The sequence below is a fragment of the Avibacterium sp. 20-132 genome, assembly GCF_023611925.1.
In the GTDB taxonomy this organism is placed as follows: domain Bacteria; phylum Pseudomonadota; class Gammaproteobacteria; order Enterobacterales; family Pasteurellaceae; genus Avibacterium.
In genome coordinates this window covers 115,343-173,013 of record NZ_CP091456.1, presented here as the reverse complement: position 1 = coordinate 173,013, position 57,671 = coordinate 115,343, and the positions used below count along the sequence as shown (strand labels likewise).

43 protein-coding genes and 1 tRNA gene (2 of these 44 running past the window's edge) are annotated in these 57,671 nt (G+C 39.8%); 28 read left to right on the top strand and 16 right to left on the bottom strand.

Features of this window, described 5'->3' with window-relative positions:
• Positions 1–1,039: the 3' portion of a UDP-N-acetylglucosamine 1-carboxyvinyltransferase gene (murA, locus tag L4F93_RS00710; RefSeq protein ID WP_250350650.1), read on the top strand. 239 nt of this gene lie to the left of the window's left edge; only the last 1,039 of its 1,278 coding nucleotides appear in the window; the start codon falls outside the window, past its left edge; it ends in the stop codon at positions 1,037–1,039.
• Positions 1,040–1,134: 95 nt separating this feature from the next.
• On the opposite strand, the gene ushA is transcribed toward murA, so the two are convergent.
• Together ushA and fbp are read right to left on the bottom strand one after the other, a co-directional pair.
• Entirely contained in the window at positions 1,135–2,793 is a 1,659-nt protein-coding gene (gene ushA, locus L4F93_RS00705) for a bifunctional UDP-sugar hydrolase/5'-nucleotidase UshA (RefSeq protein ID WP_250350649.1), read from the bottom strand.
• A gap of 182 nt (positions 2,794–2,975) precedes the next feature.
• Complete coding sequence (gene fbp, locus L4F93_RS00700; protein WP_250350648.1) at positions 2,976–3,977, bottom strand: class 1 fructose-bisphosphatase; 1,002 nt, start codon at positions 3,975–3,977, stop codon at positions 2,976–2,978.
• A gap of 150 nt (positions 3,978–4,127) precedes the next feature.
• On the opposite strand from fbp, the gene mpl reads away from it, so the two are divergent.
• Complete coding sequence (mpl, locus tag L4F93_RS00695; protein WP_250350647.1) at positions 4,128–5,492, top strand: UDP-N-acetylmuramate:L-alanyl-gamma-D-glutamyl-meso-diaminopimelate ligase; 1,365 nt, start codon at positions 4,128–4,130, stop codon at positions 5,490–5,492.
• Positions 5,493–5,674: 182 nt separating this feature from the next.
• Positions 5,675–5,884, top strand: a complete 210-nt coding sequence (locus tag L4F93_RS00690) for a cold-shock protein (protein WP_250350646.1) — start codon at positions 5,675–5,677, stop codon at positions 5,882–5,884.
• 133 nt (positions 5,885–6,017) lie between these two features.
• Here L4F93_RS00690 and L4F93_RS00685 read toward each other — a convergent pair.
• Positions 6,018–6,094 (bottom strand) — tRNA-Met (locus L4F93_RS00685).
• Positions 6,095–6,332: 238 nt separating this feature from the next.
• On the opposite strand from L4F93_RS00685, the gene mltA reads away from it, so the two are divergent.
• From mltA to rlmKL, 4 genes are all read left to right on the top strand, one after another.
• Positions 6,333–7,442, top strand: coding sequence for a murein transglycosylase A (gene mltA / locus L4F93_RS00680; RefSeq protein WP_250350645.1), 1,110 nt, complete (start codon positions 6,333–6,335; stop codon positions 7,440–7,442).
• Positions 7,442–8,215 (top strand): tRNA cyclic N6-threonylcarbamoyladenosine(37) synthase TcdA, encoded by a 774-nt coding sequence (gene tcdA / locus L4F93_RS00675; RefSeq protein WP_250350644.1) that lies wholly within the window; start codon positions 7,442–7,444, stop codon positions 8,213–8,215. The genes mltA and tcdA overlap by 1 nt, the downstream gene beginning before the upstream one ends.
• A gap of 101 nt (positions 8,216–8,316) precedes the next feature.
• On the top strand, positions 8,317–9,363 hold the full coding sequence (gene znuA, locus L4F93_RS00670) for a zinc ABC transporter substrate-binding protein ZnuA (protein ID WP_250350643.1): 1,047 nt from the start codon (positions 8,317–8,319) through the stop codon (positions 9,361–9,363).
• A 132-nt stretch (positions 9,364–9,495) separates the two neighbouring features.
• A complete protein-coding gene (gene rlmKL, locus L4F93_RS00665) occupies positions 9,496–11,634 on the top strand; it encodes a bifunctional 23S rRNA (guanine(2069)-N(7))-methyltransferase RlmK/23S rRNA (guanine(2445)-N(2))-methyltransferase RlmL (RefSeq protein WP_250351714.1) in 2,139 nt (712 codons plus the stop codon).
• A 131-nt stretch (positions 11,635–11,765) separates the two neighbouring features.
• On the opposite strand, the gene frdD is transcribed toward rlmKL, so the two are convergent.
• The 4 genes from frdD to frdA are packed head-to-tail and all read right to left on the bottom strand — an operon-like array spanning position 11,766 to position 15,087.
• Positions 11,766–12,110, bottom strand: coding sequence for a fumarate reductase subunit FrdD (frdD, locus tag L4F93_RS00660; protein ID WP_250350642.1), 345 nt, complete (start codon positions 12,108–12,110; stop codon positions 11,766–11,768).
• A gap of 10 nt (positions 12,111–12,120) precedes the next feature.
• Complete coding sequence (frdC, locus tag L4F93_RS00655) at positions 12,121–12,513, bottom strand: fumarate reductase subunit FrdC (RefSeq protein ID WP_250350641.1); 393 nt, start codon at positions 12,511–12,513, stop codon at positions 12,121–12,123.
• 11 nt (positions 12,514–12,524) lie between these two features.
• Positions 12,525–13,295, bottom strand: coding sequence for a succinate dehydrogenase/fumarate reductase iron-sulfur subunit (locus tag L4F93_RS00650; protein WP_250350640.1), 771 nt, complete (start codon positions 13,293–13,295; stop codon positions 12,525–12,527).
• The gene (gene frdA / locus L4F93_RS00645) at positions 13,288–15,087 is read right to left on the bottom strand and encodes a fumarate reductase (quinol) flavoprotein subunit (protein WP_250350639.1); all 1,800 of its coding nucleotides are present in this window, start codon (positions 15,085–15,087) and stop codon (positions 13,288–13,290) included. The genes L4F93_RS00650 and frdA overlap by 8 nt, the downstream gene beginning before the upstream one ends.
• A 268-nt stretch (positions 15,088–15,355) precedes the next feature.
• Here frdA and epmA point away from each other — a divergent pair, with 268 nt between their 5' ends.
• Entirely contained in the window at positions 15,356–16,327 is a 972-nt protein-coding gene (gene epmA / locus L4F93_RS00640; RefSeq protein ID WP_250350638.1) for an elongation factor P--(R)-beta-lysine ligase, read from the top strand.
• Positions 16,328–16,878: 551 nt separating this feature from the next.
• Positions 16,879–17,970 (top strand): porin, encoded by a 1,092-nt coding sequence (locus L4F93_RS00635; RefSeq protein WP_250350637.1) that lies wholly within the window; start codon positions 16,879–16,881, stop codon positions 17,968–17,970.
• Between the two features lie 99 nt (positions 17,971–18,069).
• Here L4F93_RS00635 and rnb read toward each other — a convergent pair whose 3' ends face one another.
• From rnb to prfB, 5 genes are all read right to left on the bottom strand, one after another.
• Positions 18,070–20,049, bottom strand: a complete 1,980-nt coding sequence (gene rnb, locus L4F93_RS00630; RefSeq protein WP_250350636.1) for an exoribonuclease II — start codon at positions 20,047–20,049, stop codon at positions 18,070–18,072.
• Between the two features lie 69 nt (positions 20,050–20,118).
• The gene (locus L4F93_RS00625) at positions 20,119–20,907 is read right to left on the bottom strand and encodes an SDR family oxidoreductase (RefSeq protein ID WP_250350635.1); all 789 of its coding nucleotides are present in this window, start codon (positions 20,905–20,907) and stop codon (positions 20,119–20,121) included.
• 186 nt (positions 20,908–21,093) lie between these two features.
• Positions 21,094–21,849 (bottom strand): Nif3-like dinuclear metal center hexameric protein, encoded by a 756-nt coding sequence (locus tag L4F93_RS00620; protein ID WP_250350634.1) that lies wholly within the window; start codon positions 21,847–21,849, stop codon positions 21,094–21,096.
• Between the two features lie 65 nt (positions 21,850–21,914).
• A complete protein-coding gene (gene lysS, locus L4F93_RS00615) occupies positions 21,915–23,423 on the bottom strand; it encodes a lysine--tRNA ligase (protein ID WP_250350633.1) in 1,509 nt (502 codons plus the stop codon).
• Positions 23,424–23,592: 169 nt separating this feature from the next.
• Positions 23,593–24,691, bottom strand: a protein-coding gene (gene prfB / locus L4F93_RS00610; RefSeq protein WP_250350632.1) for a peptide chain release factor 2 whose coding sequence is annotated in 2 segments (ribosomal slippage) — positions 23,593–24,615 and positions 24,617–24,691 — 1,098 coding nt in all. Because the reading frame shifts where the segments join, the coding sequence is not laid out codon by codon here.
• A 161-nt stretch (positions 24,692–24,852) separates the two neighbouring features.
• Here prfB and dsbC point away from each other — a divergent pair.
• From dsbC to L4F93_RS00590, 4 genes are all read left to right on the top strand, one after another.
• A complete protein-coding gene (dsbC, locus tag L4F93_RS00605; protein ID WP_250350631.1) occupies positions 24,853–25,539 on the top strand; it encodes a bifunctional protein-disulfide isomerase/oxidoreductase DsbC in 687 nt (228 codons plus the stop codon).
• Between the two features lie 71 nt (positions 25,540–25,610).
• A complete protein-coding gene (gene recJ, locus L4F93_RS00600; RefSeq protein ID WP_250350630.1) occupies positions 25,611–27,332 on the top strand; it encodes a single-stranded-DNA-specific exonuclease RecJ in 1,722 nt (573 codons plus the stop codon).
• Positions 27,333–27,343: 11 nt separating this feature from the next.
• Positions 27,344–28,003, top strand: coding sequence for a thiol:disulfide interchange protein DsbA/DsbL (locus L4F93_RS00595; RefSeq protein ID WP_250350629.1), 660 nt, complete (start codon positions 27,344–27,346; stop codon positions 28,001–28,003).
• The gene (locus L4F93_RS00590) at positions 28,003–28,707 is read left to right on the top strand and encodes a 5'-methylthioadenosine/adenosylhomocysteine nucleosidase (protein ID WP_250351713.1); all 705 of its coding nucleotides are present in this window, start codon (positions 28,003–28,005) and stop codon (positions 28,705–28,707) included. The genes L4F93_RS00595 and L4F93_RS00590 overlap by 1 nt, the downstream gene beginning before the upstream one ends.
• Before the next feature lie 52 nt (positions 28,708–28,759).
• Here the strand turns inward: L4F93_RS00590 and uhpC are convergent, their stop codons facing one another.
• From uhpC to uhpT, 4 genes are all read right to left on the bottom strand, one after another.
• Entirely contained in the window at positions 28,760–30,034 is a 1,275-nt protein-coding gene (gene uhpC / locus L4F93_RS00585) for an MFS transporter family glucose-6-phosphate receptor UhpC (RefSeq protein WP_250350628.1), read from the bottom strand.
• Entirely contained in the window at positions 30,034–31,545 is a 1,512-nt protein-coding gene (uhpB, locus tag L4F93_RS00580; protein ID WP_250350627.1) for a signal transduction histidine-protein kinase/phosphatase UhpB, read from the bottom strand. The genes uhpC and uhpB overlap by 1 nt, the downstream gene beginning before the upstream one ends.
• A gap of 1 nt (position 31,546) precedes the next feature.
• On the bottom strand, positions 31,547–32,149 hold the full coding sequence (uhpA, locus tag L4F93_RS00575; protein WP_250350626.1) for a transcriptional regulator UhpA: 603 nt from the start codon (positions 32,147–32,149) through the stop codon (positions 31,547–31,549).
• A 128-nt stretch (positions 32,150–32,277) separates the two neighbouring features.
• Positions 32,278–33,648, bottom strand: a complete 1,371-nt coding sequence (gene uhpT / locus L4F93_RS00570) for a hexose-6-phosphate:phosphate antiporter (RefSeq protein ID WP_250350625.1) — start codon at positions 33,646–33,648, stop codon at positions 32,278–32,280.
• Between the two features lie 367 nt (positions 33,649–34,015).
• Between uhpT and L4F93_RS00565 the strand changes: the two genes are divergently transcribed.
• From L4F93_RS00565 to L4F93_RS00495, 15 genes are all read left to right on the top strand, one after another.
• Positions 34,016–35,779, top strand: a complete 1,764-nt coding sequence (locus L4F93_RS00565; protein ID WP_250350624.1) for a ShlB/FhaC/HecB family hemolysin secretion/activation protein — start codon at positions 34,016–34,018, stop codon at positions 35,777–35,779.
• Between the two features lie 92 nt (positions 35,780–35,871).
• Positions 35,872–45,162, top strand: a complete 9,291-nt coding sequence (locus tag L4F93_RS00560; RefSeq protein WP_250350623.1) for a two-partner secretion domain-containing protein — start codon at positions 35,872–35,874, stop codon at positions 45,160–45,162.
• Complete coding sequence (locus tag L4F93_RS00555; protein ID WP_250350622.1) at positions 45,159–45,374, top strand: hypothetical protein; 216 nt, start codon at positions 45,159–45,161, stop codon at positions 45,372–45,374. The genes L4F93_RS00560 and L4F93_RS00555 overlap by 4 nt, the downstream gene beginning before the upstream one ends.
• Before the next feature lie 34 nt (positions 45,375–45,408).
• Positions 45,409–45,597, top strand: a complete 189-nt coding sequence (locus tag L4F93_RS00550) for a hypothetical protein (RefSeq protein WP_250350621.1) — start codon at positions 45,409–45,411, stop codon at positions 45,595–45,597.
• Position 45,598: 1 nt separating this feature from the next.
• On the top strand, positions 45,599–45,799 hold the full coding sequence (locus L4F93_RS00545) for a hypothetical protein (RefSeq protein ID WP_250350620.1): 201 nt from the start codon (positions 45,599–45,601) through the stop codon (positions 45,797–45,799).
• Positions 45,789–46,442, top strand: coding sequence for a hypothetical protein (locus L4F93_RS00540; RefSeq protein ID WP_250350619.1), 654 nt, complete (start codon positions 45,789–45,791; stop codon positions 46,440–46,442). Before L4F93_RS00545 ends, L4F93_RS00540 begins: the two co-directional genes overlap by 11 nt.
• Before the next feature lie 318 nt (positions 46,443–46,760).
• Complete coding sequence (locus tag L4F93_RS00535; RefSeq protein ID WP_250350618.1) at positions 46,761–49,178, top strand: hemagglutinin repeat-containing protein; 2,418 nt, start codon at positions 46,761–46,763, stop codon at positions 49,176–49,178.
• A gap of 1 nt (position 49,179) precedes the next feature.
• Positions 49,180–49,581, top strand: a complete 402-nt coding sequence (locus tag L4F93_RS00530; protein WP_250350617.1) for a hypothetical protein — start codon at positions 49,180–49,182, stop codon at positions 49,579–49,581.
• A 56-nt stretch (positions 49,582–49,637) separates the two neighbouring features.
• Complete coding sequence (locus L4F93_RS00525; protein ID WP_250350616.1) at positions 49,638–49,877, top strand: DUF7683 domain-containing protein; 240 nt, start codon at positions 49,638–49,640, stop codon at positions 49,875–49,877.
• Positions 49,878–49,949: 72 nt separating this feature from the next.
• Positions 49,950–51,374: a VENN motif pre-toxin domain-containing protein gene (locus tag L4F93_RS00520; protein ID WP_250350615.1), complete on the top strand. Its 1,425-nt coding sequence runs from the start codon at positions 49,950–49,952 to the stop codon at positions 51,372–51,374.
• The gene (locus L4F93_RS00515) at positions 51,358–51,924 is read left to right on the top strand and encodes a hypothetical protein (RefSeq protein ID WP_250350614.1); all 567 of its coding nucleotides are present in this window, start codon (positions 51,358–51,360) and stop codon (positions 51,922–51,924) included. The genes L4F93_RS00520 and L4F93_RS00515 overlap by 17 nt, the downstream gene beginning before the upstream one ends.
• A gap of 121 nt (positions 51,925–52,045) precedes the next feature.
• Positions 52,046–54,325: a VENN motif pre-toxin domain-containing protein gene (locus tag L4F93_RS00510; RefSeq protein WP_250350613.1), complete on the top strand. Its 2,280-nt coding sequence runs from the start codon at positions 52,046–52,048 to the stop codon at positions 54,323–54,325.
• Entirely contained in the window at positions 54,322–54,996 is a 675-nt protein-coding gene (locus L4F93_RS00505; RefSeq protein WP_250350612.1) for a hypothetical protein, read from the top strand. The genes L4F93_RS00510 and L4F93_RS00505 overlap by 4 nt, the downstream gene beginning before the upstream one ends.
• A 192-nt stretch (positions 54,997–55,188) precedes the next feature.
• Positions 55,189–57,171 (top strand): VENN motif pre-toxin domain-containing protein, encoded by a 1,983-nt coding sequence (locus L4F93_RS00500; RefSeq protein WP_250350611.1) that lies wholly within the window; start codon positions 55,189–55,191, stop codon positions 57,169–57,171.
• Positions 57,172–57,179: 8 nt separating this feature from the next.
• Positions 57,180–57,671, top strand: the 5' portion of a protein-coding gene (locus tag L4F93_RS00495) for a hypothetical protein (protein WP_250350610.1). The gene runs 333 nt beyond the window's last position; only the first 492 of its 825 coding nucleotides appear in the window; it begins with the start codon at positions 57,180–57,182; its stop codon lies off the right edge, out of view.

Below are 57,671 nucleotides of genomic sequence, written 5' to 3'. Positions count from 1 at the left end.
TCATTTTATTGCACCTTATGAATTGGTGAAAACAATGCGTGCCTCTATTTGGGCATTAGCACCGCTTGTTGCACGTTTCCATCAAGGACAGGTTTCACTTCCCGGCGGTTGTGCCATTGGCGCTCGCCCGGTGGATTTACATATCAGCGGTTTAGAACGCTTAGGGGCAGAGATTAAACTGGAAGACGGTTATGTAAAAGCACATACTAATGGGCGTTTGAGTGGAACACGCATTGTGATGGAAAAGGTTAGTGTAGGAGCAACCCTTTCTATTATGACCGCGGCAACATTGGCAACTGGGACAACTATTATTGAAAATGCCGCTCGTGAACCTGAGATTGTAGATACTGCCGTATTTTTAAATAAAATGGGGGCAAAAATTAGTGGAGCAGGCACGGATACGATTACCATTGAAGGGGTTGAACGTCTTACTGGATGTGAACACGCCGTGGTTGCCGATCGCATTGAAACAGGTACTTTCCTTGTTGCTGGTGCTATTTCGGGAGGGCGTATTGTATGCCATAACACGAAAGCAGATACTTTAGATGCGGTGATCGATAAATTACGTGAAGCAGGTGCAGAAATTGAAATTACTGAAGATACCATCACGTTAGATATGAAAGGTAAACGCCCAAAAGCGGTTAATATTCGCACGATGCCACATCCCGGTTTCCCAACGGATATGCAAGCGCAATTCACCCTTTTAAATATGGTGGCAGAAGGGACAAGTAAAATTACGGAAACTATTTTTGAAAACCGTTTTATGCACATTCCAGAGCTTATCCGTATGGGCGGTAAGGCTGAGATTGAAGGCCATACGGCTATTTGCCACGGTGTAGAGAGCTTGTCTGGTGCTGAAGTAATGGCAACGGATTTACGCGCTTCAATCAGTTTAGTGCTTGCTGGCTGTATTGCCAGTGGTGAAACCATTGTAGATCGTATTTATCATATCGATCGCGGTTACGAGCATATTGAAGAGAAATTACGTGGGTTAGGCGCAAAAATTGAGCGTTTTACAGAAAAGGATATTTCAGAATAAAAAAGAAGCTAATATCCTGTAAGGATGACTTCTTTCCATTATCAAATTAATAAAATAGCCAACAATGCGTTGGCTATTTTTTTCCTCGATAAAAACTATTCTTTATAAATAATTCCTTTATTTGCCTCAAAATCAGCGACTTTAATTGGTGAATGTTCTTGGAAATATTCTTTTAAGCTATCTGCATCAACAAATCCTGTATTAACATAGGTTGGATTATCAGTAACGACAGGATAGCCATCTCCTCCAGCAGCACAATAACTTGGTAAAGAAACACGATACACTTTATTGAGATCGATTGGTTTTCCTTGAATTTTTACATCAGAGACTTTTTTGGCTTGGCGATCTACCGTCATTGTAATACCGTAAAACTGAGGGTAAGCACCAGAATCGACTTCTTTCAATGCCACAACATCAAGGTAATTGAGCAAATCTTTGCCTTTCATTTCAAAATAACTGATGATATTACCAAAAGGCTGTACGGTCAGAATATCTTTATAAGTTACATCACCACTATCAATAGAGGCACGAATTCCACCAGAATTCATAATACCAACATCCGCTTTTACACGTTCCGCTTGCGAGCGAGCAATAAGTTGCCCTAAATTTGTTTGATGGAAGCGTACAATATCGCGATCTCCCACTAGGCGATCATCTACTTTTCCCACCACTTGACCAAGCAATTTATCACCTTGATCTTGATAAGTTTTAAGATGTGCCAGCAAGGTAGGATCGGCTGGAATTTCTTCTTGATACAACACATATTCACTAGTACCGTCTTCTTTTTTCACTTTCTTTTTCAAGTTAATTGGTATTAATTGATAGTTTTCTAAAGTGAGTTTGCCATCTTTAAAGGTAAAATCCGCTCGCCCTAAATATTTACCCCACTCACCTGCTTGCATAATCCAAGTATTTTTCTCAAGTAAAGGTTTACAGCTATCACCCGGTTTAAATTTATCATTAAATGAGCCATCTTCATTCATACAAAGAGTGTCGTGGGTATGTCCGCCAATAACAATATCAAATGCGCCAGCAGGTAATTCACGCACCATTGAAACATCGCCCGGTGCATTAGAACCATATTTCGCATTAGGATAAAATCCCATATGAGTCAGTGCAATTTTAAGATCGGGTTGTTCATTTTTATCTAATTGTGCTAACACTTTTTTAGCACTTTCAGCAGGGCGTTCAAATTTCACGGCTGAAATAAACTCTGGATTTCCTAATTTCGCAGTATCTTCAGTCGTTAAACCAACAACCGCTACTTTTAAGCCTTGTTTGTCTAACATCGTGTAAGGATGAACAAGCGGTTCTCCCGTTTTTTGATAAAAGACATTTGCAGCTAAAAATGGAAATTTTGCCCATTTTTCTTGCATCTCAAGTAATTGCAACGGGTTATCAAATTCGTGATTACCTAACGTTAATGCCTCATAGCCCATTAAATTTAATGCTTCAATATCGGGTTTTGCATTTTGCAAATCGGATTCAGGTACGCCTGTATTAAAATCTCCAGCATTCAATAAAATTACTGAGCCACCTTTTTTCTCTACTTCTGCACGAATACGATCAATCAACGTTTTCTGTGCTGCGAGACCATATTCACCATTCTTATTTTGCCAATAATGACCATGTAAGTCGTTCGTATGCAATACAGTAAAATGGTAAGTTTGATTAGGCTGATAAGCATAAGCAAAAGAAGATAGTGTAAATAGGGAGGTTAAAGCAGAACATTTAAATAATGAGGCTAATTTCATTGTCATTCTCCATTGTTGATTCATTAGCCAACATATTTTAGCGGAAGTTATAGAAAAAAGATCATTTATTTATAAATATAAAAGATAAAAATCTTAAGTGCGGTATTATTTTTTGCTGTTTTTCGCTTATAAAAGGGCAATCACTTTCTAGATAAGTCTTGCCCTTATTAGATATGAAAGAGCTAATTAAATTCACTCATAAAATCTTGTGCTTTTTCTACCATCTCTTTTGAGCCAATAAAAAGTGGTGAACGTTGGTGTAATTCAGTTGGCTGAATATCTAAAATCCGACTTTCTCCATTCGTTGCCAAACCGCCTGCTTGTTCCGCTAAAAATGCCATTGGATTGCCTTCATAAAGTAAACGAAGTTTACCATTTGGATAATTTGTGGCACTTGGATAAATATAAATACCGCCTTTTAATAAATTACGGTGGAAATCAGAAACTAAAGAACCAATATAGCGTGAAGTATAAGGACGTTGAGTGGCTTTATCTTCTTCTTGGCAGTATTTAATATACTTTTTCACACCTAATGGAAATTTAAGGTATTGCCCTTCATTGATTGAATAAATTTTTCCTGTTGGTGGCATTTGAATATTCTCATGTGAAAGGCAAAATACCCCTAATGAAGGATCGTAAGTAAAGCCATTAACGCCATTACCAGTGGTATAAACTAGCATTGTTGATGAACCATAAACAATATAGCCTGCCGCCACTTGGCGATGTCCAGGCTGTAAAAAATCTGCTAAGGTAACCGGTGAGCCAATGGGAGAGACGCGCTTATAGATAGAAAAAATCGTCCCAACGGCAACATTCACATCAATATTCGATGAGCCATCTAAAGGATCGGTTAAAATAACATATTTGGCATTACGCCCTCGTTCCGTATCAAAAGCAACAAAATTTTCTTCTTCCTCAGAAGCAAAGCCTGCCACTTCTTCTCGTGCAATGAGAGCTTGTTTCATTGTGTTATGGGCAAATAAATCTAATTTCATTTGCACTTCACCTTGCACATTTTCAACCCCTGAATTACCAATAATATTATTGGTTAATCCTGCTTTATTAATGTCGCGATGAATAACCTTCGCAACCAAACGAATTGAAGAAAGAATACCTGAAAGCTCTCCTTTCGCATTAGGATATTCCGCTTGCTTCTCAACAATAAATTGCCCTAACGTTTTCATAATTTATTCCTATTTTTTAATGAATAAGTTGTACAGTCTAAAAAAGTTGATTTATTATAACTACCCTTTGAGCAAGAGAAATAATCTCTTATTGAGTTTGTGATCTCAGGCACATTTTATTTTCGTTTTTTGTATATAAGAGATAAAAAAATGACACAAAAACATATTCATATTCTTGGAATTTGCGGTACTTTTATGGGCGGTGTGGCAATTATTGCCAAACAAATGGGATATAAAGTAACGGGGTCAGATGTTAATGTGTATCCACCAATGAGTACCTTTTTGCAGGAAAATCAGATTGACATTATTCCCAATTACGATCCCGCTCAGCTTGAGCCAGCGCCAGATTTAGTTTTAATTGGAAATGCAATGAAACGGGGCAATCCTTGCGTAGAATATGTGCTTGAGAATGGTTTGCCTTATACCTCAGGCCCACAATGGTTACATGATAATTTATTACGTGATCGCTGGGTGCTTGCTGTTTCAGGTACGCACGGCAAAACCACAACAACCGGTATGCTCACTTGGATTTTAGAGAAAAACGGGTTAAACCCGGGCTTTTTAATCGGTGGTATTGCGGGCAATTTTGGCACTTCAGCGCGTCTAGGACAAAGCCCTTATTTTGTGATTGAAGCCGATGAATATGATACGGCATTTTTTGATAAACGTTCTAAATTTATTCATTACGCACCAAAAACATTAATTATTAATAATATCGGCTTTGACCACGCTGATATTTTTGATGATCTAAAAGCGATCCAGCGCCAATTTCATCATATGATTCGCACCATTCCGGCAAGCGGTCGTATTCTCTCTTTCGCCAACGAACAAAGCGTAAAAGAAACACTGGAAATGGGCTGTTGGTCTGAACAACAATTTTTAGGAGAAAACCAAGAATGGTATGCGGAACGTATTACCAATGATTGCACCGAATTTTCGGTGTATCATTTTGGTGAAAAAGTCGCAGAAGTGAAATGGAATATTGTTGGTCAGCATAATATGCATAATGCATTAATGGCGATTGCTGCTGCTTATCACGCAGGCGTATCCATTGAAAATGCTTGTAACGCTTTAGCGAGTTTCATTAATGCAAAACGCCGCTTAGAACTCAAAGGGGAAGTTAATGGCATTAGTGTTTATGACGATTTCGCCCATCACCCCGCAGAAATTCTTGCTACGCTAACCGCACTTCGCGATAAAGTTGGCGGTGGGGTGCGAATTTTGGCAGTATTAGAACCGCGCTCTAATACAATGAAAATGGGCGTACATAAAGATGAACTCGCTCCAGCACTGGTTCGTGCCGATCATATTTTTTTATTGCAGCCAGATAACATTCCCTGGGATGTGGTAGAAATCGCAAACCAATGCGTCCAACCAGCTAGCTGGACTGGTAATTTAAACAAATTGGTTGATATGATTGTGGCAGAGGCAAAACCAAGCGATCATATTTTAGTAATGTCAAATGGTAGCTTTGGAGGCATTCATCAAAAATTACTCAATAAATTAGCCAATTAAAAAATAAATTGGATTTATTGCAAATAAAAGGTGCTATTTCATCGCGATGCTGTTAGTATGGCAACTGCTTTTTTAAGCAGTAGAGATAACAATTAATAATCTGTGGCTATATTTAAAGTTTTTTATTTTATCATCATAATATTATTACGTTATCTAAGATTAGATTTAACTTAGGATTTAAAATGTCTAGAAATAACGGAACCGTAAAATGGTTCAATGAAGCAAAAGGGTTTGGTTTTTTACAATCAGAAGGTGGCGAAGAAGTGTTCGTGCATTTCTCAGCGATTCAATCAAATGGATTTCGCACCTTAAAAGAAGGTCAAGCCGTCGCGTTTGATATTGTTGATGATAAAAGAGGAAAAAAAGCCGAAAACGTCAGTATCATTGCGTAATGCTTTTTAACAGAAACACCGCAACAAAAAGTGCGGTGTTTTTTTATGAAAATTATTTCTAAATCATCTGGTTGAAAAAAATTAAGGAAAAGCGAAATAAAAAAACCGCCGATAAAATCGACGGTTAAGCATTTGGTTGCGGGGGCTGGATTTGAACCAACGACCTTCGGGTTATGAGCCCGACGAGCTACCAAGCTGCTCCACCCCGCGTCTGTGGGAGCGTACTATACGCGATTTTATTTGTAATGCAAGCCTTAATCCTAAAAAAATGTGTTAACTGATATAAAAATCGGCAATTTGCTGTCTTTCAACGCAAAATGTACAAAATTTCTGCCGCACGTTTTTTATCAAAAGAAGAAAGAATATAAAAATCGCTATCACTTTAAGTGATTTTTTGTTATTTTACGCCGTTTCATTGCGAATTATTTTATTAAGGAATCCATTGCGAATGTCAGCAAAAATTTTCAAAAAATGCACCGCACTTTTAGCGATTGCGGTGCTTTCGGCTTGTTCAAGTTCTAATCATTCCAACAAAATGGCAAATTCAAGTAATCACTTGGCAGATCCGAAAATCTTTGGGGCGAAATATGATGGACGCACTTATCAGCAACAATTCTTAATGCCTGTTTCCGCAGTAGAAAATCAAAGTGCGGTAATAAATCAAGGGGATTTTTTAACTCAACTTTCTAATGTACGTCAATATTCTTCTCGCTTAACCAATAAATTTGCGGTGAGTTACGGTAAAGTAACGAATTGGGTGTTATCTGGCGCTAATGTGAATGAATTAGCAAATTTTGGTATTCACCCAATGATCATGAAGGGGCAAGATGGTTATCAAAATGTCTTAATGACAGGATATTATTCCCCAGTAATCCACGCGCGTCGCACACCGCAAGGCAAATATACTCAACCAATTTATGCAATGCCAAGCCCTTCACAAAAACGTGTAAGCCGTGCGCAAATTTATGCAGGCGCACTAAAGGGGAAAGGCTTAGAATTAGCTTATAGCGATTCGATGATCGACAACTTCCTACTTGGTGTTCAAGGTAGTGGTTATGTGGATTTTGGCCACGGTGAGTTAAATTATTTCGCTTATGCTGGGCAAAATGGCTTAGATTATGTGGCAGTTGGCCGTTTGTTGGTGGAAGACGGTGAAATCGCTAAAGAAAAAATGTCTATTCAAGCTATTAAGGACTGGGCGAAAGCCAATCCTTCTCGCTTACAAGCCTTGCTAGAACGTAATCCTTCTTATGTGTATTTTAAAAATGATCCAACTGGCAAAGTAAAAGGCTCGGCGGGCGTGCCACTTGTGCCAATGGCGTCGATTGCCTCTGATCGTTCTGTTATTCCTTCTGGTTCCATTGTTTTAGTCGAAGTCCCACAAATAGATAAACAAGGTAGATGGACGGGAGAGCATAAACTGCATTTGATGATTGCGTTAGATGTCGGAGGAGCGGTAAAAGGGCAACATTTCGATTTATATCGTGGTATCGGTGATGACGCAGGGCATATCGCAGGCTTATCCAAACATTACGGACGTGTGTGGTTATTACAATAATGAGTGAACGCATAGATAATTATGAACAGCGTTTCGGTGGCATTGGGCGACTTTATCGCCCAGCTGCCTTACAACGTTTACGCCAAGCACATATTTGCGTGATCGGCATTGGCGGGGTCGGTTCTTGGGCTGTTGAGGCACTTGCTCGCTCGGGCATTGGCGAGATCACAATGATTGATATGGACGATATTTGTGTTACCAATATTAATCGCCAAATTCACGCTATTTCAGGCAATATCGGCAAGCTAAAAACAGAAGTGATGGCGGAACGTGTTGCTTTAATTAACCCAGATTGCCAAGTACATATTATTGATGACTTTCTTTCTAGCGAGAATTTAGCGGATTATATCACCGCGGATTACGATTATGTGATTGATGCCATTGATAGTGTCAAAACCAAGGCAGCACTTATTGCTTATTGTAAACGGCAGAAAATTAAAATTATCACTGTTGGTGGTGCGGGCGGACAGACCGATCCAAGTCAGATTCAAATTGCCGATTTAAGTCGAACAATTCAAGATCCTCTCGCAGCAAAAGTGCGGTCAATTTTACGTAAAAATTTTCATTTTAGTCAAAATCCTAAACGGAAATTTGGCGTAGATTGCGTGTTTTCCACGCAACCATTGATTTTCCCACAACAAGATGGAAATTGTGCGGTTTCTGCCACAATGAACTGCGCCAATGGCTTTGGTGCGGCAACAATGATTACTGCCACCTTTGGCTTTTTTGCGGTATCCCGTGTGATTGAAAAATTATTGGCATCTATAAAATAGCTATCTTATTTTTTAATAAAAAAAAAGATAGCTATTTTTAATAAAACGATCTAAGCTAAGTCATCAAATTATGATAATCATTCTTGATAATAGGAGTATATATGACAAAGTTAAACCCGTTTTTTAAACAGACTGCCATTGCAGCAGCATTGCTTTCTTTCTCTACACTAGCTTCTGCAAGTGTGGTTACTTCCATTAAACCATTAGGATTTATTGCCTCTTCCATTGCCGATGGGGTAACAGATACGCAAGTATTAGTTCCTGCTGGGGCCTCTCCCCACGACTATAATTTGAAGCCATCAGATGTGCAGAAATTAAAAGCGGCTAATCTTGTTTTATGGGTTGGCGAAGATGCGGATGCCTTTCTAGCCTCTTCCTTGAAAAAATATATTGATCCAGAGAAAGTGGTTACTATCGCAACATTACCTGACATTACAGCAGATATGCTAGAAAAAGGTGAACATCATCACCATCACCACCATCATGATGGCGAAGAACACGAACATGAGCATGAACACGATCACGAACATACCGCCGACAGTGATCATCACAAACATAACGATGTGCATGAACATGAACATGAACATGAACATGAACATGAACATCATCATGATAACGATGAAAATGCCCATTTAGAAACAAACTGGCATATTTGGTATTCGCCACAAATTAGCCAAGTTGTGGCAAAAGATTTTGCGGCAAAATTAATTCAACAATATCCTGATAAAAAAGCACTTATTGAGCAAAATCTTGCACAATTCGACCGCACTTTAACGGCGAAAAATGAAAAAATTAAACAACAACTTGCCCCCGTACAGAAAAAAGGATTTTATGTTTTCCATGATGCTTACACCTATTTTAATAAGGCTTACGGCTTAAATCAGGTGGGGGCATTTACGATTAATCCATTAGTTGCTCCGGGTGCGAAAAAATTGGCTCATATCAAAGAAGAAATTGAAGAACATAAAGTCGGTTGCTTATTTGCAGAGCCACAATTTACGCCAAAAGTGATTGAAACATTACATAAATCGACGGGCGTTAATGTGGGGCGTTTAGATCCAATGGGTGATGCGGTATCATTAGGTAAAGATTCTTATGCGAATTTCTTACAATATACCGCTGATAGTTATTATCGCTGTTTAAAATAAATTACCTTCCTACTCAGAGCGAACGCCTTGTTCGCTCTTTCTTTTAGATAAAAAACAGAATTAAAATCGACCGCACTTACTGGCTTTGCTATAATCTGCCCATTACGCTTTGAAAGTATCAATGAATTTATGATGAAAAAATTATTTGCCACCACCGCGCGTGGCTTTGAAGAATTATTAAAAACCGAACTCCTCGAACTTGGCGCACAAGAATGTCAAATCGCACAGGGAGGCGTGCATTATTTATCTGACGAGGAAACCCTTTACCGCACGCTCTTATGGTCAAGGCTCAGCTCACGTATTTTACTGCCTTTGGTACAAAGTAAAATTTATAGCGATTTAGATCTTTACTCTACGGTAATTGGGCAAAATTGGTTAGATATTTTTGATGAGCGTTGCCAATTTGTTGTGGATTTTAATGGCACTAACCGTGAAATTCGTCATACGCAATTTGGTGCAATGCGCGTGAAAGATGGCATTGTCGATTATTTTGAACGACAAGGCAGAGCGCGCCCAAGTGTGGATAAAGACAACCCTGATATTCGCATTCACGCCTATTTAAATCGTGACGATTTTATTCTTTCTCTTGATCTCAGTGGCAATGCCTTACATTTGCGTGGCTATCGTGAAGATACAGGGGCAGCACCATTACGTGAAACCTTAGCCGCAGCCATTGTATTACGTTCAGGTTGGCAACAAGGCACACCTTTGATTGATCCAATGTGTGGTTCAGGCACATTGCTCATTGAAGCCGCCCAAATGGAAGCCAAAATTGCACCGCAGTTACACCGCTTACATTGGGGTTTTGATTTCTGGAAAGGGCATAATCCGCAAGCTTGGGAAAAAGTGAAAGAGGAAGCCATTGCCCTTGCCCAACAAGGTTCACAACAAGCTCAGCCCCATTTCTATGGTTTTGATTTAGATCACCGTGTATTACAAAAAGCACAACGAAATGCCCAAAATGCAGGTGTTGCTCATTTAATTCAATGGAAACAAGGGGATATTGCCGCACTAAAAAATCCAACGGAAGAAAAAGGCACGCTTATTTGCAACCCACCTTATGGTGAGCGTTTAGGGACAACACCAGCATTAATTGCGCTTTACTCCGTGTTTGGGCAACGTTTAAAACAGCAATTTGGCGGTTGGAATGCCTCCGTTTTTAGTGGTGAACCTGCATTACTTGATTGCCTACGCTTACGTTCTCACCGTCAGTTTAAAGCAAAAAATGGCCCACTAGATTGCGTACAGAAAAATTATCAAATTGCTGAAACTGCCCAACAAGAAAGTGCGGTACAAAATCTGCAAGAATTTTTCCCTCAACATCAAGGCGTTGCACAAGACTTCGCCAATCGCTTACAAAAAAATATCAAGAAAATCGAAAAATGGGCAAAACAGCAAGGCATTAACGCTTATCGCTTATATGATGCGGATCTGCCAGAATATAATATTGCCGTGGATCGTTATGTCGAGCATATTGTGGTGCAAGAATACGCAGCACCGAAAAATATTGATGAGAATAAAGCGCGTCAGCGTTTGCTTGATGCCGTAACCGCCACCCTTGCTGTAACAGGCGTGGAAACCAATAAACTCGTGTTAAAAGTTCGCCAAAAACAAAAAGGGACAAATCAATATGAGAAATTGGCGAACAAAGGGGATTACTTCTATGTTGAAGAATACGGCGCAAAATTGTGGGTCAATTTAACGGATTATTTAGATACGGGACTGTTTTTAGATCACCGCTTAACACGCAAAATGGTGGGTGAAATGGCAAAGTGCAAAGACTTTCTAAATTTGTTTGCTTACACAGGCTCCGCGACGGTTCACGCTGCCTTAGGGGGGGCGAAATCGACCACTACCGTAGATATGTCTAACACTTATCTGAACTGGGCAGAACAAAATTTAATGCTTAATGATATTGAAGGTAAACAGCATAAATTAATTCAAAGTGATTGTTTACAATGGTTAGAAAAATGCGATCGTCAATTTGATCTGATCTTTGTTGATCCACCCACTTTTTCCAATTCTAAACGAATGGAAAACAGCTGGGACGTGCAACGCGATCATCTTCAATTATTCACTCATTTAAAACGGATTTTACGTTCCAATGGCACAATTGTATTTTCTAACAATAAGCAAAAATTCAAGATGGATTTTGACGGTATGGCTGCACTCGGATTAAGTGCGGTAGAAATTTCTGCCAAAACTTTACCACTGGATTTTGAACGCAATAAACACATTCACAATTGTTGGTTAGTCACATTGACAAAATAAAGCCATTAAATATTGGCGTAGTACTGTATGGACTTGCCTTGCTTTATTTCAAACTTACATAGCAAAAAATCAAGCAATAATAAAAGACCTTTTCAATCGAAAAGGTCTTTTGTTTCTCTATCACAATGAATTTAAATATGCCATACAGCGAAAAGCGTCAGTAATGAAAATAATCCGGCAAGTCCATAAAAAATAAATCCAGCTGCAGGAATATGTACTTTAAAATCGTGTAAACCTAGATGGACACGATGAATACCACACCACGCTGGGAAAATTAATAAGGCAAGAATAATTAATTTTCCGATCCAAGTTCCAGCAAATGCAATAATATTTTCTGGCGAAACTAACCCAAAAGGGAGTAAAAAGCCGAAAATCAGTACAAGAACGGGAAAGAATACCGCACTGATTGCGCCACCTGCACCAAATAATAGCCATACAGCAGGTTCATTAGAACGTTTTGGATTTTGTTTGTTCATATGCTCATTCCTATACTAAGATTAAGACAATAATACTCACCAATGCAGTGATCGCCCAGAAAATGCGAGAAAGTAATGTCGCATTGATACGCTCATTTTTTACAATGATATTTACCATCTGAGGAGCCATATTAAAAAATGTAAAGCTATTTAATAACACGGCACCAAGCGTGATGATGTTCAATATCACAACGACGGGATTTTGTAAAAAATGAATAAAGTTGGTTGCAAAAGTTCCATTTCCTAAAGAGATTAACCCATAGAATAGTTCTAAACAAAACCAAAGAGTAGGAACTGCAGTGCTTTCGCGTAATACATAAAATTTGTAAAAATCTAACTTTTTCCACCAAGTTGGCGTGATTTCACGCACATATTTTTTGCGTTTGCTTGCGGTTGCTGTCATTTTACTCCTCCTTAGTTTTGTGGTTTTAACATTGCCAAAACATAATCTTTTGCACTTTCGATTTTGCCTTGGTTAACAGCGGAGGCTGGATTAACGTGTTTTGGACAAACTTCTGAGCAGTAACCCACGAATGTGCAGCTCCATACCCCATTATCCCCATTCAGAATTTTCATCCGTTCTGCTTTGCCGTGATCACGGTTATCAAGGTTATAACGATGAGCAAGTGTAATCGCAGCTGGACCTACAAATTCAGGATTTAAGCCAAATTGTGGGCAAGCTGCATAACATAGCCCGCAATTAATACACATTGAGAACTGGCGATATTTCTCTAATTGTGCGGGTGTTTGTTTGGTTCGACTTTTTGCCAATTCAGCAGATGGATGCGGATTACCATCTAGTGGTGGCGCTTCATTACCAATAATATAAGGTTTAATACTTTCTAGACTTTCAATAAAGTGGCTTAGATCAACAACAAGATCCCGTTCAATTGGGAAATTAGCCAACGGTTCAATACGCATATGTCCACTGTAATCACGCAAAAATGTTTTACAGGCAAGTTTAGGTTTATTATTGACCATCATTCCGCAAGAACCACAAATTGCCATACGGCAAGACCAACGATAAGACAGTTCAGGCTCAAGTTTGTCTTTAATATAGCCAAGCGCATCAAGCAATGAAGTTTGGCTATCATAAGGCACTTGATAGGTTCTTAAATAAGGTTCTTTATCTTGCTCTGGGTTATAACGCAGAACTTCAACATTCATAATCGCTTGATTAGCCATTTGCTTGCTCCTTAGCTTTTGCAGCTGCTTCTTGAGCTTCTGCTTCCGCACCATAAACACGTTTTGCAGGTTGAGATTTTGTGATTTTTACTGGGCTATATTCAATGCGAGGCGCACCTTCTGCATTATAGAAAGCTAAGGTGTGTTTTAAATAATTCACATCATCACGTTCTGTATAGTCTAAACGTTGGTGAGCACCACGAGATTCTTTACGTTCAATCGCCGAATTAGCGATAGATTGTGCAACATCTAAAATATAGCCAAGTTCAACAGTATAAAGCACATTGGTGTTGAAGACACTTGAGCGATCGGCAATACGAATCCGTTTATAACGTTCTTTTAGCTCGGCAATTTTATCAACTGTTTGTTGCATACTTTCTTGAGTACGATAAATACCGCAACCTTCTTCCATTGAATCGCCCATCTCATCACGAATTTGTGACCAAGATTCTGTACCTTCTTGGTTATAAAGATCTTCTAAACGTTGTACCACATCTTGTGCTTGTGCATTGACTGCATTTTGGTTTGCAGGGCTTGCTTCACTTGCGCGTTGAGCGGCATATTCCCCTGCAACACGTCCTAGCACAACAAGTTCCGCTAATGAATTTGAACCTAAACGGTTCGCCCCATGCAAACCTGAAGAAGCACATTCACCCACAGCAAATAACCCTTTAATGCGAGTTTCACTGTTGAAATCCACTTCAATCCCACCCATTGTATAATGCACAACAGGACGCACGGGAATAGGTGCTTTAGCAGGATCAACGCCTTCATAAGCATTAGCGAGTTCACAAATAAATGGTAAACGTTCGTGCAAATATTTTTCACCTAAATGGCGTAAATCAAGGTGAACCACATCTACCCCTTTTTCCGTTTTTAAGGTATTGCCTTTACGCCATTCTTGCCAGAATGCTTGCGACACTTTATCACGCGGACCTAATTCCATATATTTATTTTCAGGTTTACCAATTGGCGTTTCAGGGCCTAAACCATAATCTTGCAAATAGCGATAGCCATCTTTATTGACTAAAATGCCCCCTTCACCACGGCATCCCTCAGTCATCAGAATTCCCGTATTTGGTAAACCTGTTGGGTGATATTGCACAAACTCCATATCACGCAATGGCACACCGTGACGATATGCCATTGATAATCCATCACCCGTTACAATACCGCCATTTGTATTAAAGCGGAACGCACGGCAACCACCACCAGTGGCGATAATCACAGCATTTGCATTGATTTGTACCAATGTGCCTTCCATCATATTCATTGCCACCATACCACGCGCGTGACCATCATCAACCAGAATATCTAACACAAAATGTTCGTCAAAGCGTTGAATTTGTGGGAATTGCATTGAAGTTTGGAAGAGGGTATGTAACAAGTGGAAGCCTGTTTTGTCGGCAGCAAACCAAGTACGTTCAATTTTCATTCCACCGAAACGGCGCACATTCACATCACCATCTTGTTTACGACTCCAAGGACAGCCCCAGCGTTCTAACTGCGTCATCTCAACAGGGGAATGTTCTACAAAGTATTCCACCACATCTTGTTCACATAACCAATCGCCCCCTGCTACGGTATCGTGGAAATGTTTTTCATAAGAATCTTCTTCCTTGATCACGGCAGCCGCGCCGCCTTCGGCAGCGACAGTATGGCTACGCATAGGGTAAACTTTTGAAACTAAGGCAATTTTAAGGTTTGGATTTGCCTGTGCTGCTGCAATTGCTGCTCGTAAACCACCGCCACCAGCGCCAACAATTGCAATATCGACATTAACAGTTTGCACGATTTCCTCCAATATAAAGTAGATGAAATTTATTAGGGTAAGTTTATTTTGCCACGCTTTTATAAAATAAATCAGACTTTTTTATCAAAAAATGCGAGCAAAGCTTCAAAGTGTGATCTAACTCAAAAAAGTTAGAGAGAATCCTCTAGCTTAATGAGAATTTTTCTCTTTTAGAATGAATACATTGCGTAAAAATAACTCATCTTGTTGAAAAATTTCAGGTAAAATAACCGCACTTTTCTTACAAAGGAATTGACTGAGGCACTTTATGACTGAAAATGAACAATGGCGACCAACAGCCAGTATTCAAAATTTATTAGCTCGCGCCAAAATTATGGCTGAAATTCGTCGCTTTTTTACTGACAGAGGATTGCTAGAAGTCGAAACACCAATTTTAAGTGAATTCGGCGTAACGGATGTGCATCTTGCCACCTTTAGCACAGAATTCACCTCACCGTTTAAACATCAATCAAAAACCTTATGGCTCTCAACTAGCCCAGAATACCCAATGAAACGCCTACTGGCTGCGGGAAGTGGGGCGATTTTTCAGCTTTGTAAAGTGTTCCGCAATGAAGAAGCTGGCACAAAACATAACCCAGAGTTCACGATGTTGGAATGGTATCGTCCGCATTTTGATATGTACCGTCTTATCAATGAAGTGGATGATTTATTACAGCAAATTTTAGATTGCGCTCCCGCAGAAAGTATGACATATCAATTTGCCTTTCAAGAATATGTCGGGCTAGATCCGCTTTCTGCCTCTCGTGAAGAATTAATTGCCAAAGCGAAAGAATATCATCTGGAACAAGCAGAAAATGAAGAGAGAGATACCTTACTACAATTTTTATTCAGCGCTGTGGTTGAACCAAATATTGGACAAGAACGCCCCGTTGCCATTTATCATTTCCCCGCAACACAAGCAGCATTAGCACAAATTAGCTCAGAAGATCACCGTGTGGCAGAGCGTTTTGAGTTCTACTATAAAGGCATTGAATTGGCTAACGGCTTTAATGAACTTACTGATGCAAACGAACAACGCCATCGCTTTGAACAAGATAACCGCCAACGTGAACAATTAGGTTTACCAATCCGCCAACTTGATGAGCGTTTTCTCGCTGCACTTCAAGCTGGTGTGCCAAATTGTGCTGGCGTAGCCCTAGGTGTAGATCGTTTAATTATGATTGCACTTGGTGCAAAAAATATCAGTGAAGTGGTTGCATTTAGTATAGAAAATGCTTAATTAAGAAAAATCATAAAAAATGACCACACTTTGGTTTGAAGATCAAAGTGCGGTCATTTTTATTGACGTTTTTCAAAGTAAAAAGAAAGCAACTCAGTACTTGGGGGAGTGGCGAAGAATGTCGCAAAACATAGTGCATTGTGTTTCTGAATTAGATGATAAATTGTGATCTGTTGCACATTATTAAATAAAATACCTGTTTATTTTATTTTTTATGAAATGTTGTTTTATAAAGATAATTGGAGTAGTTTTAATTGGTTGTTTATCAATATGTTAGGTTTCTATATGCAGAGAAGAAAACGGATTTCGGTTAATAAAAGTGAGGCGGAGATCACATTTTTTCATTTGGTATATTTTTCTTATTTGTTTTAACTATATGTTTTTATTTCATATTTTTCATTTGTTTAAAAGTTCCCTGTTTTTGACAGAAAAAAATAACCTACCTATATTATTTCCAACCGAAATTATTTTTGGTTAATTAATATCGGATTGATAGAAATTGGGGTTTTATTCTGTCGGGTATAAAAGACCTTAAACAAAGGAAGTTCATTATGAAAAAGACACTTATCGCATTAGCTGTAACAGCAATGGTTTCAGCCACCGCAAATGCCACTGTAATCTATGAAAAAGAAGGAACAAAAATTGATTTAGATGGTCGTATGCACTTTGAATTGCGTAATGATTCAGAGCGACGCAATGATTTACGTGATATTGGTTCACGTGTGCGTGTAAGAGCATATCAAGATGTCGGGGCGGGTTTTCAAGTATTTGGTGGCGCAGAGCTTCGTTTTTCTAGCGGTAGTGGGGCAGCGGATGCCATTGGAAATAATTTAAGAACACATCGTTTATTTGTTGGTGTGAAACAAAATGATGTGGGTACTTTAACCTTTGGTCGTCAATTAAACTTAGGTGATAACATCCCTAAAGCAAATTATACTTATGATGGTGGCGGTAATATTTTCTTCGATGGGCATAAAAAAGCTGCAACATTTATGTCTAACAAATTTGCTGGTTTCCGTTTTGCCGCAGATTATTACTTTGGACAAGCGAATAAAGCGAACCAAACTTCAAGCGGTACAACTGGCTGGGATGAAGGTCAAGGCTATGGTGTAGGTGTATTCTATGATAATAGCTTTGGTGATTTTGATGTTCGTTTTGGTTCGGGTTATTCTGCGGTAACTCAATCTGAGGACAATACCAAAGCCAAAGAATTCAAACTTAAACGTGGTGGTGTTGGTTTTGATCTTACCTATAACAAACTTGTTACACTAGGCTTTGACTGGGCATTTGGTAAAGTGTCTAAAACAGGTGTTGAAAGTGGTAATATTGGTTTCCAAAAAGTCGCAGGTTATAAAGCAACGTTGCATAAAAATAACCGTTTCTTAGTGGGCTTAAAAGTAATGGCAACGCCACAAAATGCTGTTTATGGAGAATACTATTTTGCAACAGGTAAAAAAGCAGACCCAGCAGCGAAAGCGTTAAAAATGCGCGGTTGGATGTTAGGTGTAGATCATCGCTTTAATAAAAACCTTGTTGTGTATCTTGAGGGTGGTAAAGGTAAAGTTACACAAGATGGTAAAGTGTTGAACACAAAAGGAAAAGCAAACCATCGTGTAGCATTGGGTGCGCGTTTCTTATTCTAATATTAATAGTTTGATTTAAATCCGTACGATAAATAATGGGCCACCCTTAAATTAGTGTATTGTCTAAATTTAGGTGGCCTATTTGTTTTCGGCAAAAGCTTAATTCACGACCTGCCCAATAATACTCCGAGTTTCTTCTTTCACTTCGGTGAGTATCACTTGTATTTTGTCGCCGATTTTATAAGCTTTTTCACCTTTGATATAAAGGGCGATTTCGTCAGGGTTGACTTGTATTTCTTCCTTATTATTGTGAATGGTGGAAGCGGGGATAAACATTGACGCGCCATTTTCTAACAATAACACACGCAATCCGCTACGCATTACATCTTGAATTTCAGCGTCAAATTGCGGTTTGCTTTCTACTTTGTCGGCTAAATAACGGCAGTATAGCCAATCCGCAATATCACGCTCGATCAAACGATTTTGCCGGCGTGCCTCTTGTAAGCGTTGTAGTACTGCGTCGCTCGGTTTTTGATATTGCTGCGTTGTTAAGCTTGCTTTGATGAGGCGATGATTCACCATATCACAGTATTTACGAATTGGAGATGTCCAAGTCGCATAACCTTCTAGCCCTAAACCAAAGTGCGGTGCTAATTCTGCTTTAAATTCCGCAAAGGTGAGGTAGCGGCGTAAGCGTAGCTCTAGATAATCTCCCTCAATCGGTTCAATATCGTGTCGCATACGACAATAGCCCTCAAGTGTTGCGAGGTTTTCAGTGGAATAACGTGTTTTTAGTTCGGCTTCACTCTCTTCATTTGCTAACTGAGAAAGGAGAAACTGTTGTGCGGAAGTTAGGTTTTTGCTATCAAAGCCTGAATGGGTATTAAAAATACCACATTGTGCTGTTTCATTAAGATAATGCGCCGCACAGATATTAGCGAGGATCATTGCTTCTTCGACAATTTGATTGGCAATACGGCGATATTCGGCAACGATTGCCTCAACTTTTCCATTTTCAGCCAATTTAAAGCTGTAATCAGGCTTTTCTTTAAATAGCAAAGCATTGGTTTTACGCCATTGGATTCGTGCTAAGGTAAATTGATGAAGCAGATCGATTTGATTTTTGGTGGCTTCGTCATTTGGTTGCCAAGCATTGTCTTGCTGTTCTAAGTAATCCGACACATTATTATAGGCTAATTTCGCTTTTGACTGGATCTGAGCGGATTGGAAAAGAGGTTTGCTACGGAGATTGCCTTGTAAATCAATTTCAATATGACAAACTAATGCAGGACGCACTTCATTTTCCATCAGTGAACAGAGTTCATCTGAAAGCTCTCTCGGCAACATTGGAATGTTAAAACCCGGAAGGTAATTGGTGAAACAGCGTTGCTTGGCTTCTTGTTCAATGATTGAATTTTCATCAATATAAGCAGTAGGATCGGCAATGGCAACCACTAATTTCCAGCCGACTTGTTGCCCGTTTTCATCAAGCTGTTCAATATAAAGCGCATCATCCATATCTTGGGTGCTTTCGCTATCAATCGTAACAAAATGAAGTGCGGTCAAATCCTCACGTAGTTGTTTATCAAGCATTTCATAATGATCTTGTCCCTGAACAGGGTAGCGAGACTGTTGATGGCGCGCTAAGGTTACCCACCAAGGGGCAAATTCATCACGTTGTGAGCAAATAAATTGGGTGATTTGAGCAAATAAAAAACGGTCATCGCGTAATGGGTGGGTTTTCAATTCAGCCACCACCCAATCGCCTTCTTGTAAGTCTTCGGTAACCGTTTTAACTTTATTGGCACCAATAGGTTGATTGATTTGTGGATGATCCACCAAGACTTGCAATTTTTTGTCTTTATTGAACCGCACTTTAGCGATAAAACGAGTGAGCATTGGCTCGATCAGTTCTTCTGGTTCGGCTTGTTCTTTATCGCCGACCGTTTCAATGCGTGCTTTGATTTTATCGCCGTGCATCACTTTTTTCATTGCCGCAGGAGGAATGAAGTAGCTTTTTTTGTCCGTTTCTAAAAAGCCAAATGCTTTGTCTGAACCGCGTACCATACCTTCAACGACAGGTTTGCTATCACGAATTTGTTGTTTTAATTGAGATAATAGGGGATTATTTTGAAACATATCATTTCTTCTTAATAAACGACAAAAGGCAGACGTTATAGGTCTGCCTTATTTTGTTCGAGGTTAAATTTATTCTGCACCTAATTCGCTCATTGCAGTAATGCTAAAGCCTGCATCAACGTGCAATACTTCGCCAGTTACTCCAGAAGCTAAATCAGAGCATAAGAAAGCGGCGGAATTACCTACATCTTCGATGGTTACTGTACGACGTAATGGCGCAGTGTTTTCAAAGGTTGCCAACATTTTCTTGAAGTTTTTAATGCCGGATGCCGCTAATGTGCGAATTGGGCCGGCGGAAATCGCATTGACACGGATGCCGTCTTTACCTAGATCGGCTGCCATAACGCGGGTACTTGCTTCAAGAGAGGCTTTTGCTAAGCACATCACATTGTAGTTTGGAATAGCGCGTTCAGCGCCTAAGTAGGTGAGGGTAACTAAGCCTGAATTTGGGTTAAGCATAGGGCGTGCTGCTTGTGCCATTGCGACAAAACTGTATGCGCTGATATCGTGTGCAATGCGAAAGCCTTCACGTGTCGCCGCATTAACATAATCACCATCTAATTGATCGCCTGGAGCAAATGCGATTGCGTGGACAAAACCATCAAATTTTTCCCAGTGTTTACTTAATTCAGTAAAACAGTTGGTGATATTTTCATCGCTGGCAACATCAAGAGGAAGAATAATGTCTGAACCAAATTCTTTGGCAAATTCTTCCACGCGAGGTTTTAATTTGTCATTCAAATAAGTGAATGCAAGCTCTGCACCTTCACGTTTCATTGCTGAAGCAATACCATAAGCGATAGAACGATTGCTCGCCAAACCTGTAATTAAAATACGTTTACCTGTTAAGAAACCCATTTTTTATTCCTTTTTATGAACCTAATGAATTAGGTATTGTGAAAAATTGTGCTTAGTATAAGGGAAAAGTTGCGCTTATACAAAGCTGACCTGAATTTTAGCAAAATTTACACCGCACTTTGCTTTTTTACTGGCGTTGATTTAGCGTTAATGTTGCCTTACTGAATACAGTTCCCTTGATATTAACTACGCTGGATTGTAAATATCTTTGAACGCCACATCAACATCGTAGTTTTTCGCCAGCCATTCTCCTAAGGCTTTGACACCATAACGCTCAGTGCAATGATGCCCAGCTGCGAAGAAATTAATCCCTTGTTCTCGCGCTGAATGGATTGTTTGCTCCGAAACTTCACCCGTAATAAACGCATCAATGCCTTGTTGAGCAGCAAGATCAATATAGCCTTGACCGCCCCCCGTACAAATGCCCACCGTGTGAATGAAGTGCGGTGCATTTTCCAAACAAAAAAGTGGTTTGCGTTGTAATTGCTGTTCAATGCGTTGTGCCAATTCTTCACCACTGATTGGTGTTTTTAACGTCCCGTAAACGGGAATACTGAATCTTCCTTGTTCCAATGGTTGGAGATCCTCAATACCAAGCAAGGCGGCAAGTTGCGCGTTATTGCCAAGTTCAGGGTGAACATCAAGGGGTAAATGATAGGCATAAAGATTAATATCATTTTGCAATAATGCCTTGATTCGCTTACCTTTCATTCCTCGAATACAAGGATTTTCGCTTTTCCAAAAATAGCCGTGATGAACCAAAATGGCATCGGCATTTTGTTTAATCGCATAATCAATTAACGCTTGGCTTGCTGTTACGCCAGTGATGATCTTTTTAACTTCATCTTTACCTTGTATTTGTAAACCATTCGGTGCATAGTCGGTGATACTAGTAGAATCTAGTTTTTGATTGATTAATTGTTCTAATGTTAAATTGTTCATTATTTATTATTCACTATGAAAAAGAAAAGACAGCCTTAAGCTATCTTTCCTTTATTAATTTATCTTTACCCTTTATGTTTCATTGCGGGGAAGAGAATTACATCACGGATTGATGGTGCATTGGCGAAGAGCATTGCTAAACGGTCAATGCCAAGACCCTCTCCAGCCGTTGGTGGCAAGCCGTGTTCAAGTGCGGTAACAAAATCGTCATCTTTAAACATCGCTTCGTCATCACCAGCTTCTTTTGCGGCAACCTGTGCATCAAAGCGTTCAGCTTGATCTTCGGCATCATTTAATTCTGAGAAACCGTTACCAATTTCACGTCCACCAATAAATAATTCAAAACGATCGGTAACCTCTGGGTTTTCATCATTACGGCGTGCTAATGGTGAAATTTCCGCTGGATGAGCCATTAAGAAAGTCGGTTGAATTAAGTGATGTTCTGCCACTTCTTCAAAAATTGCGTTTACGATAGAACCTAAGCCCCAAGATTTTTGTACTTCAATGCCAAGTTTGGTTGCCAATACCTTAGCGCGATCGAAATCATAAAGATCTTCTTTCTCAATGCCTTTATCCGCACCGTATTTTAAAATTGCTTCGTGCATAGTGATACGCTCGAATGGCTTACCGAAATCAAATTCATAGTCGCCATAAGGAACAATTGTGGTGCCGAGAATGTCTAGGGCGAGTTTGCGTAATAATTCTTCGGTGTTATCCATTAAATCGTGGTAATCCGCATAGGCTTGATAATATTCGATCATCGTAAATTCTGGATTATGACGTACAGAAACCCCTTCATTACGGAAGTTACGATTTAATTCAAATACACGTTCAAACCCACCTACAACAAGGCGTTTTAAATAAAGCTCTGGGGCAATACGTAGATACATATCAATATCTAATGCATTGTGATGGGTAACAAATGGACGGGCAGCTGCACCACCGGGGATCACTTGTAGCATAGGCGTTTCTACTTCAATAAAGCCTTTACTGATGAAATACTCACGCATTCCAGCAATCACTTTTGAGCGAATAATAAAAGTGCGGCGTGATTCTTCATTAGAAATGAGATCTAAGTAGCGTTGGCGATAACGCATTTCTTGATCGGCTAAACCGTGGAATTTATCGGGTAATGGGCGTAGTGCTTTGGTTAAAAGTTGTACTTCTGAGGCGCGAACGGTCAGTTCATTGGTTTTGGTTTTAAATAATGTGCCTTTAACCCCAACAATATCGCCTAAATCCCAGTTACCGACATCATCAGCATAGACGCCTTCTGGCAAATTATCACGAGCGATATAAAGTTGAATGCGTCCGCTCATATCTTGCAAGGTAACAAAGGTCGCTTTACCCATAATGCGGCGTGTCATAATGCGCCCTGCCACTTTCACTTCCACATTTTGAGCTTTTAGTGCTTCGCCTTCTACTTCATCATATTGTTGATGCAAATCCTGTGCGAGCGTATCACGGCGGAAGGTATTGGGAAACGCATTGCCTTTTTTACGCAATGCGGCCAATTTTTCACGGCGAACTCGCATTTCACCATTTAAATCTAATTCTTGAGTTTGTTCTGTCATTTTGTTTTACCTTTAAATTTTATTGTTATCTACACAACCCTTTATGAGGCAAGGTTAAAATCGTTTAGTCAATCTATGGTTTGTGAATAATCAGATGTTTCTTTCTTTTTTATAAGAAAAACCTGAGCATTGGTGATGTCAGAAAAGATCTTGATTTTTTATCTAACGATTACAAACCAGCTTTTAAGCTTGCCTCAATAAATTTATCTAAATCACCATCTAACACGGCTTGCGTGTTGCGGTTTTCAACCCCTGTACGTAAATCTTTAATTCGTGCATCATCAAGCACATAAGAACGAATTTGGCTGCCCCAACCAATGTCGGATTTATTATCCTCCATAGCCTGTTTTTCGGCATTTTGTTTTTGCAATTCAAGTTCGTACAATTTGGCTTTAAGCTGTTTCATTGCTTGATCTTTATTCTTATGTTGTGAACGATCATTTTGACATTGCACCACAATCCCACTTGGAATATGGGTAATTCGCACCGCACTTTCGGTTTTATTAACGTGCTGTCCGCCCGCACCTGAGGCTCGGTACACATCAATGCGTAAATCCGCAGGATTGATTTCAATATCAATATCGTCATTAATTTCAGGGTACACAAAAGCGGCGCTGAAAGAGGTGTGACGGCGATTGTTGGAGTCAAAAGGGCTTTTACGCACTAAGCGGTGGATCCCTGTTTCGGTGCGTAGCCAACCAAATGCGTATTCGCCAGAAATGCGAATAGTGGCCGATTTTATACCTGCGACATCGCCGTCTGAAACTTCCATTAATTCCGTTTTAAAGCCTTTGCTTTCCGCCCAACGCAAGTACATTCGCAATAGCATTTCTGTCCAGTCTTGCGCTTCTGTACCGCCTGAGCCTGCTTGCAGATCCACATAGCAATCTGCCGCATCATTTGCACCGCTAAACATACGGCGAAACTCAAGTGCGGCTAATTTTTGTTCTAATTCATCTAATTCTGCAACGGCTTCGTTGAAGGTGTCTTCATCTTCAGCTTCAATGGCAAGTTCTAACAAGCCCTCTACATCTTCCAAGCCTTGTGTTAAATGTTTAATGGTATCAACCACCGCCTCTAAGCTCGCACGTTCTTTGCCTAGCGCTTGGGCTTTTTCTGGCTCATTCCATACATCGGGCTGTTCTAGCTCCGCATTGACTTCTTCTAAACGTTCGATTTTGCTATCAACGTCAAAGATACCCCCTAAGGGTTGCCGTACGTTCAGCAAGATCGGCAATTTTATTTTTGATTGGGTTAATTTCAAACATAAATTCAGTTCTATCTAATTTTGCATATAAGAGCCGAATTATATGCTATTTTAGCCCAATTTGGTAGGTCAATTATGTTGAAAGCCTTTTCCTATTAGCTTGTTAATGGGGCTTGTGATAAAATCTGCCGTTCGCAAGGAATGAATATCAGGAAACAAAAAATGAAGAAAATAATTACCGCACTTTCGTTAGCGACTTTGTCTGCTTATGCGCTGGCTAACGATGCTCAAATTGAAAGCCAATTAAAAAAATTGGGGATTTCGCAAATGGAGATCAAATCTTCTCCGCTTTCAGGAATTAAAACAGTCATCAGTAATGAAGGCATTTTTTATACCTCTGAAGATGGCAAATATGTGCTACAAGGGCAACTATACCAACTCACTGATAAAGGTCCAGTAGATTTAACAGGAAAATTTTTACTTGATAAATTAAACAGTTATAAAGATGAAATGATTGTTTATCCAGCAAAAAATGAAAAATATGCGGTAACTGTATTTATGGATATCACTTGCCATTATTGTCATTTATTGCATCAGCAAATTCAGCAATATAATGATTTAGGCATTACCGTGCGTTACCTCGCGTTTCCTCGTGGTGGATTGAATAATAACACGGCAAAACAAATGGAAGCCATTTGGCAGGCGAAAGATCCTGTGTATGCCTTAAATGAAGCAGAAAAAGGCAATTTGCCGAAAACCTTGAAGAATGTGGATAGAGTAAAAAAACACTATGAGCTTGGTGTACAATTTGGTGTGCGCGGTACGCCTAGCATTGTTACGCCGACAGGCGAGCTGATTGGGGGCTATTTACCACCAAAAGAATTATTAAACGCGTTGCAAGAAGAGTAAGCGCGGTAAAATTTTTTGTTGGGGGCTATGTATTCCCCCAAAATAGCAAGAGTGAAATCCATTAATTTGATATGAACAAAACAATCCAACGCCGTCCTATTAGCTCAGAACAGCCTATTAGCGATCATCCTTTGCTTGATCGCCTTTATCGTGCGCGTCAAATAAAAAATTCGCAACAATTAGACCGCACTTTAAATTCAATGCTTTCTCCCCATAGGTTATTTGGTATGCAACACGCGGTAGATGTGTTGGCACAGGCACGTGAAGCGCAAAAAAAGGTGGTCATCGTTGGGGATTTTGATGCGGATGGTGCAACCAGTACAGCATTAACCGTTGTGGCGTTACATCAGCTTGGCTTTCAGCAAGTAGATTATCTTGTGCCGAACCGTTTTGAACAAGGTTATGGCTTAAGTGTTGAGGTAGCGAAATTAGCCTTGGAAAAACAGGTAGAGGTGCTTATCACCGTAGATAATGGCATTTCTTCCTTTGAAGGCGTTGCCTTTTTAAAAGCACAGGGTGTACAAGTGGTGGTAACCGATCACCATTTACCTAGCGAAACCTTGCCGGAAGCTGATGCCATTGTAAATCCCAATCTATCACAATGCGATTTCCCGTCTAAATCTTTAGCAGGCGTTGGGGTTGCTTTTTATGTGATGTTGGCGTTGCGTGCTAAGTTACGTGAACAAGGCAGATTTGATAACAAAAGCCAACCCAATTTTACTGAGTTGCTTGATTTGGTGGCACTTGGCACCATTGCCGATGTGGTGCCATTAGATCAAAATAATCGTATTCTCGCTTATCAAGGCTTGCAACGTATTCGTGCAGGACGTTGTCGCTACGGTATCCAAGCCTTAGCAGAAGTGGCTAATCGTGATATGAGCCGATTTAGTGCATCAGATTTAGGCTTTGCTATCGCGCCTCGTTTAAATGCAGCGGGTCGGTTAGATAATATGTCAGTCGGGGTCGAATTACTTTTAGCACAAGATATGCCTTCTGCACGGGCATTGGCATTAGAGTTAGACGGACTTAACCAAACACGTAAAGAAATTGAACAAGGAATGAAATTAGAGGCGCTAGAAATTTGCCGAAAATTGACCGCACTTACTCCGCCATTGCCAACAGGTATCGTACTTTATCAAGCAGATTGGCATCAAGGTGTGCTGGGCATTTTAGCGTCAAGACTAAAAGATCAGTTTCATCGCCCCGTGATTGCTTTTGCCCAAGATCAGGAAGGCATTCTTAAAGGCTCAGCGCGTTCTATTGAAGGATTGCATATTCGCGATTTATTGGAACGCTTACATTCTCGCCATCCAGATATGATTATCAAATTTGGCGGACACGCAATGGCAGCAGGGCTGAGCATTCAAGAAGAAAAATTTAGTGATTTCCAACGACTATTTAATGAAGTTGTAACGGAATGTTTAGATGAGAAAGATCTGCAAGGTGTCGTGTGGACGGACGGCGAACTTGAGCCACAATTTATGAATTTAGATACGGCAGAGCTACTCAAGCAATCAGGGCCTTGGGGGCAAGCTTTCCCTGAGCCTGTCTTTGATGGTGAATTTAACCTCTTACAACAGCGTTTAGTGGGCGAAAAGCATTTAAAAATGATGGTTGAGCCAATCAATGGTGGGGCTTTATTCGATGCCATTGCATTTAACGTGGATACCCGTTATTACCCTGATCTTTCATTAAAAAAAGTGAAACTTGCCTATAAATTAGATGTTAATGAATACCGTGGGCAGCGTAATATTCAGCTCTTGGTGGATTATATTGAGCCATTGGCAGATTGATGGTGTATAAAATGTGGCGGCTACTTTTTTTCTTTATGATGCTTGGTGTGAGCCAAATAAGTTGGGCTGAACCCCTTGAACAGCCTAAGTTACATATCAGCCAATTTGAAGAAGGGCGTGATTATTTTTCTTATCAGGAACCATTAATGATTCCTGCTCGTGCTGATCATAAGATTTTAATTCAATTTTTCTTTGATTATGATTGCCGTGTTTGTTCTGTGGCGCAGGATATTCTTAATTTATATAGCCAAATCAATCGTGATCATATTGTACTCACGGAGATTCCCGTTGCTACAACAAAAGCGAACTTAACGGCAAATATTTTTTACACCTTACAGCAAATGAATGCAGAGAATGTTTCTGATTTATTGTTGTTTGAAAGTTCTGAAAAAAAACGTTATACCGAATTAGCTCATTTTCCTACTTTCTTAAAATGGCTTGCACAACAACATATTGATACAGAAGAATTTACTAAATTGTATCATTCGGTTAATGTCCGTTTACAAGTAAAAGATGCCATTCAACTGACGGAAGAATATGGGGTATTTACTTATCCTTATGCCATCATTAATGGCCGTTATGTGCTGACCGCAAGCACCCTTTATAACGATGATTATAGCTTTGCCGTGTTAGATTTTTTAATTAACAAATTATTACAAGAGAAACAATGATGAAAATTGGAATTGTCGGTGCAATGGCACAAGAAGTGGCGTATTTATCTGCCCTAATGGAAAACCAAATGACAACGCAAATTGGTGGCGCAACCATTTATCAAGGTACAATTAATGGCAAAAACATTGCCTTATTGCAATCAGGTATAGGAAAAGTGGCAGCTGCAATGGGAACCACTGCGCTGTTGCAACTTGCTAATCCCGATGTGATTATCAACACAGGCTCGGCAGGTGGGGTTGCAACGGGATTAAAGGTAGGCGATGTGGTGATTTCTACCCAAACAGCTCACCACGATGTGGACGTTACCGCATTCGGCTATGTCAAAGGTCAGCTACCCAATTGCCCAGCACGTTTTAATTCTGATGAAAATCTCACCGCACTTGCGGAAAAAGTGGCACTTGCGCAAGGGCAAAAAGTGCATAAAGGCTTAATTTGTTCAGGTGATAGTTTTATCCACGGCGGAGAGCCTCTCGCACAAATTAAACAACATTTTGCTGATGTAACAGCGGTAGAAATGGAAGCTGCCGCCATTGCCCAAGTATGCCACGCTTTCAACGTCCCTTTTGTGGTGGTTCGTGCAATTTCTGATGGTGGCGATGGGGAAGCGAGTATGTCCTTTGAAGAATTCCTTCCTCTCGCCGCCAAGCAATCTTCCGCAATGGTTGTGGCGATGATTGATGAGTTGTCATCATTGAAGCCATAACAGAAAGACGTAACAGTAATAAGCCTTAGTATTTTTATATGCGAAGGCTTTTTTAATTCTGTGCTTTTAAAAATGGCAAGAGTAATAAGGCAATAAGAAAGGCGCAGCAGGAAATCACCACAAAAAAACCGTTCCAATGAAAATGTTGCATAATAATGGCTAAAGGATAGCCTGATAATGCCGCCCCTAAATAAGCAAATAAACCGATAAACCCCGTAGCGGTGCCAGCCAGTTTCTTATGGGAACATTCCGCCGCAGCCATTCCAATCAGCATTTGTGGACCAAATACAAAAAATCCGATAGAAAAAAACACCGCACTTTGCAAAATAAACTTTTCTTGCACCATTAACCACAATGCTAAAATAGAAAAGAAAATACCAATCGCAAATAACAGTGCCATAGGACCACGATTGCTAGAAAATAATTTATCAGATCCCCAACCAGCAACTAACGAACCCAAAATACCGCCAATTTCAAATAGCGAAATAACACTGTTGGCAGACACCAAATCATAATGATATTTTTCAGTTAAATAAATATTTCCCCAGTCGTTAATGGCTGTTCTGACAATATAGACGAGGGTATAACTGAGTGCCAAAAGCCAAATATATTTATTTAACAAAACGTAGCGATATAATATTTGTTGCCAGCAAAGATCTTTTCCTTCTTGCTCTTGAATTAATTCTAATTGATCCTTTCGCCATTGCCCAATGCTCGGTAATCCAAGAGATTCAGGGCTACCTCGTAACCGCAGGGCAAGGAATAGGGCAATAAAAAGCGTGATGATCCCAGCAATAATGAATCCATAACGCCAACTATAATGCAAAGTAACATAGCCAATAATTAAAGGGATTAATGCGCCACCCACATTGTGTGCAGTGTTCCATACCGACCACCAAGCGCCCCGTTCTGTACGAGAATACCAAGTGGTGAGCAATTTAGAACAAGCAGGCCACCCCCAGCCTTGAAACCACGCATTGAGAATCCATAAGCTCATAAAAACGAAGAGTGAACTTGATAATCCAAAAAAGATATTTATAACCCCACTAAAAAAGAGACCAATTGCCATAAAATAGCGTGGATTAGTGCGATCAGAAAACATACCAGATAAAAATTTAGAAATGCCATAAGTAATATAAAAGGCGGTGGTCATCATTCCAATATCATTTTTATCAATGCCTAAATCAGAAATCAATGCAGGAACAGCATAGTTAAAACTTTTTCGAGTAAAATAAAAACCGGCATAGCCAATATACATCACAAACATTAAATGAATGCGCCAATATTGGTAACGTTGGTTGATTTGTTGCGGTGTTTCTTTATTCATTAGTTAATCCAAGGTAATTCTACAAAAATACTTGTGCCACTTTGCTGGTGTTTTGTCCATTTTACAGAATGAATCTCAAATTTTCCGCCTAACATTGCAACACGTTCTTTCATTCCTTTTATACCTAATCCACTGTGGTTGATTTTAGATAAATCAAAACCAATGCCGTTGTCTTGAATATGTAATGTGATTTTTTCATCAATGTTCACATTAATAGTGATTTTTGTTGCACCCGCATATTTTTTTATATTATTTAATGCTTCTTGGCATAAACGATATAACGTAATTTCAAGTAAATGAGAAAGCACGCGATTTTTCGGATTATGACAATGCAAATAAATATGTGTATTTTGGCTTGCAAAATCTAATTCAATAAAAAGATTTTGTAAGGCTTCTTGTAAGTTGAGGTCATCTAAAATACGTGGACGGATTTTATTAATAAGCCCTTTAATACTATCGTAAATATTTAAGGATAATTGCTCAATAATCTGTGAGAGTTTTTCGTATTCTGGTGTTTTTCCTATCCGTTTTAAAATACTGGCTTGTGTTCTAATAGCCGTGATATTTTGTCCAATTTCATCGTGTAATTCTCGTGAGATTTCCTTCCTAATTTCTTCTTCACGATGAATTAATTGCTGGGTTAAATATTGGTTTCTCAGCAATTCTTGGCTTAAATGCTGATTTAAATCTCGTTGATGTTGAATGCCTAAGCCAAGGAAAATGCCTGTAATAGTTTGGGCAGAAAGGGTGAGCAATAAATCCGTTAATTCTACGTTAGAAAAATGGTGAGTTGTACTAATCAGTGCCAAACTATTTAATAAGATCCCTAGCAAAGCGCCTTGCCAGCCATAACGAAAAGCCAGCAAAATAATGGGGATGGCTAAGAAAAAGAGTGAAAAACGATTAAAAGATTCAGGTAAATCAGTCTGGATATAAATATTTAAGAGGAATAATAACAAATAAATAATAATAGGTTTCGATCTTAAACTGATGGGTTTTCGGATAAGGCTTGAGGTTAAAGGTAACCATTTTATTTCAAAAAGAAAATAATAAATTAAATAACAAATTGGAATAATTAGCACCGCACTTGAGAAACTGACAAGAAAGGTGAAATAAAAATGTGCTGTACTCATAAAGTAGAGTGCGTTGATTAGGCTGAGTAATGTAATTAATAAACCTTGTAATAATAAACAGCGTAATTGACTTCCAAAATAGTATTTCTTAAATATAAACAAGATAGGTATATTCAATAACCCTAGTAAGACAATAGAAACATAATTATTGGCAGGAAAAGCAATAGAGAGTAAGAGTAAAATGCTATATTCAGCAAGATAAATAGCAATCCAATATTTTAGTTGTGTGTGAATGAGAATACCAATGCGTAACGCAAAAGGAAAAAATAAAAAAGAGAGCAGTGGATCATCTAATAAATAATTAGAAATAATCCATAAGCAAAAATAGGCTGGGGCAACAAAAAACCAGCTATATATAAAAGAGAAAAGGGTATTCATTTTATCCTTTACTACGGAATAAATTGGCTAATTCAACATTATTTTTAACATTTAATTTACTCATCGCATTGGCACGATGAACGTGAACTGTTTTTATACTCAGGGATAAATGGATCGCAATGTCTTTTACATTACGCCCCTCGGCAAGTAATTCACAGACTTGTTGTTCCCGTTTGGTCAAGTGTGCCAGAGGATGCTGAGTTGGCGTAGAGACCAGTTTCAAGGTTAATTCTGGCATTAAATATACCCCTCCAGCATAAACGGTGCGTACCGCTTGGATTAATTCGTCTGGGCTACAACGCTTGCTTAAATAGCCTTTTGCACCTAATTCAAGGGCTTTTTTAACAATAAATTCTGAATCATTGACGCTGAGCATAATGCAGTGAATGCCTTGTGGAATATCAGCTAATAATTCTAATCCGCTTTCATCAGGCATAGAAATATCCATAATGCACACATCAGGTTTGAGGCGTGGTAAATTTTGACGGGTTTCTTTTGCTGAACCAAATTCACCGACGATACGCATATCTGGTTCTAAAGAAAGCAATTGCGAGAAGCCTGAACGCACCACGAGATGATCATCAACTAACACGATATTAATCATTTTGTATCCTAGCCATAAGGTATTAAGCAAAGTGGGAGCATTGTACTCCAATAAAAAAATTATGCAGTGAAAATTACACTGCATAATTAATATTGTTGTGAAAAGAGAAAGTGCGGTGAAAAATTATGCTATTTTTTCAAGCGACGAATTTTCTTCTCTTCTGCAATTGCTACAAAAGCAAGCAATACCATACATACAATTGCAGAGGTATTTAACGCGGCAAAGGTTCCAGCCCAGCCGGTTAAACCAAAGATAGGGGTACCATCTGCGATCATACCCAAACCGAGTTTTGCAAAGCTATCGCCAATCAGATAAGCAAAGGTACCTTTAACTCCATCCGCAACCGCAATCGCTTTTTTCGGCACAAAGCCGACCGCTGCAACGCCGATCAATAATTGTGGTCCAAATACCAAGAAACCAAGTACGAATAATGAGATTAAGTACATATACTCGTTGGTTGCAAATTGATAAAACTCAAGGGTAAAGACAATTAAAATCAATGCAATACAAGCAGTTAATCCACGTCTTCCATTAGCTAAATCAGATAAATATCCCCATAAAAATGTGCCGACTAATGCCCCCACTTCAAATAGGGCAAAACCAGAAATGGCGGCATCTTTTGAGAACCCTAATTCTTGGTAGGCATAAACAGGCGACCATTGATCGATACCAATGCGTACGATGTAAAGGAAAATATTGGCAAAGCAAAGTAACCAAATCACCTTATTTTTTAAGATATAACGCACGAAAATTTGCCATTTAGTGAGCTGTTGCGCTTCGGCATCACGATCTTCTTCACTGATTTCTTCGCCAAATAATTCTTCTGCTGTACCTAGTCCATAAGCTTCAGGGGAATCTGAACCATAGCGTAACCCTACAAAGCCGACGATCAACGCAATCATAGAAGGGAAAATAAACATTCCGATAACGTGTCCGTCAAATAGCACATTCGCCCCAAATAATGCCACCCCAGCGGCAGCAGCGCCCCCTACGTTATGCGATAAATTCCAAAAACCAAGGAAAGAGCCACGTTTTTTACGCGGAGTCCATTTGGTAATGGTGGAATAACTTGAAGAGCCACCTGTACTTTGGAAGAAGCCACTGAGTGCATAAAATGCAACCATTAAAAATAATGCGACACTACCCCCGCCCATACTCGCACTAAAGCCGATCATACAAAGCGCAGAAAGAATGAGCATAAAAGGAACAAACTGTTTTGTATTTTTGCCGTCCGCATAATAAGAAACAAGGGTTTTCCCAATCCCGTATGCCACAGAAAAACCTAACCCAATCATACCGAGTTCAGTTTTAGTTAGTCCGTAGGTTTCGATCATATCATTTTGTGCAACGTTAAAATTCTTACGAATCAAATACATTGCCATATAGCCAATAAAGACAACCAAATAAGATTGCATAAAGGGTTTAAACCACATTTTGCGGCGTTCTTCCACGGGAAGATCGAGTACAGGTTTTCGTACCTGTTGTAAAAATTTGAACATAATTTCCTCAATATAAAGTAAAAAAGTGCGGTTAAATTTTAATAAGATTTTGCTTTTCTGCCTTGAGATGAGCGCTTAGATGAATTGGGAAAATTTCTTAGTTTTGCGCTGTTTTGAAGATTTTTGTGAGATAGATCACATTTTTGCTACGCCTTAAAAGAAGTGCGGAGAAATTAGCAAAAAAGAAGTTGTACTATGTGTATAACATTGTTGTGAAATGAGGCTTTTCTTTATTATTGAGGGCTTATTTCATATATTGCTACTACTAAAGTAACAGACGTAGTTAATTTCGTATTTTACCTTGCAAAAACGTTTGCTATTGGCTAGGCTTACAATTATTCCATTTAGCTTTTCTATATAAAAACTGATGTTTAGATTCTTTTATTTTACTTTTTTAGCGACTTATTGTTTTTTTCCTCTACTTTGCAGGGCTGTCACGGAACGTGTGGAAACACCTGAGGAAAAACAAATTAATGCAACGCAACAACAGCAACAAAATAACCTTAATTCCGCAATTCAGTCTCAACAAATTCAGCCGCCTCATATTCGTTTACAAAGCGACAGAATTGAAAAACAAGGTTTTCCACAGAGTGAAGCGCAATGTTTTCCTATCAAGCAAATTGTGCTAACTGATATTAACGCTAACGAAGAAAACCCTGAATTTATTCAACCAAGTCAATTTTCTTGGGCATTAAATGCGATTTATACAGAGGGGGATTTTTCCCTACCTGCTTGCATTGGCTCACAAGGGATTAATACACTTTTACGCCGTATTCAAAATCGCTTAATTGATTTTGGCTATATTACTACTCGAGTAGTTGTTGAGCCACAAGATTTGCGTTCTGAGATGTTAATTCTTACCCTCATACCGGGTAAAGTAGGACATATCCAGCTACAAGATCAAAGTGCAATTCCCTTTGCTACGAGAGGTACGCTTTGGTTTGCGATGCCAATAAAACAAGGGGATATTTTGAATGTGCGAGATATTGAACAGGGATTAGAAAACTTCAAACGTGTGCCAAGTGCTGATGCGAATATTGAATTACAAGCGACAGAAAATATCGGTGAATCGGATATTATCATTGCCTATAAACAAAAATTCCCTTTTCATTTTACCTTAGGGGTAGACGATTCAGGGACAAAAGCCACAGGGCGTTTACAGGGTTCCGCCACCTTTTCTTGGGATAATGTGACCACACTGAATGATATGTTTTATTTCAGTGCAACAAAAAGTTTTAAGCGCCATAGTGATGATGTGGAAGGAGATTATGGTAGTAAAAATTACAGTCTTTATTACTCGATTCCGTGGAAAAATTATTTGCTCAGCCTTTCTGGCTCAAGATACCAATATCATCAAACTATTGCTGGGGCTTTTGAATCTTATGAATATTCGGGGGAAAGCCGTCAAATACACGCTAATTTAAGTCGTTTGCTATGGCGCAATAGCGATTCTAAAACTTATCTCAATGTTTCGTTATGGACAAGACAATCCTCCAACTATATTAACGATACAGAAATACAGGTACAACGCCGCCGTACCGCAGGTTGGGAAATGGGCATTAATCACACACATTATATCGGTAATGCAACATTACAACTTTCGGCTAATTATAAACGCGGTACAGGCGCTAATCGTGCCTTGCCAGCGCCTGAGGAAAAATTTGATGAAGGCACCTCCAGAATGCAGATCATCACCGCCTCTATTGACCTAAATTACCCCTTTACCTTAGGTTCTCAACCTTTTCGCTTCAATACCCATTGGAATGCTCAATGGAATCAAACACCACTGGTTCAACAGGATAAATTAAGCATTGGTGGGCGTTATACTGTACGAGGATTTGATGGTGAGTTATCTCTTTCTGGCGAGCGTGGTTGGGTATGGCGTAATGAACTTGCTTGGAACATTGCCAATAAAGGACAAGAATTATATCTCGGTATTGATCGAGGTATTGTTAGATCCTCCCAAGAAGAACTGCAACTGGGAGATAGCCTCACTGGCGGTGTACTGGGTTTACGAGGTCGTTTATGGGGATTAAACTATGATTATTTTATTGGCATCCCCATTAGAAAACCTGAAGGGTTCAGAACCAGCCACTTAACAACAGGTTTTACTTTAAATTACCGTTTTTAAATAAGTAAGTACTGCGAGTAAACTAAGAGGAATATGGATGAAAATAAGGCGAAATCATCCATACTTGCAATAAGGAATCAAAGGAAACAAGAATGAATAAACAATCTTATCGCGTTATTTTTAGCAAAACGCTTAATCAGCTTATTGTCGTATCAGAGTTAGCTAGAACACAGGGAAAAGCGACAAGCGAAAATATGGGAGCTGAAAAAACATCGCAAAATCTCACCGCACTTTGTTCTCAGTTTAGTTGGGTGATGAAACCTGTGCAATTTAGTATGATGGTGGCGTTGGGGTATGTCTATTTTTCAACCCCGGCGTTTGCTAATGAAATGGTAATTCGTGCAGATAAATCAGCACCGGCTAATCAACAAGCAACCATTTTGAAAACAGCCAATGGTTTACCGCAAGTTAATATTCAAACGCCAAGCCAAGCAGGCGTTTCGCGTAATACTTATTCTCAATTTGATGTCGCCGAGAAAGGGGCTGTACTGAATAATGCGCGCAAAGCAACGCAAACCCAACTTGCAGGCTGGGTACAAGGCAACCCTAATTTAGTCACGGGGGAAGCTAAAGTTATTCTTAATGAAGTAAATTCCAACAATCCTAGTCATCTCAAAGGTTATATTGAAGTTGCAGGTAAAAAAGCCGATGTGGTGATCGCCAACCCTTCAGGGATTCATTGTGATGGCTGTGGCGTGATTAATGCGGGGCGTTCAACCTTGACAACGGGTAAGCCTGATATTGCCAATGGCGAATTAAAAGGATACCAAGTCAAAGGCGGAAAAGTTAGCGTAACAGGCAAAGGGTTAGATAATCGCCAAGCGGATTATACCGACATTATCGCTGAAAAAGTGCAGCTTGATGGGGGCGTTTGGGCAAAACAACTTAAAGTTACCACTGGCAAGAATAAGGTAAACCGTACGAATGATGCCGTCGTTTATGTCGGCAATAAAAATAATGAAAAAAATGACCGCACTTTAAATGAAGGGCAAGAATATCGTGTCGATGTGGGGCAGCTTGGCGGAATGTATGCGGAACGTATTCAATTAGTGGATAACGGTACAGGGCTTGGTGTGCGAAATGCAGGGCATATTGGGGCTTCTGTAGGGGAAGTGCAAATTGATAGTCAAGGGCGGATTGTTAATATGGGAAGGCTCAATGCAAACCAAACGATCAGCCTAACTACTGCCAATGATTTTGAAAACCAAGGAAAAATTGAAAACCTTCAAGGGGAAATTCGCTTTAACAGCCAATCCAATATCCAACAAATGGGTACTGTGGTTGCTCGTCAAGGTAATATTCAAGCCACTGCGAAAAAGGCGATAACACAGCGAGGAGAAACCCTGAGCAAAGGGCATATTCGCTATAACGCTGAGCGTGTCAATGCAAGTAAAGGGGCGGTCATTGCTGCGGGAGTAATGATTTCAGATCAAAATGGTAAAGAAGTCCGAACCCTTGAAACGCCTTCTGAACAAGGCAGCTCGATTCACATTACCAGTCGCGAAAAAACCACACTGCAAGGGCAAAATCTCGCTGCGGGCAAGATGCAAATTGATGCCAGTGAAGTAGATATTAGTCACAGCCAAACCGCAGGGTATACGCTTCGCATCAATGCTAAACAGCAAGGCATTAAGGCCGATTCAGCAACCCTCACCGCCGCAGGCGATCTGCAATGGCGAACGCCTGATCTGCTTTCTACCCAGCAAGCTGATGTTAAAGCGAATTGGATTGATACGCGAGCTATACAAATTAATAATCAGCAAGGACATTGGGCGAGCTTAAGCGATCGTGCAGTGAATTTAGCGCTTAATAAAGGCTTAAACAATCAATCGGGATTAATGTTAATTGGTGGGGATTTTATCCTTGAGCAACCATCAGCAGCATTGAATAATCAATATGGGCGGTTATTCAGTGCAGGCTCATTACAAATCAACGCACAACAATTAGATAATCGAGCAGGTATTTTGAGTGCGGAGAATAACGCGGCATTAACCCTAACAACATCAATTCAAAATCAAAAAATAGCGGAAACAGGGTCGTTAATTCAGGCGAAAAATACCTTAACCCTTACCGCACCATCTTTCAATAACACCAATACCAAACCAGTGGACAACGCCACACCGCAACAAGGTATGATTGCGAAAAAGATTGAACTGAATGCTCAAAATCTTAATAATCAACAAGGAGATATTTATAGTGTTGAAAATACGACCTTAAATGTCGCTCAGCAATTATACAATCAACAGGGCGAAATACTCTCACTGGGCAATTTAACCATTAACGGGACAAATGCAGGAATCGAAAATGCGGAAGGTGTGATCTCGGCTTCGACAAATTTAATTATTGAGGCAAATGGCTTATCTGGTGATGGGGATATTGAGGCAGACCATACCTCTCTCCGACTAAAACAAGATTTTCACGCTGAAAACGATATTATCGGGCGTTCAAGCCTCATCCTTTCAACATTGGGTAATCTCATCAATCAAGCAGGGCTTTATTCTGAGGGAAATACCGCCATTCAAGCGGCAAATATTGATAATCAAAATCACGCAGAAATTCAAGGAAAATCTACCGCACTGACTGTCTCGGAAAATTTAACCAATCGTGGTCTAATTAAAGGCAGCGAAGAAAATATTATTAAAGCAGGGCAAACCCTGAGTAATATTGGTACAGGGCGTATCTATGGTGGTCACACCGCACTGCAAGCAAACAAAATCATAAATAGTGATGAATTACAAGCGGATGGCTCGATAAAATCTGCGGTGATTGCTGCTACTCAACGTTTAGACATTGCTGCGCCAGTGATTGAAAATACAAAAAATACCTTTACGCAAGATTGGGCGTTTAATGGCATTGGTGGCACATTGACATCAGAAGGACAAATTATTTTCGGAAAAAACCTTGACGCCAATCATTATGCTCAAGGATTAAGCGAAACCTTAATCAACCGCGGCGGATTAATTGAAGGAAATGGTATTCAGTTTGGTGTAAAACAATTGAAAAATGAGAATGCTCGCTTACGCACCAACCTTGAAGAAGTCAGCAACCAAGCGGTTAATGAACATTACTTAATTGTTGATGATCCTCAAATTGGGGAACGGATTAATTTCGATCAACTCCGTTGGCGTTCTTTTAGCCGAGCAGGGAGAGTGGTTTATAAAAATCAAGCGATTCCATCACGTCCGAAAGATGGTGGTATTGCCGGTTATATACTCCCAGCTCCTAATGAAGAAGCCTGTGCGAATGAGCAGACACGTACAGGGTGCGCTCCTGTTCCGCAAGCAATTTATACCAATCAAGATCCTGTTTGGGCTGCGTTAAATATCACCCCACCAGAAACGCCGGCCCCTGAATTGCCTGATTTATCAGGGCTTGATCCAACGTTAAAAGAGCCTGTTGAGCCGACTAAACCACGCAGACATTTTTTTAATCGCAATAGGTATGAGCAGGAACTCAAAGAATATGAAGAAAAAATGGTGGAATACCGTAAAGCGATGGCGGAATATGAAGCCAAGCTTATTGCTTATTCTGCCGAGATGAAACCTTATCTTGATTGGGTTAATGCGAATGCGGAAAAATTTGAACAACTTGATACAGCAATCCAAAAACATAACGCAAGTTTACTTGGACGAGAGTTTGCAGATTTCTGGGATGTTTATGTAACACGACGCATTGAACGCCAAACTAAAGTGAAAGAAACTCACCCAGGAAAAATTCTCAGTGGGGGCGATATTGGTTTTTCCGGTGAGGTTGAAAATAATCGTAGTCAAATCATCGCAGCGGGAGTCATTAAAACCACTAATGATACCACCAACCCAATTAACAATATTGAAGAAATTGGGATTACCCAAATTGATGATATTGGCAATCAAGAATGGACATACTCTCGTTGGCGTGGTGGATTTAGACGCTATCATCAGCGAGAATGGACGGGACGTTATGACCATATGAGACGTACAGAAACCCCACTGGCATTAAATCAAGCTAGCGTGGAATCTCATACCACATTCATCCCAGAAGCAGAAAATGCCAATGTCACATTAAATAATGTCGCACTTACTTCTCATCAACAAGTGGGTAATGCCGCTGATCATAGCTTGCTGCAACAAAATGAGAATGAAATTAGGCACATTCAAGCTAACACCAGTTTGCCAACCTCAAGCCTTTATCGGATCAATCCAGAGGGACAAAAGGTATTAATTGAAACCGATCCGCAATTTACCAATCGCAAAAAATGGCTTAGCTCAGATTATATGTTCAATGCTCTACGCAGTGAACCGCAAAATATCTTGAAACGCTTAGGTGATGGTTATTATGAACAGCGTATGGTTCGAGATCAAATTAACCAACTTACAGGACGAATGTTCTTGGATAATCAGCAAGATCTTGAAAATCAATATAAAGCCTTGATGGATAAAGGGATTTCTTTTGCTAAGCAATTTAATTTAACCCCGGGTATTGCCTTGAGTGCCGATCAAGTGGCTGCACTCACCTCGGATATTGTTTGGTTTGAACCGCAAACCGTCACCTTACCAAGCGGTAAAAAGGTTGATGTGATTGCACCACGCGTTTACGTGGTGGCGAAAAAAGGTGATTTAAATGGTGAGGGGGCATTAATCTCTGCGAATGTGGTTGATTTACGCACTTCACATTTAAACAACCTTGGTACGATTGCAGGGCGAAAAATCGCCTTGTTAAACACAGACACATTACGCAACGAAGGAAATATCCTAGGAGGAAAAGTTGGCATTAAAACCACCGGTAATGTTGAGAATATTGGTGGGAAAGTCGAAGCCGAACAAGGGCTATTCATTGATGTAGGCGGGGATTTTACCCACCAAAGCACTGCCCATACCACAGAAGTGGGGCTATCTCATTTCAAACGCAATGAAACTACCCTCGCTCGCAAAGCCTTACTTTATGTCAAAGACAAAGAAGGGGTATTGCACTTAAATGCCAATAATATCTTGAGTCAAGGGGCAGATATTATTAATGAGGGACAAGGTAATACGATTGTTAAGGCAAAAAATGGACTAAATTTGACCGCACTTTCTGTTGGTTTTGAAGAAAAAATGGGCAAAGGCAATCATTACCGTAATGAAAAAGTGCAAGATGCTGTGGTAAGCACGATAAAAGGCAAAGGAAATGTATTGTTAAGTGGGCGAGATATTACCGCAGAAGGTGCTAAGCTAGAAAGCGAGGCAAAGCTTATGGCATTGGCAGAAAATAACATTGTGCTAAGCAGTGTAGGCACAGCACGAGAAGTTGAGGAATATCATAAAGTTCAGCGGCGAGGTGTTTTGTCGTCAAGAGCTTCTGAGAATTATTCCCATCGTCTCGCAAATACACACAAAGTTACGCATTTAACAGCTGGACAAATTGAGCTAAGTGCCAATCACGATATAGCATTTGAAGGTACACAAATAAATGCTGATCAATCTGTCATTGCCCGTGCTGGTAATGAACTGAATGCAAATGCCGTTACAGATACTTATGCCCATACCCAATGGGAAAAACACAAAAAATCAGGCATTACAAGCAGCCTTGAGGGAGGCATTGCGGCGGTGGGCTACCACAAAGAAAAAGTGCGTCAGCAGAATACGAGCTATGATGAAACAGTAAAAGGGGCAAGTATTAAAACTCAACAAGGTGATGTGATACTTAATGCAGGGGAACATTTGACTGCCACGGCGGTAGAAATTCAAAGCGGTAAAGACACTCACCTACAATCCAAACAAGTGGCGCTTAATGCGGCAGATGAGCAGCATTATGGTGAATCAGAATACGTTCGTAAAATGTCAGGTGTGGGGATTAATATGGTTTATGACCCATTAACCGTGGGGCGTAATAAATACCAAAGCCGTAAAGATTCTGGTATGGCAGATACCTTTGTTGGTGATGAGATTTCTCGCGCCGAATCCATTACAGACACCGCTGAAATGGTGGGGCGTGGTGTAAGCCCTTATCTCAAACATCAACAAAATGAGGCATATAAAAATACGTATCAAAAATTAGCGAAAAGCGCGTCCATTAATACAGAAGGCAAGTTGCAGGTTATTGCGAGCGCAGGGGATATCACCACGCAAGGCAGTCAAATTAATGCAGAAAAAGGAGCGGAATTTATTGCCAGTGGTTCAGTGAATTTTGATGTGGCAACAGACATTTATTCGCAAAATGCAGAAAAGCGTGCGAAAGGCTTTGAGTTAAATGGCTTAAATAAATATATTGCTGGGATGGGCGTTAGCCATGAAGATGGCAATCAAACCCGCCGAGAAGAGCGAGGGACGTTAATAACCACAGGGGCAGAGACCCGTGTTATTGCGCAAGGTGGCGATATTACAGGCAAAGGCTTAACGCTGATTAATGAGGGCAATACCCACCTTACAGCCAAAGGCAATGTGGTATTAGATACGGCGAAAACCCTTTATAACCAAAGCCAAAAAGCAATGAGCCATTCAGTTGGTGAAGTCGCCACCTCGGATACAGAGCGATTTTTTGGTTATCACCGTGAACGGCATAATCAAGCAGGCGACAATACCACGCACACAGGCAGCCGTATCCTGAGTTTGCAAGGCAATGTTGAGATTGACGCAGGTAAGGATTATCACCAAACCAGCAGTGCGGTGCTAGCTAAAGATAAGCTACGAATCACTGCCCAAAACATTTATGCGGATGCCGCGTTAAATACCGACAATCAATCTCAAAGTCAAAGTGATTTAAAAATCGGACAATTTACCCGTGTTAAATCGCCGATTATTGATTTAATCCAAACCGTGGAGCGCACGGTGAAAAATAAAAATGCGTCAGACCGTGTAAATGCCGCCAATGCTGTTACCCTTGCCGCGCAAGGTTATCAGGTGGCAGACACTATTGCGAAAACGGTTAGCCAGCAAGACGGTTTAGCCTATTTAATTCGCGTAGAATCAGGCACGGGCGTGGCACATAGCCGTCAATCACAAGAACGCCAAGCGCAAATTAGTCAAGGTAATGTGTTTAACGCCAAACAGATTGACTTGACGGCTACAGGCACAGGGGAAACGCTTGCCAATGGGGAGCAAAAGCGCGGTAATATTCATCTTGAGCACAGTGATTTAACTAGCCGCGATGAACAAGGCAAACGCCTTGCAGATAGCCATATTACGTTGACGGCGTATGACACGCAATTACAAGCAGGTAAAAGCCATAGCAAAGAAAAAATGCGCGGTCAAAATGTGGGTGTTGAAGTGGGGATGTTTGCCCAAGCAGGACCACAAACGGGCGTTGGGGTATATGCCACTGTGGGTGGAGGCAGCCAAAAAAGGGATGCGGAACGCACAATGTATCACAACAGCCATTTAGACAGTGCGCAGATAACCTTTAATAACCAAAATGACCTGACACTCAAAGGGGCAACGGCGAAAGCCAACCGTATTGATGCCAATGTGGGTGGTAAGTTACAGATTGAAAGTATGCAAGATGAACAACACCTTAAAAGTAAAAGTAATCAAGCTGGTTTAAGTGTGAGTATCAGCTTTGGCAATGCGTGGGGTGGCAATATCGGCTTTAATGCGGACAGTGGCAGCGAACATTATCGTCAAGTAACAGAACAATCGGGATTATTTGCGGAAGAGGGAGGCTATCACGTTGAGGCAAATCAAGTTCACCTCAAAGGCGGTGCGATTGCAAGCCAAAATGCCAATAACAGTGAGCTTGCGACTAATCAACTGACCGTCGAGCATCTTCAAAACCATTCCTCAAGCCAAGCAATGAGTGGCGGATTAAGCTATGGCTTTAGTCATCAAGAGGGGCATTATGAAGAAAAAGGCACAGGCAAAGTGGTTGAGACACCCGCAAACAACCAAACTGCCGATAACCTCAGATGGGTGGACGAGAAAAATTCAAGTGGTTTTAACCCAAGTATGCCGATGTATGAAAGCCATCGTGACAGCAGCCTCACCAAGGCAACCATTACCGAGGGCAAGATTACCTTAAATAAAGATAGCCAGCCTATCCACAGCACAGCCACCGCGTTGGCAAAAACCTTGCATTTTAGCACCGCACTTGATAATGCCAATCCACACGTGGAAAAACCAAGGGATACCCAAGCCCAGCTAAAAGAGCAAAAAGTTGTGAGAGAAGCGGTAAGCCAGTTGCAATCGGCATCCTCCACTTATGCCGCCAATCAAGCGAAAGCCGCACAGCTGGAAGCTGACCGCTTGCAACAAGAGTTAGCGCAAGCGCAAAGCAAACCGCAGGCAACGCAAGATAAACAAAAAATTGCAGAAAAAACCACCGCACTTGCTAATACGTTAGAAAGACAAGAAAAGTGGAGTGAGAAAGGCGAATACAAACGCAACCTTGATAACCTCACCACTATTGCAGGTGGGATATTGGCAGGACAAAGCGGCGCACAGATTGCCACGACCCTTGCCTCGCCGACTTTAAATGAAAAAATTAAGGAACTCACTACAGACAGCAATGGCGAGGTGAACGTGCTGACCAACACCCTTGCCCACGCGGTGCTGGGTGCGGTAGAAGCAGCGGCTGCTAAGGGCAATATCACCGCTGGTGCAGTTGCCGCTTCCGCCAGTGAACTTGCCGCGCCAGCCATCACCAAAGCCTTTGGCAAAGATAACCCGAACCAGCTCAGCACCGAAGAACGCCAAACCGTTACCGCCTTAAGCGCCTTGGCTGGCAGCCTGGCTTCAGGCTTAACCGCCCAACAAAACGGCTCAGCGACTAACACGGTTAGCACCCTTAATGCCGCTGCATTAGGTGGTGAAATTGGGAAACGGGCGGTGGAGAATAATTTCTTTGGTGAGGTTTTAATGACTCCACCAGCTGATTTGCAAGCTGCTGCTGAAGGAAATGTAGCCAAAGAAAGTACAGAGCAAGGTGTTCAAGAATATATTAAAAAAGAACATCCAGCGATTTATCGTACAGCAGAAGGGACTTACTATGTTTTAAGCAAAACAGGAAAAGCGATTTATATTAGTCGGGAATTGGTATTACAAGTTGCGCCAATGCTTCTTGCACCTGAAATAGTTGCTGGGACAAAGGCATATACGTTTTTATCTCGAGCCGCAATTAGTGGAGGTGCTAATTTGGCTGCACAAAAAATCAGTGGACAAGAGTTTAACTTTTATGAATTTGCTGGGGCTGTTGCTTCTGGAAGTGCTTCCCCATTGTTTAAAACAACTTCGGAAGCAATGCGATTTAACGCTGGTGTTGGTATGGCGACAGGGATTGCGAATGGCGGTGATGGTTTAAGTGATGCCGCTTTATCTGGTGGAGCAACATATGTGGGATCAAAAATACCTAATCCTCTTTTATCTATCATGGTTGGTGAAACAATACAAAAGCTCCCAAATATTATAAAGATTGAAAATAAGGAGGAAAAATGAAGAAAGCAGTTTATACAATAATAGCTATTTTATGTTTTGGATTCATAGGCTGCACAGTTAATATTTTTAGGTACTATTCATTTGATAATTTAGATTTTGTTATAGATGCATATTATGAAACACTCATTCTATCTTTGAAATTTTCAGTTATTGCAATTATCTTTTCTTGGTTATGGGATATTTATGAATTGAATGATAAGAAAGATAAATAACATTATATTTAATTTTACTTTGTCTGGTGTTGGTATGGCGACAGGGATTGCGAATGGAGGAGATGGGTTAAGTTATGCAGCATTGCCCAGTGGCGCTACATATGTAGGGTCTAAGATTTCTAATCCTGTAGTTAGTGCACTTACTGGAGAAATTATACAAAAAATACCTATGTCCTATAAATTGATCTCCGAAGATAAGAAAGAACATAAGGAGAGTAAATAGTATGAAAAGAATATTAATTCTTATTTTACTTTGTTTTTCTTTAGCTAATCTTTCGTTGTTAGCTTTTTTAGTTCAACATAGATCTTCTATTAATTATAATTATATAGGGGAAGCTTTCTTTGAAAGTAACATTTATGCTTTAAAAGTATCAATAGTTGTAATAATTGCAGATTGGATTTTAAAAAATTGGTATGAAAAGTGAATCATTTAATGGGAGAGTAGCAGAATCAACGAAAGAGGGATTGGAGTTGGCTTCTTTAGGATATATTTCTAACATACCAAAAGTTGTAAATACAGTTGAATTGGTAACCAAGGTAGGAGGGAATAAAATAGTTTCAACTGCAATTCGTCTTGAAAAACCTACTGTTGGTTTTATAGATAAAATGCTCTCAGAAGGTATTTATCATTCTTACAATCCTTATGCTAATGCGGTTACTAGAAATATTGGTAATAGTATTGATAGTATTTCAAAAATCACACCAAAACAGTATGTAACTGGAACGATGATAGGTATGAGTGCGAATATGGGGGCTCAGTATATCAATACAGGTACAATTAATTATAAAGAAGCTATTAAATCAGGTCTAACCACACCTTATTTAATTTATACCCCAATGGGGACTTCATTTGTATTAGGCTCAATGTCAACAGTAGTTGATTCAAGATTATCTAATAGTAATTCATATTTTAGTGATCAATATAATTATCTAAAGAGTACTACAGGGGAAAATCTGACTAATGAATTACTTCCATATAATATCAAGAGTTCAACTCTAGGAACGACTTTAAGTATATTTTCTGGAGAGTTAATTAATCAATATAATAAAAAAGAAGAGGTGAAGTAATGTCTTTTGTAAAAAGAATAATAAGTTCTCTTCTTTATGGATTTAATTTAATCTGTGGTTTTCAGGTGTCTGTATGGATAAGGTTGTACAGTAAGACTAATCAAATAGATCAAACAGAGTTTTTTTTTCAGGATAGGTATATTTTATTTAGCATTTTTTTTTATTTTTTTATATGTTTAATGATATTTATTTGGTCTTACTTTCCTAGCTCAAAGAAATATTTAAAACTTTAGTTTTGCTCATTATATTTGCTATTGTGTATATTTAATATTGCATTTAATTTTATGAGCTTCTCTATTGTTCAAGATAAACACAGAAATGATAAAGATTGCGAAAACGGTTACCCAGCAAGATGGTTTGGCGTATTTAATTCGCGTGGAGTCAGGCACGGGCGTGGCACATAGCCGTCAATCACAAGAACGCCAAGCGCAAATTAGCCAAGGTAATGTGTTTAACGCCAAACAGATTGACTTGACGGCTACAGGCACAGGGGAAACGCTTGCCAATGGGGAGCAAAAGCGCGGTAATATTCATCTTGAGCACAGTGATTTAACTAGCCACGATGAACAAGGCAAACGCCTTGCAGATAGCCATATTACGTTGACGGCGTATGACACGCAATTACAAGCAGGTAAAAGCCACAGCAAAGAAAAAATGCGCGGTCAAAATGTGGGTGTTGAAGTGGGGATGTTTGCCCAAGCAGGACCACAAACGGGCGTTGGGGTATATGCCACCGTGGGTGGAGGCAGCCAAAAAATGGATGCGGAACGTACCACTTACCACAACAGCCATTTAGACAGTGCGCAGATAACCTTTAATAACCAAAATGACCTGACACTCAAAGGGGCAACGGCGAAAGCCAACCGTATTGATGCCAATGTGGGTGGTAAGTTACAGATTGAAAGTATGCAAGATGAACAACATCTTAAAAGTAAAAGCAATCAAGCAGGTTTAAGTGTGAGTATCAGCTTTGGCAATGCGTGGGGGGCCAATATCGGCTTTAATGCGGACAGTAGTAGCGAACATTATCGTCAAGTAACGGAACAATCGGGATTGTTTGCGGAAGAGGGAGGCTATCACGTTGAGGCAAATCAAGTTCACCTCAAAGGCGGTGCGATTGCAAGCCAAAATGCCAATAACAGTGAGCTTGCCACCAATCAACTGACCGTCGAGCATCTTCAAAACCATTCCTCAAGCCAAGCAATGAGTGGCGGATTAAGCTATGGCTTTAGTCATCAAGAGGGGCATTTTGAGGAAAAAGGCACAGGTAAAGTGGTTGAGACACCCGCAAACAACCAAACTGCCGATAACCTCAGATGGGTGGATGAGAAAAATTCAAGTGGTTTTAATCCAAGTATACCGATGTATGAAAGCCATCGTGACAGCAGCCTCACCAAGGCAACCATTACCGAGGGCAAGATTACCTTAAATAAAGATAGCCAGCCTATCCACAGCACAGCCACCGCGTTGGCAAAAACCTTGCATTTTAGCACCGCACTTGATAATGCCAATCCACACGTGGAAAAACCAAGGGATACTCAAGCCCAGCTAAAAGAGCAAAAAGTCGTGAGAGAAGCAGTAAGCCAGTTGCAATCGGCATCCTCCACTTATGCCGCCAATCAAGCGAAAGCCGCACAGCTGGAAGCTGACCGCTTGCAACAAGAGTTAGCGCAAGCGCAAAGCAAACCACAGGCAACGCAAGATAAACAAAAAATTGCAGAAAAAACCACCGCACTTGCTAATACGTTAGAAAGACAAGAAAAGTGGAGTGAGAAAGGCGAATACAAACGCAACCTTGATAACCTCACTACTATTGCAGGGGGGATATTGGCAGGACAAAGCGGCGCACAGATTGCCACGACCCTTGCCTCGCCGACTTTAAATGAAAAAATTAAGGAACTCACTACAGACAGCAATGGCGAGGTGAACGTGCTGACTAACACCCTTGCCCACGCGGTGCTGGGTGCGGTAGAAGCGGCGGCAGCTAAGGGCAATATCGCTACAGGCGCAGTTGCCGCTTCCGCCAGTGAACTTGCCGCGCCAGCCATCACCAAAGCTCTTGGCAAAGATAACCCGAACCAACTTAGCGCAGAAGAACGCCAAACCGTTACCGCCTTAAGTGCCTTGGCTGGCAGCCTTGCGTCAGGCTTAATAGCCCAACAAAACGGCTCAGCGACTAACACGGTTAGCACCCTTAATGCCGCGGCATTAGGTGGTGAAATTGGGAAACGGGCGGTGGAGAATAATTTTTTCCATTATACGCCTGAGCAATTAAATGATATGGCGGAGATGGCAAAAGGAAAATCTTTGGCTGATGAGTTAGAGAATAAAGCTAAAAGAGAGGTTATTGATAGAGGTACTCCACACTATGTAGTTATAGAGGGAACACTTTATAAGGTTTCTGGAAAACTAATTATTAATACAAGAAATGGAGAAATTTTTATTGGTGGTGGAGCGAATCCTATTTCAATGCCATCACAAGGAGGATTATCATTCTCTTCACAAGTAGGTTGGATTACAAACTTATCTACTGATGAATTAGATGATAAATTATCAGCTGCCATTAGTGAGACTTTAAAAGGTAAATCTATCGGAGGAACTGCCTGCTATGGAATAGCTTGTGTTTCTTCTTCTAAAACAATCTTAACAGATAAACCAAAATATTTATTTGGCGTAGGTATAGGAGGTGGATTTTCTATCGGAGCCGATAGGGTAGAGCGTGTAATAGGAGAATAATATGATGATTATTAGCTTAGATAATAAATATTTACAAAAATTATTTTTCCCTTTGCTTATACTTATGTTAGTTTTTTTATTTTATCTAATTGTATCAGGAGAGAAAATAAAGAAAGATAATTTAAGAAAATTGGAAAATATGGTAGAGCTACTAGAAAGCCAATTCGGAGAAGTAAAAAAAATAGAAAGTAGAAACTCATCAAAGAGCTACTTTTTATTATCTTTTAAGCACTCTGATTATAATGCTAATTATAATAATAAAAAATTACTCTCGCTTGGTTTTAAAAAAGTAGGTAAGTTATATTGCCATAATAAATCATCTATTCAGGTATTTTTTAACTTTGAGCAAGAAGGAGGAATGTACTTCTTATATATAGCTATGGATAAAAATTGCATACAGTAATAGTACTTTCCATGGGAACAAATAAAAAGTGCAGATCCAACAAGGAGAGTAGAACCATGATTGAAGTGGCTAGATATATAGAAGTTTTTGATAATATAACAGAGGAATTAATAGATTCATATGAAATAACGTTACCTGATGAGGAAGCTATTTTTTATATCAACCCTGATGATGATTATGCTATTGGTGCGTATATGTTAAATGAGGAGCAAGTTATTAATTTGGGAGGAAGTAATTTAGTATCTTTATATAATAACAAAGATGTATCATTTTATGCTGCTTGTTTTCAAAAGTAGATATGAGAAATATATGTCTAGACGAGTTGTTGTAGATAAAATAGCAGGAGAATATGTTGTTTTGGCGGTATATTGGCAGGACAAAGTGGCGCACAGATTGCCACGACCCTTGCCTCACCGAGTTTAAATGAAAAAATCAAGGCACTCACCACTGACAGCAATGGCGAGGTGAACGTGCTTACTAACACCCTTGCTCACGCCATGCTTGGTGCGGTAGAAGCAGCGGCTGCTAAGGGCAATATCACCGCTGGTGCAGTTGCCGCTTCCGCCAGTGAACTTGCCGCGCCAGCCATCACTAAGCTACTGGGTAAAGACAACCCGAACCAACTCAGCACCGAAGAACGCCAAACTGTTACCGCCTTAAGCACCTTTGCAGGCAGCCTTGCGTCAGGCTTAATGGCACAACAAAACGGCTCAGCGACTAATACCGTTAGCACGCTTAATGCCGCGGCATTAGGTGGTGAGATTGGGAAACGAGCGGTGGAGAATAACTACCTCTACGCCTTTGAAGCGGAACGAAAAGCTGAACTGGATATACTGATACAAACAGAAGCGGATCCTGAAAAACGCAAAGCCTATGAAGCTGAAAGAGCGGCGATTATCAAACGAGATATTGACAGACAACAAGCAATAGAAGCCAGTTGTCAGCGTTTTAATAAAGGCTCAGCAGGCTGTGCAAGCCAAATAGCCGAAGCGAACCGTGCCAAAGCCAGTTATTCTACCTCCACAGATCTTATTCGAGGTGTTGGAATGCAACGGGACAAACGGCGTTATTCAGAGCTGTTTAGTTCTGATTTTGCTCGAGTGAATGAGGCATTACAAGGCAAAGATCCTGTAACTGTGCAAAAAGAAGCCTTTGCGATTGAAGTATCCAAAGCCAAAAATACTCGCCCCGAAGACGAATATACTTGGATTAGCAATGGTATTGATCTCGGTTGGCTAGGCGAATATCAAGGTTGGGGAAGAGCGATAAAAGGCTTGCCTAAATCTGGAAATTTCGCAACTAAAGTGCCGAAAGAGGTAAATGCGAATGGTAAATTGTCTGTAAATGGAGATAGCTTTGGCTATAAGACTACAGAAACTTATTTCAGGGTTGAAGGAGGCGGTATTAATAATAAAACCAGCCAAAATAGAATTTCTGTAAATCAAGATGGTTCAATTTCTATTAATTCTGGCTGTCAAGGGCAACTATGTGTCAGTACAGGCAGTTCTAATCATGCTATGTATTATTTAACTGAAAGATGGCAAAATGGAAAAGTTGTAGTGTTTGAAGTTAATAAAACTTTGCATGATGAAATAATAAAATCTGCTATTCCACAAAAACCTATTCCAGGTATTCCTAGAGATCCAAATGCTCCTAAAATTGTAGATGAAAGAAAAGGTTCGCCAAGTATTAATTTAGAATTACCTAAAGTATGGGATCGGCTATTAGAGAAACATTCGTCTAAAGGAAGAGTTTTAACAGAGGAGCAATTTAAAAATGAATTTGGAAAATGATTTTTTATTAAATGAGATCTTTGAAGGTAGGATCGATATTGCAATATTTGTTGTAGATAGAAATTATCTTTTTGTTTTTGATGATAAAGAGAATTTTACAATAGATATTAGACCTTTTTACAAAAGGTATTTAAATGATGGAATTATAACAAAAGAACAATATACATATGCAATAAATCATTATCGTGGAGGGGCATTTACATTAGATAAAGCTTCTATTAACAAATATATGTCATCGATAAAGATCAAACCTAAGGACATTATTGAAATGAAGAATTTTTTTTATAGGGGATTTGATTTGTCCTTCTTTTATAAAGTTTATTTAAATCCCATGAAATTTCATAATGAACTGAACAAAATAAAACTAAAAATTCCGAAATTCTATATTAACTTGGATAAAAATATTTTTTTTCATAATTATAAGGATAGAGATTTTGAAAAAGAACAACCAAAAAATTGGAGTAGTACTTACTCTGATAACTTTTTATCTTTAATACCTATAGAATATAAATATTGGGTTGTCAATAATATGGACTTTAGCAAGATTTAGTCATAAAAATATTTTACTATTAATGATGTAGAATACTATCTGTAATAATATAGTAAAATTTAGAATGATAATTTCAAAGAAGTTTAAGGTATTTCATTATCCATCAGATATAAATATGGAAATGAGAAATATAGAGAATAAAGCTACCGAGAAGGGCTTTACTCAATCTCTCGCCCAGCAAGACGGCTTAATCCAACAAGGGGCAACTGCCAAAGCCAACCGTATTGATGCCAATGTGGGTGGTAAGTTACAGATTGAAAGTATGCAAGATGAACAACACCTTAAAAGTAAAAGCAATCAAGCAGGTTTAAGTGTGAGTATCAGCTTTGGCAATGCGTGGGGTGGCAATATCGGCTTTAATGCGGACAGTGGCAGCGAACATTATCGTCAAGTAACGGAACAATCGGGATTATTTGCGGAAGAGGGAGGCTATCACGTTGAGGCAAATCAGGTTCACCTCAAAGGCGGTGCGATTGCAAGCCAAAATGCCAATAACAGTGAGCTTGCCACCAATCAACTGACCGTCGAGCATCTTCAAAACCATTCCTCAAGCCAAGCAATGAGTGGCGGATTAAGCTATGGCTTTAGTCATCAAGAGGGGCATTATGAAGAAAAAGGCACAGGCAAAGTGGTTGAGGCACCCGCAAACAACCAAACTGCCGATAACCTCAGATGGGTGGACGAGAAAAATTCAAGTGGTTTTAATCCAAGTATACCGATGTATGAAAGCCATCGTGACAGCAGCCTCACCAAGGCAACGATTACCGAGGGCAAGATTACCTTAAATAAAGATAGCCAGCCTATCCACAGCACAGCCACCGCGTTGGCAAAAACCTTGCATTTTAGCACCGCACTTGATAATGCCAATCCACAAGTGGAAAAACCAAGGGATACTCAAGCCCAGCTAAAAGAGCAAAAAGTCGTGAGAGAAGCAGTAAGCCAGTTGCAATCGGCAGCCTCCACTTACGCCACCAATCAAGCCAAAGCCGCACAGCTGGAAGCTGACCGCTTGCAACAAGAGTTAGCGCAAGCGCAAAGCAAACCGCAGACAACGCAAGATAAACAAAAAATCGCTGAAAAAACCACCGCACTTGCTAATACGTTAGAAAGACAAGAAAAGTGGAGCGAGAAAGGCGAATACAAACGCAACCTTGATAACCTCACCACTATCGCAGGGGGGATATTGGCAGGACAAAGCGGCGCACAGATTGCCACGACCCTTGCCTCGCCGACTTTAAATGAAAAAATTAAGGCACTCACCACCGACAGCAATGGCGAGGTGAACGTGCTTACTAACACCCTTGCCCACGCGGTACTGGGGGCGGTAGAAGCGGCGGCAGCTAAGGGCAATATCACCGCTGGCGCAGTTGCCGCTTCCGCCAGTGAACTTGCCGCGCCAGCCATCACTAAGCTACTGGGTAAAGACAACCCGAACCAACTTAGCACAGAAGAACGCCAAACCGTTACCGCCTTAAGCGCCCTTGCAGGCAGCCTTGCGTCAGGCTTAACCGCCCAACAAAACGGCTCAGCGACCAACACGGTTAGCACCCTTAATGCCGCGGCATTAGGTGGTGAAATTGGGAAACGGGCGGTGGAGAATAATTATCTCTCACCGAAAGATGTTCAAGCCTTTTATAAAGATTTAGAGCAAGCCATTAAAGAAGGTAAAAATGTTGATGAAGTTTATGACTATTACAGTAAACTGAGCCAACAGCAACGTGATGAACTTTTGGCTAATTGTGGTACAGCTTGTCGATTAACAGTAAAAAATGTTATTAATAACAGTACGGAATTAGCCGAAGCGAAAACGGGTTTACTTTCAGGCTGGTTATCTGGTTTATCTTCAGAAGAGCGTTCTCGTTTTTTAACGTTAGTTGAAAATGAAAATAATCAAACGATTTCAGAATTAAGAGAGCGTCAAACTTTAACGGAAAAAGCGTTAGAGTTAGGTTTGGACACTGCAAGGCTTTTAAGAAGAGAGGACGGTGGATTAACACCTAGCAATCAGCATTCTTTTGCGAAGAAAGCTAAATCTCAAACATCAGCTATACCTGTAAGTAAACCTACAGAAGTTAAAGTTTCAGAAGGAAAAATTTTAACTTATAAATCAAATCCTAAGCATACTTTAGGTCAGCAAAGTAATAGACCTAATGCAGGTATTGAGCCTAACAATGCGTTAGAGTTATTTAAAAATTCTGTTGTTAGCGGTAAAAAACGTTATGCTTTAGATTCTGAGGGTAGAATACATCAATTTAATGCTGATAAAGAAGGTAAAGAATGGCATTGGGCTGGAAGAACAGGACAAGATCAACCTAAGCAACAAAGATTATCATTACAAGATATTGATAATAACGTTTATAAACAATTAGGTACGCACTATAATGAGGTAAGAAAAAAATGATTTTCGGTAATCCTGGTGTTTATGATGAAAATGGGGATATTAATTTCTTTGCATTAAGTATTGAGAAAATATTAAATCTTGATTTTTTTTCTATTAATTTAATATTAGATATGAATATATATCCTTCGCACTTAGCTTATAACCTAAGAGGATATGCTTTAGATATTTTAGATGCAGATAATCCTATTTTTCATCAAGAAAACCCATATCTCTTTAACTTATCTGAGGATGAATTATTGGTTGAGTTAATTAAAAATCAAAGTTGGTATTTGTATTCGATAGAAGCCTTAATTAGGGACAATGAATTAGATGAGTTTTTTACAACGAAAAGCCTAGATATTCTTTATAATAAAATGGAAAGTTTTGAATATAAGCGCAATGAAAACTCTTGCTTTTGGGATATGGGAATTATGGAGTATCGTAATATTTATCCATTTATTGTAAACTACAATGGTTATTCAAAGGTTATTATTATTAGTGAAAATATAAACCCAAAGTATCCTAATGAAAGTGATTATGAACGTTTTTTTGATGATAATATGAATCTAAAAGAAATAAGCTTCTTTGATAGAAATTATTGGGGTATTGAAGTAAAAACCATAAAAACGAGTGAGCTTCTAAAAATAGTTTTAGATGCTCATAATTATATAAAAAATAATGCAAACTCGTAGATGGAGATGAAATAAAAATCATAAACAATATGATTTCTATATAAGAGTAAGATGTTTAGAGAAAACGGCTAATTTTATAGGATGTATAGAAATTCTTTATGAAGGATAGGGAATAAGGATACTCTCTATTTCAACCTAATATCGGGCTTGTTTGCTTAAGAGGGGCATTTTGAGGAAAAAGGCACAGGTAAAGTGGTTGAGGCACCCGCAAACAACCAAACTGCCGATAACCTCAGATGGGTGGACGAGAAAAATTCAAGTGGTTTTAATCCAAGTATGCCGATGTATGAAAGCCATCGTGACAGCAGCCTCACCAAGGCAACCATTACCGAGGGCAAGATTACCTTAAATAAAGATAGCCAGCCTATCCACAGCACAGCCACCGCGTTGGCAAAAACCTTGCATTTTAGCACCGCACTTGATAATGCCAATCCACACGTGGAAAAACCAAGGGATACCCAAGGGCAGCTAAAAGAGCAAAAAGTCGTGAGAGAAGCGGTAAGCCAGTTGCAATCGGCAACTTCGACTTATGCAGCCAATCAAGCGAAAGCCGCACAGCTGGAAGCTGACCGCTTGCAACAAGAGCTAGCGCAAGCGCAAAGCAAACCACAGGCAACGCAAGATAAACAAAAAATTGCAGAAAAAACCACCGCACTTGCTACTACGCTAGAAAGACAAGAGAAATGGAGTGAAAAGGGGGAATACAAACGCAACCTTGATAACCTCACCACTATCGCAGGTGGGATATTGGCAGGGCAAAGTGGCACACAGATTGCTACTACTCTTGCCTCGCCAACCTTAAATGAAAAAATCAAGGCACTCACTACCGACAGCAATGGCGAGGTGAACGTGCTGACCAACACCCTTGCTCATGCAATGCTTGGTGCGGTAGAAGCAGCGGCAGCTAAGGGCAATATCACCGCTGGTGCACTTGCTGCTTCCGCCAGTGAGCTTGCTGCCCCTGCCATCACCAAAGCCCTTGGTAAAGACAACCCGAACCAACTCAGCGCCGAAGAACGCCAAACTGTTACCGCCTTAAGCACCCTTGCAGGCAGCCTTGCGTCAGGCTTAATGGCACAACAAAATGGCTCAGCGACTAACACGGTTAGCACGCTTAATGCCGCGGCATTGGGTGGTGAAATTGGGAAACGGGCGGTGGAGAATAATTATCTCTATGTAGATGAAGCTAAAGAAAAAATGGTTTTAGAACGAAAAGTGAGATTAGGAGAAGCTACAGAAGAAGAGGAACAAAGATTAGCACAAATTAATTTAATTGATGCGGTTAGGGATCGAGATATTATAGATTCTTGCAAGACTGTAAGTAGCCCTGCTTGTATAAAATTAACTGAAAAAGCGGCATATGCTCAATATGGCTATGAGCAAAACCTTTCTTATAATACAAAATTAAAAGAGCTTTATCCTAATGATTATCAAAATGTATTAAACATTTTGAAAGGTAAAGATAAAGATTCTGTTGATTTTGAAAGAACCGCAATAGCTCTATCTAAACAGCAAAATATCACGTTAGATAAGGCAAAAACTTTCTTAGAAAAAGTGATGATTTATAAAGAAGTGGCTGAACTAGTTGGGGCTGTACGGGGTGGAACATCAGTAAAATATGGTGTAAAACCAATGAAAGTAGTTACTCCTCCTGCTGGTTATGAGAAAGTTATCTTTAATGGAATAGAGCTTCATCCTGATTTGCCACCACCAAAAGCAGGTTATGATTTTAAACCTCAAAAAGCCAAAGGAAATACTCTTTACCAAGAGTGGAAAGATATTAATGGCTATAGAGGAGAAATTGTTTTAGCTAACAATATTGCTTCTACAGGTCGAATAGTCATTAAGTGGGGGAATTCAACAGGTACACATGGTAATGACATTATTTCTATCAATCCACGAACAGGAGAGGTTGAACTTTGGGATAATAAATATCGCAGTAGTGCTGTAAACGGTAAAATTTCGCCAACGTTTGAAAATGTGAGAACACGTGTGAATGCTATTGGAGAAGCGAGGAGAGAAATTAATAACACAAAAAATATCCCTCCCGAAATTAAAGAAAAAGCAATACAAAATTTGAATAATGAAAATTTTATCACTTATACGATAGGAAGTGGAAAAGTAAAAACATCAGTTATCCAAAAATATTGCAATAACCAAAAGTGTTCTAATTAGGGGGGGCTATGAATTTAAAATATGAGATTGAAATAACAAGGAATACATACCGTAAAGAAGAGCATATTTTCAAGCGACTTAAATATAAATTAGAGCATGGTGAATTTATTGGAAATTATGCTAAGTATGATCTAACTGATATAATTTATGCCTATTCTGTTGGCTTCAAAAATATCTATAAACAATTTCTTGAAAGAACGGTAAATTGGTTGAAGCAAGGCGTTGAAAAAAAAGAAGATTTTGGAGAGTTTGATTATCATCAATATGAATTAACATCAGCATTAGCAATCGCAACTTGGCTTGATACAGGTGTAAATAACATTGAGTTATGGAAAAATTCACTTAAATGGCAAGATAAACTTTATGGCAAAGAAGATTATTCAAAGGGGATGAGTCGCATAGAACAGGAAATCTTTGCTTTACAGCTGTTACATTATATTCAAGCTCAAGAATATGAAAAAGCAATTCAACTTTATCAATCCATCAAAGGAGATAAACCA

Bases quoted from the DNA above. Each gene is read 5' to 3' on its own strand.
- ushA (WP_250350649.1), bottom strand. From the start codon at position 2,793: ATGAAATTAGCCTCATTATTTAAATGTTCTGCTTTAACCTCCCTATTT.
- mltA (WP_250350645.1), top strand. From the start codon at position 6,333: ATGTCAGCAAAAATTTTCAAAAAATGCACCGCACTTTTAGCGATTGCG.
- frdC (WP_250350641.1), bottom strand. From the start codon at position 12,513: ATGACAGCAACCGCAAGCAAACGCAAAAAATATGTGCGTGAAATCACG.
- L4F93_RS00515 (WP_250350614.1), top strand. From the start codon at position 51,358: ATGAATTTGGAAAATGATTTTTTATTAAATGAGATCTTTGAAGGTAGG.
- mpl (WP_250350647.1), top strand. From the start codon at position 4,128: ATGACACAAAAACATATTCATATTCTTGGAATTTGCGGTACTTTTATG.
- L4F93_RS00620 (WP_250350634.1), bottom strand. From the start codon at position 21,849: ATGAACAATTTAACATTAGAACAATTAATCAATCAAAAACTAGATTCT.
- lysS (WP_250350633.1), bottom strand. From the start codon at position 23,423: ATGACAGAACAAACTCAAGAATTAGATTTAAATGGTGAAATGCGAGTT.
- fbp (WP_250350648.1), bottom strand. From the start codon at position 3,977: ATGAAAACGTTAGGGCAATTTATTGTTGAGAAGCAAGCGGAATATCCT.
- znuA (WP_250350643.1), top strand. From the start codon at position 8,317: ATGACAAAGTTAAACCCGTTTTTTAAACAGACTGCCATTGCAGCAGCA.
- L4F93_RS00530 (WP_250350617.1), top strand. From the start codon at position 49,180: ATGATGATTATTAGCTTAGATAATAAATATTTACAAAAATTATTTTTC.
- L4F93_RS00565 (WP_250350624.1), top strand. From the start codon at position 34,016: ATGTTTAGATTCTTTTATTTTACTTTTTTAGCGACTTATTGTTTTTTT.
- rlmKL (WP_250351714.1), top strand. From the start codon at position 9,496: ATGAAAAAATTATTTGCCACCACCGCGCGTGGCTTTGAAGAATTATTA.
- L4F93_RS00560 (WP_250350623.1), top strand. From the start codon at position 35,872: ATGAATAAACAATCTTATCGCGTTATTTTTAGCAAAACGCTTAATCAG.
- L4F93_RS00690 (WP_250350646.1), top strand. From the start codon at position 5,675: ATGTCTAGAAATAACGGAACCGTAAAATGGTTCAATGAAGCAAAAGGG.
- L4F93_RS00510 (WP_250350613.1), top strand. From the start codon at position 52,046: ATGAGAAATATAGAGAATAAAGCTACCGAGAAGGGCTTTACTCAATCT.
- uhpC (WP_250350628.1), bottom strand. From the start codon at position 30,034: ATGAATAAAGAAACACCGCAACAAATCAACCAACGTTACCAATATTGG.
- L4F93_RS00595 (WP_250350629.1), top strand. From the start codon at position 27,344: ATGTGGCGGCTACTTTTTTTCTTTATGATGCTTGGTGTGAGCCAAATA.
- L4F93_RS00525 (WP_250350616.1), top strand. From the start codon at position 49,638: ATGATTGAAGTGGCTAGATATATAGAAGTTTTTGATAATATAACAGAG.
- dsbC (WP_250350631.1), top strand. From the start codon at position 24,853: ATGAAGAAAATAATTACCGCACTTTCGTTAGCGACTTTGTCTGCTTAT.
- uhpA (WP_250350626.1), bottom strand. From the start codon at position 32,149: ATGATTAATATCGTGTTAGTTGATGATCATCTCGTGGTGCGTTCAGGC.
- L4F93_RS00545 (WP_250350620.1), top strand. From the start codon at position 45,599: ATGAAAAGAATATTAATTCTTATTTTACTTTGTTTTTCTTTAGCTAAT.
- tcdA (WP_250350644.1), top strand. From the start codon at position 7,442: ATGAGTGAACGCATAGATAATTATGAACAGCGTTTCGGTGGCATTGGG.
- uhpT (WP_250350625.1), bottom strand. From the start codon at position 33,648: ATGTTCAAATTTTTACAACAGGTACGAAAACCTGTACTCGATCTTCCC.
- L4F93_RS00650 (WP_250350640.1), bottom strand. From the start codon at position 13,295: ATGGCTAATCAAGCGATTATGAATGTTGAAGTTCTGCGTTATAACCCA.
- L4F93_RS00540 (WP_250350619.1), top strand. From the start codon at position 45,789: ATGAAAAGTGAATCATTTAATGGGAGAGTAGCAGAATCAACGAAAGAG.
- L4F93_RS00535 (WP_250350618.1), top strand. From the start codon at position 46,761: ATGATAAAGATTGCGAAAACGGTTACCCAGCAAGATGGTTTGGCGTAT.
- L4F93_RS00550 (WP_250350621.1), top strand. From the start codon at position 45,409: ATGGCGACAGGGATTGCGAATGGAGGAGATGGGTTAAGTTATGCAGCA.
- frdD (WP_250350642.1), bottom strand. From the start codon at position 12,110: ATGAACAAACAAAATCCAAAACGTTCTAATGAACCTGCTGTATGGCTA.
- uhpB (WP_250350627.1), bottom strand. From the start codon at position 31,545: ATGAATACCCTTTTCTCTTTTATATATAGCTGGTTTTTTGTTGCCCCA.
- L4F93_RS00625 (WP_250350635.1), bottom strand. From the start codon at position 20,907: ATGGGTTTCTTAACAGGTAAACGTATTTTAATTACAGGTTTGGCGAGC.
- L4F93_RS00505 (WP_250350612.1), top strand. From the start codon at position 54,322: ATGATTTTCGGTAATCCTGGTGTTTATGATGAAAATGGGGATATTAAT.
- L4F93_RS00590 (WP_250351713.1), top strand. From the start codon at position 28,003: ATGAAAATTGGAATTGTCGGTGCAATGGCACAAGAAGTGGCGTATTTA.
- recJ (WP_250350630.1), top strand. From the start codon at position 25,611: ATGAACAAAACAATCCAACGCCGTCCTATTAGCTCAGAACAGCCTATT.
- rnb (WP_250350636.1), bottom strand. From the start codon at position 20,049: ATGTTTCAAAATAATCCCCTATTATCTCAATTAAAACAACAAATTCGT.
- L4F93_RS00555 (WP_250350622.1), top strand. From the start codon at position 45,159: ATGAAGAAAGCAGTTTATACAATAATAGCTATTTTATGTTTTGGATTC.
- L4F93_RS00635 (WP_250350637.1), top strand. From the start codon at position 16,879: ATGAAAAAGACACTTATCGCATTAGCTGTAACAGCAATGGTTTCAGCC.
- epmA (WP_250350638.1), top strand. From the start codon at position 15,356: ATGACTGAAAATGAACAATGGCGACCAACAGCCAGTATTCAAAATTTA.